This is a genomic window from Micromonospora sp. NPDC005172 (assembly GCF_040608555.1).
Lineage (GTDB): Bacteria > Actinomycetota > Actinomycetes > Mycobacteriales > Micromonosporaceae > Micromonospora.
Genome location: NZ_JBEXIL010000038.1, coordinates 1 through 57,050 on the forward strand (window position 1 = coordinate 1; position 57,050 = coordinate 57,050).

Genomic DNA, 57,050 nt, shown 5'->3' on the forward strand with positions numbered 1-57,050 from the left:
GTTGGCCGGGCGCATCCAGAGCGCCACGTTGCAGAGCATGAAGGGCAGCAGGAACACCAGCGACAGCGTCCGTACGGCCTCGGCGCTGCCGTCGCGGATCACCCCCGTCGGACCGGTCGGCCCGTTCGGGTCCGGAAGGAGCACGCGTGACACCCGAGGAGATCCTGGCCGGCGACCGGGCGCACGTCTGGCATCCGTACGCCGCGCTGCCGCCGGCGAACGCGCCGTTCGTGGTCCGCAGCGCCGAGGGGGTACGGCTGACCCTGGCCGACGGTCGGGAGCTGGTGGACGGGATGTCGTCCTGGTGGGCGGCTGTCCACGGCTACCGGCACCCGGTGCTGGACGCGGCCGTGACGGACCAGCTCGGGCGGATGAGTCACGTGATGTTCGGTGGACTCACCCACGAGCCCGCGGTGCGGCTCGCGCGGACCCTGGTCGAGGTGGCCCCCGAGGGGCTGGAGCACGTGTTCCTGGCCGACTCCGGCTCGGTCAGCGTCGAGGTGGCCGTGAAGATGTGCCTGCAGTACCAGCGGGCCGTCGGCCGGCCGGAGCGGCGTCGCCTGGCCACCTGGCGGGGCGGCTACCACGGGGACACCTTCCACCCGATGAGCGTCTGCGACCCCGAGGGCGGGATGCACCACCTCTGGGGCGACGTGCTGCCCCGGCAGGTGTTCGCCCCGGTGCCGCCGGGCGGGTTCGCCGATCCGCCCGACGAGGCGTACGTGGCGGCGTTGGTGGACGCCGTCGAGCGGCACGCCCACGAACTGGCCGCGGTCATCGTGGAACCGGTGGTGCAGGGCGCGGGTGGGATGCGCTTCCACCACCCCGGTTACCTGCGGGTGCTGCGCGAGGTGACCCGCGCCCACGGGGTGCTGCTGATCTTCGACGAGATCGCGACCGGGTTCGGCCGTACCGGCACGATGTTCGCCGCCGAGCACGCCGGGGTGTCGCCGGACGTGATGTGCGTGGGCAAGGCCCTCACCGGGGGGTACCTGACCCTCGCCGCGACGTTGTGCACACCGGAGATCGCGCGGGGGATCTCCGTCGACGGTGTGCTGGCCCACGGTCCGACGTTCATGGGCAACCCGCTGGCCTGCGCGGTCGCCAACGCCTCCATCGAGCTGCTGAGGGCCGGTGACTGGGCGGCGCAGGTGTCCAGGATCGGTGCGGGCCTGCGTACCGGCCTGGAACCGCTGCGTGCCGCGCCGGGCGTGGCCAACGTGCGGGTGCTCGGGGCGATCGGCGTGGTCCAGCTCGACCACGAGGTCGACCTCGGCGCCGCCACCGCGGCGGCCGCCGACCGCGGCGTCTGGCTGCGGCCCTTCCGGGACCTGATCTACACGATGCCGCCGTACGTCACCGACGACGCCGACCTGGCCCGGATCGCGGCCGGGATCGCGGCGGCCGTGGCGGCCGGCTGAGCGGGCATCGACGAGTACCCCGGGAGGCGGTCCCGCCACCCGGACGGAGAAGAGGGGAAGTACGCCGATGGAGAGCTTCGGCACCCGGCTGCACCGCGCCGTCACCGAGCGCGGACCGCTCTGTGTGGGCATCGACCCGCATCCCGGTCTGCTGGCCCGCTGGGGCCTCGCGGACGACCTCGACGGTCTGGACCGGTTCACCCGGACAGTGGTGGATGCCCTCGGTGACCGGGTTGCGGTTGTCAAGCCTCAGTCGGCCTTTTTCGAGCGATTCGGATCCCGCGGTGTGGCGATTCTTGAGTCAACTATCCGACAGTTACGAGAAGCCGGATCGCTCGTTCTGCTCGACGTCAAGCGCGGCGACATCGGCTCAACGGTCAGCGCGTACGCCTCCGCGTACCTTGATCCATCCAGCCCGCTGTATGTCGACGCTGTTACGGCCAGTCCCTACCTGGGAGTAGGTTCGCTGGCGCCGATGTTCGAGTTGGCCACCCGACACGGCGGCGGGGTCTTCGTGTTGGCCCTCACCTCGAACCCCGAGGGCGCGGCCGTGCAGCGGGCCCGTACGGCCGACGGGCGCACTGTCGCGCAGACCGTGATCGACGAGATTTCCCAGCTCAACAGCGGTGCGAACCCCCTCGGTAGCTTCGGTCTGGTGGTCGGGGCCACCATCGGTGACACCGGCCACGACCTCTCCGGCGTGGGGGGTCCGCTGCTCGCTCCGGGGCTCGGCGCGCAGGGTGCGGGCGCTGCCGATCTGCGTACCGTCTTCGGCTCCAGCCTCGCCGCGGTGCTCCCGTCGTACTCCCGTGAGGTCCTGTCGGCAGGACCGGACGCCGACGCACTGCGGGCCGCCGCGGATCGCGTGTTGGGTGAGTGTCGGGCCGTTCTGGCTGCCCGGTGACTGACTGACGGCTCGGTCACTTTGCGATGATCTTCGCGCGCCCACGTTGCCGAAAGCTCCGTTGACCGCTAGTTTTCCCCGCGCTGGGAACCATGGACCCCTTGGTTCACAGCGACACCACGTTTCACAGATGCGGCGGTGCGCCCCGCCCGCCGCGATAGGGACCTGAGGAGAACTGGTGCCGCTCCCGTCACTGACCCCCGAACAGCGCGCTGCCGCGCTCGAGAAGGCTGCGGAGATCCGCAAGGCCCGTGCCGAGCTGAAGGAGCAGCTCAAGCAGGGCAAGACCACCCTTGGTGCCGTCCTCGAGCGCGCCGAGAGCGACGACGTCGTCGGCAAGCTCAAGGTTTCGGCCGTCCTGCAGGCGATGCCGGGCATCGGCAAGATCCGGGCTACCCAGATCATGGAGAAGCTCAAGATCGCTGACAGCCGTCGTCTGCGCGGCCTCGGCGAGCAGCAGCGCAAGGCACTGCTTGGAGAGTTCGCCGCCAACTGAACCTGGCAGCGTGTAGAAACAAGCAGTGAGCACGGATGACGAGGCGCGCCCGGCGGCTCGGCTCACTGTCCTGGCTGGACCTTCGGGTTCCGGCAGGGAGAGTGTCGTCGAGTTCGTTCGGGCGCGTTTCCCGTCCGTGTGGGTCCCGGTGCCGGCAACGACAAGGCCGCGCCGGGAACCGGAGGTCGACGGCGAGCAGCGGGTGTTTCTGGCCCCGGCCGAGTTCGAGCGGCGGGTGGCCGCCGGCGAGCTGCTGGAGTGGTCCCGGATCGGCGAGTACCGCCGGGGCACCCTGCACCCACCGTTGCGCGCCCGGCTCGACGCCGGGCAGCAGGTCCTGCTCCCACTCGACGTGACCGGGGCCCGGCTGGTGCGGGTGCGACTGCCCGACGCCCGGTTGGTGCTGCTGATCCCACCCGGACGCCGACCCGACGCCGCCGTGGCCACGGCCTTCGCGCACACCCTCACGCATGACTGCACCGATCGGGTGGCTGACGAGCTGGTAGGCTTACTCGGTTCAACTCATCCGGATCCGGCCTGGTCGCGTGTGCGCGGCTGAGGGCCGGCCGCCGTCGGGACTCAGCACCGCGTCCGCGCGGCTCGAAAGACGCAGAGGTTAATTCGTGGGATCCATCGCCAACCCCGAAGGCATCACCAACCCGCCGATCGACGAGCTCCTCGAGAAGACGACGTCGAAGTACGCGCTGGTCATCTTCGCCGCCAAGCGTGCGCGCCAGGTCAACGCCTACTACAGCCAGCTCGGCGAGGGCCTCCTGGAGTACGTCGGTCCGCTCGTCGAGACCACCCCGCAGGAAAAGCCGCTCTCCATCGCCATGCGCGAGATCAACGGCGGCCTGCTCACCGCCGAGCCGACCGACCAGCCGTAGGTCCGTACCCGTCGATGTCCGCCTCGATCGTCCTCGGGGTCGGCGGCGGCATCGCCGCTTACAAGGCCTGCGAGCTGCTGCGACTCTTCACCGAGTCGGGCCACCGGGTCCGCGTCGTGCCGACCGCGTCGGCGCTGAGGTTCGTCGGCGCGCCGACCTGGGCGGCACTCTCCGGCCAGCCGGTCGCCGACGACGTCTGGTCCGACGTGCATGAGGTGCCGCACGTCCGCCTCGGCAAGCAGGCCGACCTGGTGGTGGTCGCGCCGACGACGACCGACCTGCTCGCCAAGGCCGCCCACGGGCTCGCCGACGACCTGCTGACCAACACGTTGCTGACCGCGCGCTGCCCGGTGGTGCTGGCCCCGGCCATGCACACCGAGATGTGGGAGCACCCGGCCACCGTCGCCAACGTCGCCACGCTGCGCTCCCGGGGCGTCCGGGTGATCGAGCCGGCCGTCGGGCGGCTCACGGGCGTCGACACCGGCAAGGGTCGGCTCCCGGACCCGGCGGAGATCTTCGCGGTCGCCCGGCAGGTCCTCGCTCGGGGTGCCTCCGCGCCGGCCGACCTGACCGGTCGCCGGCTGGTGGTCACCGCCGGTGGCACCCGTGAGCCGCTGGACCCGGTCCGCTTCCTCGGCAACCGGTCCTCCGGCAAGCAGGGCTACGCCTTCGCGCGTTCGGCGGTCGCCCGGGGCGCCCAAGTCACGCTGATCGCGGCCAACGTGTCCCTCGCCGACCCCGCCGGGGTCGACCTGGTCCGGGTCGGCACCACCGCCGAGCTGCGCGAGGCGACCCTGAAGGCCGCCGACGAGGCCGACGCGGTCGTGATGGCGGCGGCTCCGGCCGATTTCCGACCGGCGACGTACGCGACTGGCAAAATCAAGAAGTCGGACGACGGTGTCGCTCCCACCATCGAGCTCGTCACGAACCCGGACATCGCGGCGGAGCTCGGCCAGCGCAAGCGACCGGAACAGGTGCTGGTGGTGTTCGCCGCCGAGACCGGCGACGCGGAGGCCAACGGCCGGGCGAAGCTGGCCCGGAAGCGGGCCGACCTCATCGTGGTCAACGAGGTCGGTCCGGACCGGGTCTTCGGCGCCGACACCAACACGGTGACGGTCATCGGCGCGGACGGCTCGGTGAGTCGTCTGCCGGAGCAGGCCAAGGAGGCTGTGGCCGACACCGTGTGGGACCTCGTCGTGGCGCGGCTGGCCAATCGCTCCTGACGGGTGGAACAGGCGCGACCGATCCCGACACCGGCCGCAGCGGTGACTAGACTGCCGCGGAACGACATCACACGCTTAGGAGTGCCGTGACACGCCGCCTTTTCACGTCCGAATCGGTCACGGAAGGCCACCCGGACAAGATCGCCGACCAGATCAGCGACGGCATCCTCGATGCGCTGCTCGCCGAGGACCCGCACAGCCGGGTCGCGGTCGAGACCATGATCACCACCGGCCAGGTGCACATCGCCGGCGAGGTCACCACCAAGGCGTACGCCGACATCCCCACCATCGTCCGCCGGACCATCCTCGACATCGGCTACGACTCGTCGAAGAAGGGTTTCGACGGCGCCTCCTGCGGGGTCAGCGTCTCGATCGGCGCGCAGTCCGAGGACATCGCGCAGGGCGTCGACAACGCCTTCGAGCTGCGCACCGGCGCGTCGGAGAGCGCGTTGGACGCGCAGGGTGCCGGCGACCAGGGCATGATGTTCGGCTTCGCCTGCTCCGAGACGCCGGAGCTGATGCCGCTGCCGATCGCCCTGGCCCACCGGCTGGCCCGCCGGCTCGCCGCGGTCCGCAAGGACGGCACGATTCCCTACCTGCGCCCGGACGGCAAGACCCAGGTCACCATCGAGTACGAAGGGCTGCGCCCGGTCCGTCTGAACACGGTGGTGGTCTCCAGCCAGCACGCGGCGGACATCTCGCTGGAGTCGCTGCTCACCCCCGACGTACGCGACTCCGTGATCGCCCCGGAGCTGGAGAGCCTCGGTCTGGACACCGACGGCTACCGGCTGCTGGTCAACCCGACCGGCCGGTTCGAGATCGGTGGCCCGATGGGCGACGCCGGTCTGACCGGCCGCAAGATCATCGTTGACACCTACGGCGGGTACGCCCGGCACGGTGGCGGCGCGTTCTCCGGCAAGGACCCGTCCAAGGTGGACCGCTCGGCCGCGTACGCGATGCGGTGGGTGGCCAAGAACGTGGTCGCCGCCGGCCTGGCCGAGCGCTGCGAGGCGCAGGTCGCCTACGCCATCGGCAAGGCACACCCGGTGAGCCTGTTCATCGAGACGTTCGGCACCGAGACCGTGCCGGTCGCCTCGATCGAGAGCGCCGTCTCCGAGGTGTTCGACCTGCGGCCGGCCGCGATCATCCGGGACCTCAACCTGCTCCGCCCGATCTACCAGCAGACCGCCGCGTACGGCCACTTCGGCCGGGAGCTGCCGGACCTGACCTGGGAGAGCACCGACCGGGCAGCCGACCTCAAGTCGGCTGCGGGAGCCTGACCGCCACCAGGCCCAGCGACCGGCGACCCGCGGACGGGTCGCCGGTCGCTCGCGTCTGCGTGGACGTGCCGCTGGCCCACCTGGATCGCCCGTTCGACTACCTGGTGCCGGCCGAGCTGGACGACGTGGCGGTGCCCGGCACCCGGGTCAAGGTCCGCTTCGCGGGGCAGGTGGTCGACGGCTGGCTGCTGTCCCGTGCGGACGACTCCGGGCACACCGGTCGGCTCGCCTACCTGGAGAAGGTCGTCTCGCCCGAGCCCGTGCTGACGCCCGAGGTCGCCGGCCTGGCCCGCGCGGTCGCCGACCGGTACGCGGGCAACCTCGCCGACGTCCTCCGGCTCGCCGTGCCACCCCGGCACGCCCGCGTCGAGAAGGAGCCCCACGACGAGCAGCCCACGCCGGCGGACGTCGCCGCGCCGGGGGAGCCCGTCGACCCGCGCGGCTGGCGGGACTATCCGGCCGGGCCGGCGCTGCTGCGGGCGCTCACCGAGGGTCGGCCGGCCCGCGCGGTCTGGTCCGCGCTGCCCGGTGAGGATTGGGCCGCCCGCTATGCCGACGCGGTCGCCGCCACCGTGGCCGGTGGGCGCGGCGCCGTGGTCGTGGTGCCCGACGCGCGTGACCTCGACCGTCTCGACGCGGCGCTGACCGCCGTGCTGGGACCGGGGCGGCACGTCAGTCTCTCCGCCGCCCTCGGGCCGGCCCGGCGCTACCGGGCATTCCTCGCCGCCCGGCGGGGACAGGTGCCCGTGGTCGTCGGTACCCGGGCGGCGATGTTCGCCCCGGTGCGTCGGCTCGGTCTCGTCGCCGTCTGGGACGACGGGGACGACCTGCACTCCGAACCCCGCGCTCCCTATCCGCACGCCCGTGACGTCCTGCTCACCCGGGCGCGGCTCGGCGAGACCGCCGCGCTGGTCGGCGGGTACGCGCGTACGGCCGAGGCGCAGTTGCTGCTGGAGACCGGCTGGGCGCGTGAGGTGGTCGCCGATCGGGCGACGGTGCGGGCCCGGATCCCGACCATCGCGCCGACCGGCGACGACCCACAGCTCGCCCGTGACCCCGGTGCGGCCACCGCCCGGCTGCCCAGCCTGGCCTGGACGGCCGCCCGCGACGCGCTCCGGGCGGACCTGCCGGTGCTCGTGCAGGTGCCCCGCCGCGGCTACCTGCCCTCGGTCTCCTGCGCCGACTGCCGTACCCCGGCACGCTGCGCGCACTGCGCCGGCCCGCTCGCGCTGCCGTCGGCGGGCGGTACCCCCGCGTGCCGCTGGTGCGCCCGGGTCGCCGCCGCGTACGCCTGCCCGCAGTGCGGCGGGCGGCGGTTGCGGGCGGCGGTGACCGGCGCCCGGCGTACCGCCGAGGAGCTGGGCCGGGCCTTCCCCGACGTGCCGGTGCGGACCTCGGGACGGGAGGAGGTCCTGACCGACGTGCCTGGCACGGCGGCCCTGGTCGTCGCCACCCCCGGGGCCGAGCCGGTCGCGGCGGGCGGCTACGGCGCGGTGCTGCTGCTCGACTCGTGGGCCCTGCTGACCCGGGCCGACCTGCGCGCCGGCGAGGAGGCGCTGCGCCGCTGGCTGGCCGCGGCGGCCCTGGCCCGCCCGGCGCCGGCCGGCCGCGTGGTGGTCGTCGCCGACGGCGCGCTCGCCCCGGTGCAGGCGCTGCTGCGCTGGGACGCCGCCTGGTTCGCCGGCCGGGAGCTGGCCGAGCGCCGCGAGCTGGGCTTCCCGCCGGCCGTACGCATGGCGAGCGTCACCGGCCCGGCCGAGGCGGTGGCCGACCTGCTCGACGCGGCGCGGCTGCCCGCCGACGCCGAGGTGCTCGGGCCGGTGCCGGCCGACGAGGGGCGCGAGCGGATGCTCCTGCGGGTGCCCCGGGCGCGGGCCGCCGCGCTCGCCGAGGCCCTGCACTCGGCCGCCGGGCTGCGCGCCGCCCGCAAGGCCGCCGACCCGGTTCGTCTCCAGGTCGATCCGCTGAGCCTGTTCTGACCGTTTCGCGGGGGCTGCCGACGGGCACGAACCCTGGTGCGGGGGGCCGGTCCCCGCACACCGCGTCCGGCAAAGCGCTGGCGACGAGGTGGTAGCATCGCCCGTCATGCTCGGGCGTACGACGGCCGGTCGGACGCGATGTCGATGATGTCAGGAAGCCGGTTATCAGGGGTGGACCAGTCGTGACCGTTCGACAATCGATCGTCTTCAACGGCGACCTCGGCAGCGGCAAGAGCACGGTGTCGGTGGAGATCGCCAAGCGGCTCGGTATGCGCCGGGTCAGCGTGGGTGATCTCTATCGGGAGATGGCGCAGCAGCGGCAGATGACCGCCCTGCAACTCAACCTGCACGCCGAGCTGGACCAGGCCGTCGACGGGTACGTCGACCAACTCCAGCGCGACATCGCCGCCTCCGGCGAACACCTGATCATGGATTCGCGGCTGGCCTGGCACTTCTTCACCGACGCGCTCAAGGTGCACATGATCACCGAGCCGGGTGAGGCGGCCCGCCGGGTGCTGGCCCGCCCGTCCGGCCCGGCGGAGAGCTACGCCTCGCACGAGGAGGCCAAGGCCAAGCTCCGCGAGCGCAGCGCGAGCGAGCGGAACCGGTTCATCCTCCGCTACGGGGTGGACAAGGCGCGGTTGCGCAACTACGACCTGATCTGTGACACCACCCGGGCCTCCGCCGCCGAGGTGGTCGAGCACATCGTCGCCGCGTACGAGGGCACGCTCGGCGCCGACGTGCTGCGCGACGGTCGGCCGCTGCTGCTGCTGGACCCGGCTCGGGTCTACCCGACCGAGGACATCGCCACCCTGCGTGGTCTCTGGGACAGCGAGTTCGTCGGCGACGTGGCCGAGGCCGGCGACGAGTCGTTGGAGCCGCTCAAGATCGGCTTCACGGGGGAGTACTTCTTCGTCGTCGACGGTCACCGGCGGCTCAGCGCCGCCCTGCAGAACGGCTTCTCCCTGGTGCCGGCCCAGCTGGTCGCCGAGGTCGACGAGCCGGTGGTCGGCGGGATGAGTGCCGTGGACTACTTCGCCGCCCAGGTGCGGCCGGGCCTGGTCTACGACTGGGAAGCGGCCCACAAGATCCACATGCCGCTGCCGGAGCCGGCGCTGCTCCGCGGCGACGCCGTGCTCGCCGCGGACACGGGCGTCGGCGCCTGAACGCCTGCCGGGGTGGACTTGATGAGGAGCGGTATACCTCAGAGGAATAATTGTTCCCCTGAGGTATACCGCTCCTCGCCACATCAGCAGGGCGGCCAGCCGTGCGTGCCGGGCCGACGCACGGGTTGCGCGCCGGCCCGACTGTCAGCCTGATTGCCCCTGCACTCGGAAGGCGTCAGCCCAGGACGACTCCGGAGGCGCCGACGCCGGCCATGCCGGAGAAGATGTCCTCGTAGTAGAACCGCCAGGCGCACACCCGTCCGGCGTTGACGTATCCGGTGCACGCCGTCGTGGTGTTGGTGTCGTCGATGGCGGTGTTGGTGCCGGTCGCCCAGACCTGGAGGGTGTTCGCCGCGTTCACGATCTCCACCGGGCCGCCGCTGTCACCCTGGCCGACGCCGTTGGTGTGGGTGGTGTTCTCGGCCTGGACCTGACCGCAGACCGTGCCGAAGTCCCGCACGTTGATGCACAGGTTGCGGGCCTTGACCTGGATCGAACACCGGGTGCCGGAGTACGCGCCCGAGCTGCACACCCAGTTGCCGACCTGGCTGGCCTGCGCGCCGATCACCTGGTTGCTGAACTCGCTGACCACCGCGCCGGCCGCGTCCGTGCTGTTGTTGAAGACCCGGCCGCCGCCGCTGCCCGAGATGAGCAGGGTGTCGCTGCTGACGTTGCGGCTGATGACGGTGCCGATGGTCTGCCCGGTCGGGTCGGCCGCCACGACGTTCAGGTTGGCGCAGTGCGCGGCGGAGAGCACCCGCGACACCCCGCCCGCAAAGACGCCGAAGCCGGTCGAGCAGCCGCCACCGGTGGAGGTGTTGCGCCACGCGGCGCCACCCCACCAGGGCGGACTGTCGTCCCACCGGGTGGCGGGAGCGGCGGCGACGCCGGTCTGCACGGTCACCGGGACACCGGCGAGAGCCGTCGCCCCGAGCAGCCCGCTCTGCGTACCCACGAGCAGGCCCGCGCCGTCGGCGCGCGGCCCGACCGTGGTGATCTTGTCGCCGGCCGTGGCGCGCAGCTTGTCCGCCGCGGCCATCAGCTCCCGCTGCGAGTACGCGGCGGGCAGCACCGTCGTCGCGACGGTGGCCCGAGCATTGGCCATCAGTCGGGCCGGCGGCTCGCCCTTCCAGTAGACCTGGAGATGACGGGTGGCGGGATCGGCGACGATGCCGGCGAATCCGGAGTTCGCGCTGCGCTGCGCGGCGTTGGTGATCTGGGCGGCGGCGGTGTTCATCCGCTGCTGCAACTGGAGCAGCTCCGACCAGGAGGCGAAGCCGCCGGGCACCGCGGTGCTGTCGACGAACGATCCGGTGGTGGTGGCCTTGCCCTTCGGCGCGGCGGTGGCCGACGTGGCGGTCACGCCCGTGACGAGCAGCGTGAGGCCGCAGGCGGCCACGGCGATGCGACGCAGCATCGACGCGGACCGTCGGGTGTTCGGGTGTGGACGGATCATCTGTACCCCTTCCCCAGGGTTCGTGGCGCGGGCCGAGCCCGCACCAGGGACGGTGGCACGCGACGTCCGATCCGTACGGCGATCCTGGACGGGACTGGACACGGTCGGACACCGGTGGACGCCGGTGGACTCGTTCGGCCGGGAAAGGTCTGATGTGGAACTGTCAGACATCGGCGATCTCCTATCTGAGCGCCGGTGGCCGCAACTAGCCTGCCCGTGTCGGCATCCGGGGCGGCCGGGTGGCCGGGAGGGGGTGGGGGCCGCATGTCCGACCAATGGGTTGCTCCCGGCGTTCGTCCCAGGCCGCAGGAGTCGCCCGAGGCGTGCGAGGTGGCGCGCCGCGCCGTCGCGGCGCAGACCCTGCCGGACCTGGCCGCACTGCTGCGCCAACTGCGTCGCCGCGAAGCACGGCAGCAGGGCGAGACCCGGCTGACGTACCGGCAGTTGGCGGCCAAGACGGGCTGGTCACGCGGCATCATCGGGGAGTACTTCGCCGGCAACGTCCTGCCCCCGCCGGAGCGGTTCGACGCGCTCATCCGACTGCTCGGTGCGAGTCCCACCGAGCAGGGTGTGCTGGCCACCGCACGGGACCGGATCGAGGAGCACCGTCGACGCCCGACCCGGGACCAGGCGGCCAGCGCGCCGACGGGCGTCGGGGTCGTACGCGCCAGGGGCGGTGACGCACGGGTCGTCTCCACGCCGAACCGTCTCCCCGTACCTCGCCAACTGCCGCCGGCGCTGCCCGGATTCGTCGGACGTACCGCCCAACTCGCCCAGCTCGACGCCGCCTGCGCCGCCGCGGGCGCCCCCGGTGACGGCGGCCTGGCGCCCGCCACGGTGGTGACGCTCTCCGGCACGGCCGGGGTCGGCAAGACCACGCTGGCGGTGCACTGGGCGCACCGGGTCGCCGATCGGTTCCCGGACGGGCAGCTCTACGTCGACCTGCGCGGATTCGACTCCACCGGGACGGTCGTGACGGCTGCCGAGGCGGTCCGGGGTTTTCTCGAAGCCCTCGAGGTGCCGCCCGAACGGATTCCCACCCACCTGAGCGCGCAGGTGGGTCTCTACCGCAGCCTGCTCGCCAGCCGCCGGATGCTGGTGCTGCTCGACAACGCCCGCGACGCCGAGCAGGTCCGGCCGCTCCTGGCCGGCAGTCCGACCTGTCTGGTCCTGGTCACCAGCCGCAACCGGCTGGCCGGCCTGGTCGCCGCCGAGGGCGCCCGGCCGGTCGGCGTGGAGCTGCTCAGCGCCGCCGAGGCGTGGCAGTTGCTGGCCCGCCGGCTCGGCGCGGACCGCCTGACCTCCGAGCCGCAGGCCGTGGACGAGATCATCGAGCGGTGCGCACGGTTGCCGCTGGCGCTGGCGGTGCTCGCCGCGCGGGGGGCGGCGAATCCCGGGTTCGCCCTGTCCAGCCTGGCCGCGGAGCTGCGGGGAGCGCTCCGTCCGCTGGACTCGTTCGACGCCGGTGACGCCAGCACCGACGTACAGGCCGTCTTCTCCTGGTCGTACCAGAGCCTCACGCCCGCGGCCGCGCGGCTGTTCCGGTTGTTCGGCTGCCACCCGGGCCCGGACATCGGTGTGGCGGCGGCGGCCAGCCTCGCCGGGCTGCCCCGGGAGCAGGCGCCCCGGCTGCTGGCGGAACTGGCCCACGCACACCTCGTCACCGAGCACGCGCCCGGGCGCTTCGGCGCGCACGACCTGCTCCGGGCGTACGCCGCACAGCAGGCCGAACGATTCGAACCGGCGCCGGCCCGGCGGGCCGCGATCCGGCGCGGACTGGACCACTACCTGCACACCGCCCACGCGGCCGCGCTGCTGTTGCAGCCGGGCCGGGACCCGGTCACCCTGGCCCCGGCCCCACCCGGTGTGGTGCCCGAGAAGATCACCGACCACGGTCGGGCGCTCGCCTGGTTCACCGTCGAGTACCCGGTGCTCCTGGCGGCGGTCGCGCACGCCAACCGCGTCGGGTTCGACGGCCACGCCTGGCAGCTGGCGTGGACGCTGGTGGACTTCCTGCAACGGCGAGGGCGGTGGCCGGACCTCGCCGCCGCCCAGCGGACCGCCCTGGCCGGTGCCCGGCGGGCGGGTGACCGACTCGGGCAGGCGAACGCCCACCGCGACCTCGCCCGGGTGCTGTCCCGGCTGGGCCGGGTGGACGAGGCGGCGAGCAACTACCGGCACGCCCTGGCGATCTTCGGGGCGCTGGGTGACCACACCGGGCAGGCGCGCACCCACCGGGCGTTCGGCGCGATGTTCGACGGTCTCGGCCGGCACGCCGAGGCGTTGGAGCACGGCCAGCGGGCGCTGGCGCTGTACCGCGACGCCGGCCACCTGGCCGGTGAGGCGAGCGCCCGCAACGCGGTCGGTTGGGCGCACGCCCAGCTCGGCCAGTACGCCCCGGCGCTCGCGCACTGCGGGCAGGCGTTGGAGTTGCTGCGCCGCACCGGCGACCGGCACGGCGAGGCGAACACCTGGGACAGCCTCGGCTTCGTCCACGCGCGGCTGGGTGACCACCGGGAGGCGATCCGCTGTTACGGCCGGGCGCTGCGGCTCTACCGGCGGATCAGCGACCGCTACGACGAGGCGGACACCCTGTCCCGGCTCGGCGAGAGCCGGCAGGCGGCGGGGGACGCCGTCGGCGCGGCGCGGACCTGGCAGCGTTCCCTGCGCATCCTCGACGACCTCGGCCATCCCGACGGCGAGCGGGTCCGGGCCCTGCTGGCCCGGACCGCGGTTCCGGAGCCGGCTCGGTGACGCTGGGCACACCGCCGGTGGCCGATCGAGGTACGCCGGCCGGCGCGCTGCCGGGCACTCCGTAGACTGGTACGGCACCGCTCGCCCGTCCGACGAAGGAGCCATCCCGCGTGACCGTCCAGCCCATCCGTCTGTTTGGGGATCCGGTGCTGCGCACGCCGGCCGATCCGGTGGTCAACTTCGACGCCGAGCTACGTCGGCTCGTCGCCGACCTCACCGACACGATGCGTGAGCAGAACGGCGCCGGTCTGGCCGCGCCGCAGCTCGGCGTGAGTCTGCGGGTGTTCACCTTCGACGTCGACGACGTGCTCGGGCACCTGATCAACCCCGTGCTGGAGTTTCCCGACGAGGAGGAACAGGACGGCCCGGAGGGCTGCCTGTCGATCCCCGGGCTCTACTTCGACACCAAGCGTCGGCAGAACGTCGTCGCCAAGGGCTTCAGCTCGTTCGGCGACCCGATGCAGATCGTCGGCAGCGGTCTGATGGCGCGCTGCGTGCAGCACGAGACCGACCACCTCGACGGGGTGCTCTTCCTGGACCGACTGGACGCGCAGGGGCGCAAGGAGGCCATGAAGGCGATCCGCCAGGCCGAGTGGTACGACGGTTCGGCCCCGCCCACGGTCAAGCTGAGCCCGCACATCAGCGACCCCTTCGGTCTGGGGCGCTGACCCGGATGCGCGTGATCTTCGCCGGCACCCCGGCGGTGGCCGTACCGGCCCTGGCCGCCGTCGCGGCCTCCCAGCACGACCTGGTCGCCGTCGTCACCCGACCCGACGCGCCCGCCGGACGGGGGAGGGGCCTGTCCCGGTCCCCGGTCGGCACGTGGGCCGACGAACACGGCGTGGAGGTGCTGACGCCGGCCCGGCCCCGCGACCCGGAGTTCCTCGACCGGCTGCGCGAGCTCTCGCCGGACTGCGTGCCGGTGGTGGCCTACGGCGCGCTGGTGCCGCCGTCCGCGCTGGAGATCCCTCGCCACGGCTGGATCAACCTGCACTTCTCGCTGCTGCCGGCCTGGCGGGGCGCGGCGCCCGTGCAGCACGCCGTCCTGCACGGCGACGAGCTGACCGGAGCCAGCGTCTTCCAACTGGAGCAGGGCCTGGACACCGGGCCCGTCTACGGCACCCTGACCGACGAGATCCGCCCCGGCGACACGTCCGGCGACCTGCTGGAACGGCTCGCCGACTCCGGCGCGGGGCTGCTGGTGGCGGTGCTCGACGCCATCGCCGACGGCACCGCCCGCGCCGAGCCGCAGCCCGCCGACGGGGTGACTCTGGCGCCGAAGCTGACGGTGGAGGACGCCCGGGTCCGCTGGAGTGACCCGGCCTTCGCGGTGGACCGGCGGATCCGTGCCTGCACCCCGGCCCCCGGCGCGTGGACGACCTTCCGCGACGAGCGGGTGAAGCTCGGTCCGGTCGTCCCGGTGCCCGACGGCCCCGAGCTGAAGCCGGGGGAGTTGCTGGTGGAGAAGACGCGGGTGCTGGCCGGCACGGCGACCGTGCCGGTGCGACTCGGCGAGGTCCGCGCCGCGGGCAAGCGGGCCATGGGCGCGACCGACTGGGCGCGCGGCGTCCGGGTGGGCACTGGAGAGGAATTCGCGTGACGGCACCGGAGGGGACCCGCCCGACGCGCTCCGGCTCGTGGGCCGATCGGGGCGGGGATCGGCGACCGGTCCGCCCACCGATGGACCGACCCCGCCGCGCCGCGTACGAGGCGGTGGCGGCGGTGCACCGCGACGACGCGTTCGCCAACCTGGTGCTGCCCATCATCCTGCGCGACGAGGGGTTGTACGGCCGCGACGCCGCCTTCGCCACCGAGCTGACCTACGGCACGCTGCGCCACCTGGGCACGCTGGACGCGATCCTCAGCGACGCATCCGGCCGGGACGTGGCCCGGATCGACCCGCCGGCGCGCGACGCGCTGCGGATCGGCGCGTACCAGTTGCTGCACACGCGGGTGCCCCCGCACGCAGCCGTGTCGTCGACCGTGGACCTGGTCCGCTCGGTCGCTCCGGGTGCCGCCGGGTTCGCCAACGCGGTGCTGCGTGAGGTGTCGACCCGCGACATCGACGCGTGGGTGACCAAGCTCGCCCCGCCCATGGAGACCGACCCGGTCGGGCACCTCGCGCTGGCGTACAGCCACCCGCAGTGGATCGTGCGGGCGTTCTCCGAGGCGCTCGGCGGTGACCTCGGTGAGACGGCCCGACTCCTGATCGAGGACAACGAGCGCCCCCCGGTGCACCTGTGTGCCCGGCCCGGTCTGATCGACCCGGTCGAGTTGGCCGACGAGGTCGGCGGAGCGCCCGGTGCCTTCTCGCCGTACGCCGTCTATCTGCCCGGCGGGTCGCCGGGCGACATCCCGGCGGTGGTCGACGGCCGTGCCCACGTGCAGGACGAGGGCTCCCAGCTGGTGGCCACCGCGCTCGCCGACGCGCCGCTGGACGGCCCGGACGGACGCTGGCTGGACCTCTGCGCCGGCCCCGGCGGCAAGGCCGGGCTGCTCGGCGCGCTGGCCGCGCAGCGGGGCGCCCGCCTGACCGCCGTGGAGGTGGCCGAGCACCGGGCCCGGCTGGTCTCCCTGGCGACCCGGGACCTGCCGGTGACCGTGCTGACGATGGACGGCCGCGAGGTCGGCGGCGACCCGAAGCTGCCGGAGGGCCACTTCGACCGGGTGCTGGTGGACGCGCCGTGCACCGGGCTGGGCTCGCTGCGTCGCCGGCCCGAGTCGCGCTGGCGTCGCCAGCCGTCGGACCTGCCGCCGTTGACCCGGTTGCAGCGTGAGCTGCTGGGCGCGGCGCTGCGGGCGGTCCGGCCGGGCGGACTGGTCGCGTACGTCACCTGTTCGCCGCACACCGTGGAGACGCACGTGACGGTCACCGAGGCGGCCCGTCGCAGCGGCGCCACGGTGGACTTCGTCGACGCCCGGCCGCTGCTGCCCGCCGGTATGCCCGGACTGGGTGACGGCCCGACGGTGCAGCTGTGGCCGCACCGGCACGGCACCGACGCGATGTTCCTCGCCGTCCTGCGCAAGGGCTGACACGACGACGCCCCCGGCCCGAGACGGGGCCGGGGGCGGTACGACGAACGGGTCAGGTGACCGGGAGGCCCTTGTTGCCGGCGTTGCGCATGGAGCGGGTCAGGTTCCGGTCGCTGATCCACAGGAAGCACTGCACGCCGCGGTTGCCGTTCTTCCACTCCTGCTCGTACGGCTGGTAGTAGATCGTTCCGGCGCGAAAGTCGAGCTTCGAGTCGTCCGGCACCTTGGCGTACTTGGCGGTGACCGACTGGCACGCTTGGTGGGTGCGCTTGGTGGTGCGGTTGAATTCCGCGTAGCTGATGTCGGGGGCCTGCCAGATCCCGACGAACTCGGCGTGGTGCTTCGCGGTGCAGGACACCGCGACCATCTCCTCGATCTTGTCCTTGACCAGCTTCGGGTTGAAGCAGCGGTACGCCAGCGGCGCCGCGCCGCTCAGCGCGCCCCGCAGGCTGCCGGTGCGTAGGTCGACGGCGGTGTCGTCGATGCTGGCGATCTCGGTGACGTCACAGCGGTACCAGCGGGCGCCGCCGGCCCAGGCGGGCGCGGACGGCAGCACGACGGTCAGTCCGAGGCGTCCGGAGCGCCAGTCGCCGCCGACCGCCTTGGTGACCTCCTTGTCGCAGCCGGACTGGGCGGCCCGCATGCCCTCCGAGCCCGGCGGCGGGGTCGTGCCGCGCTCCGCCCCGGGGCCGGTGAGTGTGCCGACGTGGACGGTCTCCACCCGGTGCGCCTCACTGCACTCCATCGGGTTGTAGCCGCTGAGGAAGCCGACCTGCTGGGAGGAGTGGTGGCAGACACCCGCGGCGGGGACGAACTGCTGCGCCGCCACCGGCGCCGGCCAGTCGTCGACGAGGTTCCGGTCGACTCCGGCGGGCGCGCCACAGCCGCTGAGCGCCAGCGCCACCGCCGCGCTCCCGGCAACCGCCGTCAACCACCGTCGCATCGTTCGACCTCCCGCCGCTGGTGACCTCCGGCCGGCCCCAGCCGGCCGGTAGCGCCACGGCGCAGCAGCATACGGCACCATGGCTCAGATGGCGGGGAGTCCCTCGGGGCCGGCGCCGCGCAGCGAACGGGTGAGTTTGCGATCGTCGCTCCACAGGAAACAGCGCACCCCGCGGTCGCCCTCCTCCCACTCCCGCTGCGACGGTGGGTAGTAGATGGACCCGGCCCGGTACGGCAGCTCGCTGTTGTTGGGCACTGCCACGTACGTGGCGATCAACGCCATACAGCGCCGGTGGGCCTGCTCGCCCGCGCGGGAGAAGGCCGCCCAGGTCAGGTCCTTCTCCTCGTAGACGCCGACGAACTCGGCGCGGTGCGGCTCGGTGCAGAGGACCGGGGCCATGTAGTTGAGGTTGTCGCCGATGAGCTTGGGATCGAAGCAGCGGTGTGTCAGCGGGCTGTCGCCGATCAACGCGCCGCGCAGGCTGCCGACCCGGTTCACCGGCCGGGTGTTGTCGATGCTGTCGGTCTCGCTGAGGTCGCAACGGAACCACCGTGCGCCTCCGGTCCAGGCCGGTGCCGTGGGCAGCGAGAGGGTCAGGGTGAGCCGCGCCGCGTGCCAGTCGCCGCCGAGCACCTCCCGGGCCCGCTGGTCGCACTCGGAGCGGGCCGCGCGCAACGCGGTCGTGCCGGGGCCCGGCCGAGCCCCGGCATGCGCCGCCGGGCCGGTGAACGTGCCGACGTGGATCGCCTCGGCGAGGTGGCTGTGGGCGCAGTCCACGGTCTCGTACGTGCTGGCCTGCACGACCGAGGTGATCCGGGGCAGGCAGGTGTCGGTGGCCGGGGTGAAGGGTCGTGGAACCCGCAGCTCCGGCCAGTCGTCGGTGAGATCACCGTCCGCGCCCCGCGCCGGCGCGCAGCCGGACAGCAGCATCGTCGTGACGCCGACCAGCGCCAGCGCTGCAAGCCACCGTCGCATCGTCCGCCCTCCCGGGAGCTGGCGACCGGTCGCCGCGCCCCGCGGCGCGACCCCGGCGGGCGTGGAGCCTACGGCACCGTCCCGCTTGGAGTGTCGTCGCGTTTGGGTCGATCGGCCAGCCACTGATGTCTGTTCGTCCGGAATCGATGGCCCGGACCGGCTTATTCTGCACTACTGGTCACTGCTGGATCACAGCGTGTCGGAGTTGGTGCCGTGCTGCGGGCGGCGGGTGGCCGCGTTCGTACACTGGCCCCGTGACCGTACCGCCGCCGATCGTCGCGCCGAGCATCCTGGCCGCCGATTTCGCTCACCTCGCCGAAGAGGTCCGTGCCGTCGAGGACGCCGCGGACTGGTTGCACGTGGACGTGATGGACAACCATTTCGTGCCCAACCTGACCATCGGACTGCCCGTGGTGCAGAGCCTGCGGGCCGCCACCACGATGCCGTTCGACGTGCACCTGATGATCTCCGATCCGCGCCGCTGGGCGCCCGGGTACGCCGACGCCGGGGCGTACAACGTCACCTTCCACGCGGAGGCGGCCGACGACCCGGTGGCCCTGGCCAAGGACCTGCGCTCGGCCGGCGCGAAGGCCGGACTGGCCATCGACCGGGACACCCCGATCGAGCCGTACCTGGACCTGCTGCCCAGCTTCGACACCCTGCTGATCATGACGATCAAGGCGGGCTTCGGCGGTCAGCGGTTCATCCCGCAACTGCTGGACAAGGTCCGCGCCGCCCGCCGGCACGTGAACGCCGGGCACCTGGAGCTGCGCATCGAGGTGGACGGGGGGATCGCCGCCGACACCATCGAGCAGGCGGCCGCCGCCGGTGCCGACGCGTTCGTGGCGGGGACCGCCGTCTACGGCGCCGCCGACCCGGCGGAGGCGGTCCGGCACCTGCGGGCACTGGCGGAACGCGCGGCGCCCGAGGCCTGAGGTGGAGCCCGAGGTCGATCGCAAGGACGTGATCCTCGTCGTGGACGACGACGAGGACATCGCCCGGTTCGTCGAGTTCAACCTGCGGTTGCACGGCTTCGAGGTGATCCACGCCAGCGACGGTCAGGAGGCCCTGGAGATCATCGAGCGGCAACGGCCGGACCTCGCGGTGGTCGACCTCATGATGCCCCGTGTCGACGGTCTGGAACTGACTCGGCGGCTGCGTGCCGACCCGATGACCTCCGCCCTGCCGGTGATCATGTTGACCGCCAAGGGAATGACCGTGGACAAGGTCCACGGGCTCAGCGCGGGCGCGGACGACTACCTGGTCAAGCCGTTCGACACCGCCGAGTTGGTGGCCCGGGTCTCCTCGACGCTGCGGCGCAACAAGGAGTTCCGGGAGGTCTCCCCGCTCACCGGACTGCCTGGCAACAGCCGCATCCGTCGGGAGATCAGCGACCGGGTCCGCCAGGGGGTCGACTACGCGGTCGGCTACATCGACATCGACCGGTTCAAGAGCGTCAACGACCGGTACGGCTTCGTCCGGGGCGACGACTTCATCTCCGCGCTGGCCCGCAGCCTGCACCGTGCGGTGGTGGCGGTGGGTCTGCCGCCGGCCTTCCTCGGCCACGTCGGCGGCGACGACTTCGTGATCGTCTGCGCACCCGACCAGGTCCGCCCGCTCACCTCCCGGGCGGTGGTCGACTTCGAGAAGTCCGCCGACACGCTCTACGACCCGACCGACCGCGAGCGCGGGTTCGTCGAGTTGAAGGACCGACGCGGCAACATCCGACGGGCGGCCCTGGTCACGCTCTCGATCGGCGTCTCCCTGTCCGACGCCGGCAAGCGCTTCACCGACCCGCTCGAGGCGATCGCGGTGGCCTCGGAGATGAAGACGGTCGCCAAGAGCCAGCCGGGGTCGTACGTCGCCGTGGACCGGCGGCGCGGTGTCCCCTGAGGCGTGATCCCGCTGTGAAGTAGCTCGCCTCGATAACGACACACCGGGTTCGGCGTGTAAGACTGCGAAGTACCCACCACGCGCTGGCGGGACTCGGTGAAATTCCGAACCGGCGGTGATCCACGGTCAGACCGTGGTCAGCCCGCGACCCGGACGGCTTCGGCCGCACGGTGGACCTGGTGAAAATCCGGGGCCGACGGTTGGGAGCGGTTCGTCCGCGCCCAGACAGTCCGGATGGGAGACAGCGCGCGGGACGGACGGGTCCGAGCCGGCCGCTGGCTTCAGCGTGCCTGCCGCCCTTCCCGGGGCGGCTGTGCCGTACCCGGAATCCGCCGCCGCCTGCCCGCGGTCCATGCCGCCTCCCTGACCCGCCCGCGCGCACCGGCGAGTGAGAGGGCAGGGCAGGGCGATGGCCAGCGTCTCCGTCGACGAGGCGATGCGGCGTGCGATCGAGCTGGCGGCACGCGGGCTGGGTACCACCAGCCCGAACCCGGTTGTCGGGTGCGTGCTGCTCGACGAGGACGGCCAGGTCGTGGGCGAGGGCTTCCACGCCTACGCCGGCGGGCCGCACGCCGAGATCGTCGCCCTGGCGCAGGCCGGGCGGCGCGCGAAGGGCGGCACCGCGGTCGTCACTCTGGAACCCTGCGACCACACCGGCCGCACCGGCCCCTGTAGCACCGCGCTGGTCCAGGCCGGGGTGGCCCGCGTGGTCATCGCCGTGCCGGATCCGAACCCGGTGGCCTCCGGCGGCGCCGCCACGTTGCGCTCCGCCGGGCTCCAGGTGGACCTGGGGGTACGCGGTGACGAAGCCGAGGCCGGAAACGTGGCCTGGTTGACCTCGATGCGCCGGGGCTGGCCGTACGTCATCTGGAAGTACGCCGCCACCCTGGACGGCCGGTCCGCCGCCGCGGACGGCACCAGCATGTGGATCACCTCGGAGGCGGCCCGGATCGACGTGCACGCCCTGCGCGGCACCGTCGACGCGGTAATCGCCGGGGTGGGCACCGTGCTCGCCGACGACCCCCGCCTGACCGCCCGGAATCTGCGCGACGGCAGCCTCGCCATCCGGCAGCCGCTGCGGGTGGTGGTGGACAGCTCGGGACGTACCCCGGTCGACGCCCGGGTCCGCGACGGCGCCGCGCGGACGTGGATCGCGACCGCCGCCGACGTCGGCGCGGGTCCGGACGGCCGGGTCGACCTGCCGGCGCTGCTCGCGGCGCTGCACCAGCGCGGCGTCCGTGCGGTGCTGCTGGAGGGTGGGCCCCGGCTGGCCGGCGCGTTCCTCGCCGCCGGGCTGGTGGACAAGATCGTCGGGTACGTCGCGCCGCGGCTGCTCGGCGCCGGCCCCACCGCCCTGGTCGACGCGGGAGTGACGACCATCGCTGAGGCCATCGATCTGGAGTTCGTCGACGTTACGCAGGTCGGTCCGGATCTCCGGATCACCGCTTTGCCCCGCAAGAGGGAGGCCTGACATGTTCACTGGCATTGTCGAGGAATTGGGCGAGATCGTGCGCGTCACGGCCACGGCGGGCGATTCGGCGCTTCTCGCCGTGCGCGGGCCGTTGGTCACGTCCGACGCCCGCCACGGTGATTCCATCGCCGTCAACGGTGTCTGCCTGACCGTCGTGGACGCGACGGACGGCGTCTTCACCGCCGACGTCATGGGCGAGACCCTGCGCCGCTCCGCGCTGGGCGCGCTGCGCCCCGGCGACCCGGTCAACCTGGAGCGGGCCGCGGCGCTGGGCAGCCGTCTCGGCGGGCACCTCGTGCAGGGCCACGTTGACGGCGTCGGCGAACTGATCTCCCGGGAGCCGGCCGAGCAGTGGGAGACCGTGCGGTTCCGGCTCCCCGCAGGGCTGTCCCGCTACGTCGTGGAGAAGGGGTCGATCACCATCGACGGCGTCTCGTTGACCGTCGCCGAGGTGGGCACGGACGAGTTCGCCGTCGGGTTGATCCCGACCACCCTGAAGCTGACCACCCTCGGTGCGAAGCACGTCGGCGACCCGGTCAACCTCGAGGTCGACGTGGTGGCCAAGTACGTCGAGCGGCTGCTGGGCAGCCGGCTCGCCGACACCGGTGAGGTGGCCTGATGAGCGCCCTCGGTTGGCTGCTCGACGCCCAGGTGCAGGTGGCCGGCTCGCCGGTGCTGGTCCGGGAGATCGTCGGCAACGCGTTCGGCCTGATCTCCGCGCTGCTCGGGCTGCGTCGGCTGGTCTGGGCGTGGCCGGTCGGCATGATCGGCAACGCGCTGCTGTTCACCGTCTTCCTCGGCGGGGTGTTCGCCACCCCGCAGGCTCACGACCTGTACGGGCAGGCCGGCCGGCAGGTCTTCTTCTTCCTCGTCAGCGTCTACGGCTGGTGGCGGTGGCGACGCAACAGCCGCGCCGACGCCCAGCACGCCGCGGTGCTGCCGCGCTGGGCCACCGGTCGGGAGCGGCTCGCGATGCTGCTGGTCGCCGTCGTCGGCACCGCGGCGGCGTACCCGCTGCTCAAGGCGCTGGGCTCCTGGGGTCCGCTGCCGGACGCCTGGATCCTCACCGGCAGCCTGCTCGCCACCTACGGCATGGCCCGCGGCTGGGTCGAGTTCTGGCTGGTGTGGATCGCGGTGGACGCCGTCGGCGTGCCGCTGCTGCTGCGCGGCGGGTTCTACCCGTCGGCGGCCATGTACCTGGTCTACGGCGCGTTCTGCGCCTGGGGCTTCGCCGCCTGGTGGCGCACGTCGCGCGCCACCCGGCCGGCCACCGCACTCCCGCCCACCTACACGGAGGCCGTCGCATGAGCAGCTTCGCCGACATCGAGCAGGCGGTCGCCCAGATCGCGGCCGGACGGCCCGTCGTCGTGGTCGACGACGCGGACCGGGAGAACGAGGGCGACCTGATCTTCGCGGCCGAGTTGGCCACGCCGGAACTGATGGCGTTCATGGTGCGCTACACCTCGGGGTACGTCTGCGTGCCGTTGACCGAGAGCGAGGCCGACCGGCTCGACCTGCCGCCGATGCACCACACCAACCAGGACCGGCGCGGCACCGCGTACACGGTGACCGTGGACGCCCGGGAGGGGATCAGCACCGGCATCTCGGCGGCCGACCGGGCACACACGATCCGGCTGCTCGCCGCCGCCGCCACCGACCCGACCGACCTGGCGCGTCCCGGTCACGTCGTGCCGCTGCGCGCCCGCGAGGGTGGGGTGCTGCGCCGGCCAGGGCACACCGAGGCGGCGATCGACCTGACCCGGCTCGCCGGCCTGCGCCCGGCAGGCGTGCTCTGCGAGCTGATCAACGACGACGGCACCATGATGCGGTTGCCGGATCTGGAGAAGTTCTCCGCCGAGCACGGCCTCGTGCTGATCACCATCGCCGACCTGATCGCCTACCGGCGGCGTACCGAGAAGCAGGTCGAGCTGGTGGCCGAGGCGCGGATGCCGACCCGGCACGGGGTGTTCCGGGCGCTCGGCTACCGCGCCGAGCACGACCCGGCCGAGCATGTCGCCATGGTCATCGGTGACCTCGGCGACGGCCAGGACGTGCTGGTCCGGGTGCACTCCGAGTGCCTGACCGGGGACGTGTTCGGCTCGCTGCGCTGCGACTGCGGACCACAGTTGGACGCCGCGCTGGCCCGGGTCGCCCGCGAGGGCCGGGGCGTGGTCCTGTACGTGCGCGGCCACGAGGGGCGCGGCATCGGGCTGCTGCACAAGCTCCAGGCGTACCAGTTGCAGGACCAGGGCCGCGACACCGTGGACGCCAACCTGGACCTGGGTCTGCCGGCCGACGCGCGCGACTACGGCACCGGTGCGCAGATCCTCTACGACCTGGGCGTGCGCTCGATGCGGCTGCTGACCAACAACCCGGCCAAGCGGGCCGGGCTGGAGGGCTACGGGCTGACCATCACCGGCCGTGAGGGTCTGCCGGCCGGCGCGCACCCGGAGAACCTGCGCTACCTGCGCACCAAGCGGGACCGGATGGGTCACCTGCTGGACGAGTTGGACGAGATGTCCGAGGCGCCGCTGGGGCGTCCGGTCGCCAACGACGAGATCGGAGCATGACGATGGCGGGTTTCGGTGAGCCGGGAGTCGACGCGGTGGACGCCGCGGGGCTGACCGTCGGCGTGGTGGCCGCGCGCTGGCACGGCGACCTGACCGACCACATGCTGGAGCGCGCGGTCGCGGCCGCCGAGGCGTGCGGCGCGCGATCCGTGGTCGCCCGCGTCGCCGGCTCGGTCGAGCTGCCCGTCGTCGCCCAGGCCCTCGCGCGCCGCTGCGACGTGGTGGTCGCGCTCGGCGTGGTCGTGCGCGGCGCGACCGCCCACTTCGACTACGTGTGCCGTTCGGTCACCGACGGGCTGACCCGGGTGGCGTTGGACGAGGGCAAGCCGGTCGCGCACGGTGTGCTCACCGTGGAGACCATCGAGCAGGCCCGGGACCGGGCGGGGCTGCCCGGCTCGGCGGAGGACAAGGGCTGGGCGGCGACCGTCGCGGCGCTCGACGCCGCGCTGGCCGTGCGTACGGTCGCCGCCGGCAACGCCCAGCGGGTCGGCTTCGGCGGCTGACCGCCCCTCGGTCGGCCGTCCGCTCTCCGGCGGTGGCCCGGCCTCGGGCGGTGGCAGGGTCTTCGGCGGTGGCCGGGCCTCGGGCGGTGGCCGGGCCTTTGGTGTCCGGCTCGTCAGAGGCGGCCGGCCTCGATGATCCGGCGCAGGAACTGGCGGGTCCGGGGCTGCGTCGGCTCGCCGAGCACCTGCTCCGGCGGGCCGCTCTCGACGACGCGCCCGGCGTCGAGGAAACACACCTCGTCGGCGACCTCGCGGGCGAAGCCCATCTCGTGGGTGGCCAGCACCATGGTCATGCCGTCGGCCTTCAGATCCCGGATCATCGTCAGCACCTCGCCGACGAGTTCCGGGTCCAACGCCGAGGTGACCTCGTCGAGCAGCATCAGCCGGGGCGAGTTGGCCAGCGCCCGGACGATCGCCACCCGCTGCTGCTGCCCACCGGAGAGACCGTCCGGATAGGCGTGCGCCTTCGCGCCCAGACCCACCCGGTCGAGCAGGTCGCGGGCCTGGGCCTCGGCCTCGGCACGGGAACGTCGGTGCACGCGCCGGGGCGCGAGGGTGATGTTGTCCAGCACGCTCAGGTGCGGAAACAGGTTGTACGCCTGGAACACCATGCCGATCCGTCGACGTACCCGGTCGGCGTCGACACGCGGGTCGGAGATGTCCTCCCCGTCCAGCTCGATGGTGCCGTCGTCCACCTCGTCGAGGAGGTTCACGCACCGCAGGAGAGTCGACTTGCCCGACCCGGACGCCCCGATCAGGGCCACCACCCGGCGCTCGGCGACCGTCAGGTCGAGCCCGTCCAGCACGACGTGGCCCCCGTACTCCTTGCGCAAGCCACGACAGCGCAGCAGCGTCACGGTCAGCCTCCCGACTGCCGACGGGCCGAGCGCAGCGTCACCCAGTCGGTGACCGCGATCAGCGGGATCGCGAGCAACACGAACAGCACGCCCGCCACGACGTACGGGGTGTAGTTGAACGACTGGGCGGTCGCGATCTGGGCGGCGCGTACCGCGTCGATCGGACCGGCGAGCGAGACCAGCCCGACGTCCTTCTGCAGGGCCACCACGTCGTTGAGCAGCGGTGGCGCCACCCGGCGGACGGCCTGCGGCAGCACCACGTGCCGCATCGTCTGCCGGTAGGTCAGACCCAGCGAACGAGCCGCGGCGAGTTGGCTGGGGTGCACCGACTCGATGCCGGCCCGGAACACCTCGGCCAGGTAGCCGCCGTAGGTGAGCACCAGCGCGATTCCGCCCAGCACCAGCATCGACGGCATGCCCCGCAGCCGCAACCCGGGCACGCCGAGGGTGAGTAGGTAGAGCACGATGATCAACGGCAGGCCGCGGAACGTGTACGTGTAGCCGGCGGCCAGCGCCCGTACCGGAAAGAAGATCGGGCCGCGCAGCGTCCGCAGCACGGCGATCACCAGCCCGAGCAGCAGCGCGCCGGCCGCGCAGCAGACCAGCAGCCGTACGTTGAGCCAGAGCCCGTCCAGTACGGCCGGCAACGCGTCGGCGGCGATCCTCGGGTCCAGGAACGATCGCCGTACCCGGTCCCAGCCCGGCGCGCCGGTCACCGCGACCACCAGCAACGTGCCGAGCGCCGCCGTGGAGGAGGCCGCGATCAGCACGCTGTAGACGGTCTGTCGACGCCGGTACGCCGACCGCCGGACCTGCGCCGCGGAGGGGGTGTGGTCCCGCGGCGTCACTTCAGCTCGGCCGCCCCTGCCACCTGCGCGAGCCACTTCTGTTCCAACTCCCTCAGCGTGCCGGCCTCGCTGAGCTGACCGACCGCGCCGCTCACACAGCGGGTCAGCGGTGAGTTCTTGTCCAGCAGCAGCCCGAACACCTCCGGCACGCCCACCTGCGGCACCTGCCCGACGATCACCGCGTCGGTGATCTCCGCGCCGGTGATGTAGAAGGCCGTCGGCAGGTCCACCACGAGACCGTCGATCTGCCCGTTCTGCAGGGCCTTCTTGGCGTCGTCGTTGCTGTTGTAGACCTGCGGCTTAGCCGTCGGCTTGATCACCTCGGTGATCGCCTGGTAGCTGGTCGTGCCCACCTGGGCGCCGAGCTTGGCGCCGCGCAGGTCGGCCAGGGCGGTCTTGCCGGCAATCTTCGACGACTTGAGCGCGATGACGGTCTGCCGCACCAGGTAGTACGGCGCGGAGAAGTCCACCGCCTGCTTGCGCTCCTCGGTGATGGAGAACTGGTTGATGTCGAAGTCGAAGCTCTTGGGGCCGGGCGCGATCGCCGTGTCGAACTTGACCCGCGTCCACGTGACGTCGCCCCGGGCGTAGCCCAGCTTCTCGGCCACCGCGTACGCGACGGCGGCCTCGAAGCCCTCCCCGTTGTCCGGCTTGTCCTGCCGGAACCACGGCTCGTAGGCCGGCTGGTCGGTGGCGATGGTGAGCTTGCCCGGCGTACGGGTGGGCAGGCTGTCCTTGGCGCAGGACGGAGCGGCGGTGACGGTGGGGGTCGGTTCGTCCTGCGGCGCGCATCCGGCGATGGCGGCGACGACGGTGCCGGCGAGGGTGAGCGCGATGAGACGCGAGCGGCTGGCCATGGCGGACAGCGTAAAGCTCAACGAGCATCGATCGAAGATCTTCCCACCGCGATGGTAGGGAATTGTCCGCCTGCTGGGTTGGGTCGGACCCGGACTCGGGGCCCCGGCCCGGCGGCTGGAAGAATCGTTCCCCGTGAAGACGTTCGAGGAGTTGTTCGCCGAGCTGCAGGCCAAGGCCGCCGCCGGCACCCCGGGCTCGGGCACCGTCGCCGCGCTGGACAAGGGCGTGCACTTCATCGGCAAGAAGGTCGTCGAAGAGGCGGCCGAGTCGTGGATGGCCGCCGAGCACGAGGGGCCCCAGCGCACCGCCGAGGAGATCTCCCAACTGCTCTACCAGGTCCAGGTGCTGATGCTCGCCAGCGGTCTCGAACTGAAGGACGTCTACCGACATCTGTGAGTGCGCCCCGTCGTTGATCAGAATCGATCGAAGGAGCACTCCGTCATGTTGCGTGTCGCCATCCCCAACAAGGGCACCCTCGCCGAGCCGGCCGCCCAGATGCTGCGCGAGGCGGGCTACCGCCAGCGCACCGACCCCAAGGACCTCGTCTGCCGCGACGAGGGCAACGACGTCGAATTCTTCTACCTGCGTCCCAAGGACATCGCCACCTACGTCGGCTCCGGTGACCTCGACCTCGGCATCACCGGCCGCGATCTGCTGATCGACTCGGCCGCACCCGCCGAGGAGGTCGTCGACCTCGCCTTCGGCCGGGCCACCTTCCGCTTCGCCGCCCGCCCCGACGACATCGCCTCCGTGCAGGAGCTCGGCGGGCACCGGATCGCCACCGCCTACCCGGGGCTCGTCGAGCGGCACCTCGACGAGGCGGGCGTCAAGGCCGAGGTCATCCGCCTCGACGGCGCCGTGGAGAACGCCGTACGCCTCGGTGTCGCCGACGTGATCGCGGACGTGGTGGAGACCGGCGCGACGTTGCGTCAGGCGGGCCTCGTGGTGTTCGGCGAGCCGCTGCTGCTCTCGTCGGCGGTGCTGGTCCGCCGTGCCGGCGCGCCCGCCCACGCCCAGGCCGAGCAGCTGATGCGCCGCCTGCACGGCGTGCTGGTGGCCCGCCGCTACGTGATGCTCGCCTACGACGTGCCGGCCGGTCTGCTGGACCGGGCCAGTGGGCTGACCCCCGGCATCGAGTCACCCACCGTCTCGCCGTTGCACCGCGAGGGCTGGGTGGCCGTGCAGGCCATGGTGCTCAGCGACGACGTGCACCGGATCATGGACGAGCTGTACGACCTCGGGGCCCGCGCCATCCTGGTGACCAACATCCACGCCTGCCGCCTCTGACTGCTCGCCGGCTTGGTCGGACCAGTGCCCCAGCAGTCGACAGGCCGAATGATGGCGCCCGTACCCACGCGCACGAGGGGAATAGACGGTCATGGACGAATGTCGTGAGTTCTCGCTGACCTGGCTGCCGAAGGGCGTGTATGTGAGCCTGGAGCAGGGCTCGGTGCCGCTTGAGGTGTTCCAGGCCCAGGCGGTACCCGGCGCACACCTGCTCCACGTGGCACCGGAGGCGGTCGGGTCCGCAGTGGTCCGTGACGTGCTGCTGGCGCAACCGCTGGCCGTGGTGGCGCAAATGGTAGACGGGTCGGCAATGTCAGTGGTGACGAAACTCGACATGGCCGGCGCAGTCGCTCGGGCGGACAAGCTCGGCCTGCCCGTACTTGTCCCCGGTGATCGGCTCGCTGGGAGTCCGCCTGAGCGGGTGGTAGTGGCGATCGATGCCCAGGGACGTCCGGCGCTGGCGTCGGCTGACGCGGAGTACGTACTGGTATTGCCGGACCCTCATCTGCTCACCGAGCATCCGGCCACCGATGGTGACCTTGGCGGCGGCCTGCCGCAGGTACTGACCGGCCCACCAATGCTCAGCCAGGTCCGGTTGATCGAGGCCGACCGGGCCGAGTTGGGCATCCCACGGCCCATCTTGGACAACCTCATCGACCGGGTCGGCGGCATCGCTGGTATCGACGAACTCACCACCGTGGTCGGAGAGGCTTCGCCTGTCGTGGGTGAGGTGAACGGCCTGCTGCGCGCCCTGATGGCCCTGGAACCCGGTGAGGCTGGGCTGGTCACGATCGGCGCGCGCGGCGACGAAACTGCCGCGACGGTGCTGGCACTACAGTTCCCCGGAGGCGTCGGACTCCTACACGACACCCCATCGGGCCTACGGGCCGCGACTCTGCCTCGACGGCCGGGCGCCCTGAGCATCGCTCCCGCCCGAATGTCGAACAAGGCCACCGCCCTGGCGACCACGCCGCTTGAGGCCGTCGTCTCGGACAGTGCTGCGCTCGCGGTCACCTACCTCGAGCGTCCGGGCTTGAGACTTTTGACCTCTGATCAGGGTGCGCAAATTGCCGCCGCTGATGCCTTCCACGCCGCCGACGACGAATACCCGGTCTTCGTTCACGGCGACCTGGACGGCCCTGGCCTCGGCGAGCGACTTCTCACCGTTGTCAAGCTATGGGAAGTGATCGCCGCAGACCCTCGATCACACGGCAAGACGATCGTCCTCGTGCAGTGTGGCGCGGCCGAAACACCTACGATTCTTGACGACTTCGCCGCCAGACTGTTCGCGACGCTTGCACCGACGTACCCCCGGGTCCTCGCTATGGGCGGCACCGCCTACGTGCAACATCTCACGTCCGCAGCGACAGACGATGAGCGCACCGAGGTGCTGGTAGGTCGCACGGTACTCGACGCCGACGGTCGTCTACGCCTCTTCTCCTGGGGCTGGGTTCGTGAGTACATCGACGCCCCGCAGGCGCCGGCGGTGCAGGGACACCGGACCGCAAAGGTAATCCAACACCGCCCGCGGTTGTCGGAGGCTCGACGTGGTCTGGGAGTGGCGCTGACCGACGACCACGGTCGAGTGCTCGTCGGCGAACAAGCCCCCACAGCCGGCGCGCTGGACTCTCTCGCCCCGTCCGTCGATGACGTCCCCACCATCACCGGCGTGCCGTTTCCGCTGCACGGCACGTCCCGGCGCTCGACTGGCAGCATACCGCTCAACCGGGCTTACAACGACGTGAACGAGGCTCGCGTCAGAGTCGACGACGCCGTCGATTCTTTGCACGGATTGGCCGTCGAGGGAGAATTCGAGCCGCTCGTCGAGGCCACCACCTTGTTTCTGCGGACCCGCCACCTGCAAACGCAAAATTCCACCACAATGGAAGACGAAGTCTTCGAGCACCACGTTGCGTTGAATAGGGTATTCGAGCAAACATGGGACGGGGTGGTAAATCAAGCCAAAGTGGTCGTTCAAGACCTGCGCCAGAGAGCAGCCGAGCTCGGGCGCCAGCGAAACACCGATCTGGAGCAGCTACGGACAGGGGTGTGGGGGGATCATGGGGCGCGCGACAGCTTGACGCAATTGGTGGTGCGGTGGATCCCTCGGTCGCATCACGATTTCGCTCGACAGCTGCTTGAGTACATCGATCTGAGCGGCCGGCCAGCGCGGAACAGGCAGCAGCAAGCTGCTTTCGTCAGGCTAGGTCGTGAGTTGCAAAATCGTGACAGTCCTCGCGTGTTGCTGAGTACCTTGTTGAGGGCCGTCAGTGATGCAATGCAGAGGCAGATCACGACGCTTGAGCGGAACGCCACGCAGATGGACGGGTTGGCCGACGTTGTGGCGGGGGGCAAGACGTTCGAGGATACCTGGCGCCGCGTATCACGCGACGTCGCCCGCGATGTCATCGCCGAGGTGAGGCGGCGTCTGCGATATGGGCCGTCCAACAATTACCGCACCGCCGACAAGTATGGCCGTCGAGTGTCCAATTTAGTGAATGATGAAATTCGAAATGAATCTTATCTTCGGCAAAGCGTGAGCGATTTGAGTTTGCTTCAAAGGAGGGGTTGGAACGCCTATATGGCCACTTGGTTCCGCGGTGGGAACTGTGAAGAGTATGCGTCGGTAGCATTCTGCCTGCTGTGGAATAAACCGCAGATGCGGGGCGTTCCCATAACCGTGGTTTGGCACCCTGTCGAACATGTGTACGTCCTGGTTGGTCACCCCGGGCACCCGAATTCGTTGGTTGTGGACGCCTGGCCGTGGTCGCCCAGTTCGACCACCGTCGGTCACTACTTCCTCAAGATGAAGGGGGCGATTCCGAAACTCAACGCATTTCCCGACCAGGGCAGCGAGGATCTCTTCGAGGTTGGCCGCCGCCTGACGCAGCGGCTTCCAAAGCCGCCGGAGTTTCGGGAGGTGCCAGCTGGATCGCAAGGGCGAAGCGCGCGGGGTCTGAACGGCTACTGGGATGTGACCTATTCGCATGATCAAGAGCTGGGTAGCGCGAACAGTGACAGTGAGACCGAAATTGATCAAGCGCGAGTGTCGGCTGTCCGCGCCACACGCTTCGGGTGGATTGGCGTTGACGTGGAGACGCGGGAGGTGCCGTCCGACTACACGAACGAGTTGCTGCACGCGCAGTACCCTTGGCTGGCCAACATCAATCCGGGTCGTGACGCTGGCGGCGCTTACGCGACCAACTGTGTCATCGCGGCACTGTCGGTGGATTTGTCGTTCCGGGAGAATGGGCTCGTCTACGAGGCCGCGACCACCCCGCCGTTGCTCGGCGATGATCTGCTCAATTATCAGCAGCAAGTGTTGGGGCTGACCGGTGGTCAGCAGCGGGTGTACGAAATTCCGACCATCGAGTCGGCGCTGCAGGCGCTGCGGAGGGCTCTTCCCGGATCGCGGGCATTCATCACCGTGGGCCGGCCCGAGGGTCAGGTCAGCCACGTCCTTGTTGGCATCCGCGATGAGCGTGGAGTCGCCGTTGTCGACCCACAGACCGGTCTGTTGGGTCGGCTGCCCCTCGACAGGTCCTTGTTGACGCTCATTCCGCTGTCGGACGAGATCCAACGTCCGACACAGCCGGTGAGTGTGGAGGCGGTCGGGCTGCCGAGTTGGTCGGTGCGGTTGTCCGGTGGGGTCGCCGAGCAGCATCCTAACGTGTACGTGATCGGCAGGTCCGCCGCGCCGGCATTGCAGAAGTTGATCTCGCAGTTGGCTGGGGCGGCCGACGTCGACCACCCGGTGGTTCTACTCGCCTCCGCGCGTCCTGGCGCGTCCGCGGACGAGGCGGACATCAAGGCTCTGAACTATCTGCTCGAGCAACTCGCACAACGTGACCGACTGCCGGTCGTGGTCGCCCGCAACGCGATCGACGCCGAGTTGCTCATCGTGGTCCAGCGTTACGGCGCCACGATTCTGAACCCGACCCTGCGACGGCCCGATAGCGTCAGTGCCGGTCTTGAGTCCTCCTGGTGGGAGGCCACCCCGTCCGGGCGCCTCTGGCCGGACATCACTCCCGATGCCCTGCGCGTTGCCGCCGCACTCGCCCGCCGCACCAACGTCGTCACGCGAATCGACGACACCCTCGGCGAGCTGATCTGGGCGCCCGACCTCACCACCGCCCGTCGTGTGTTCGCCAAAGCGCGCGAGCGCTGGTCAGCGCAGCACATGCGGGACAGCCTGGCCCACGTCGAGCAGATGATCGAACGGGTACCCGACCAGCCCGACCTGAGCCGCTACGCACCGATCCTCGAGTTCGGCGCGACAGGCCACGCCGACATCGTCTTCGACTACGCCCTGGCCGACGCGGCGGACAAACCCGCGACACTGCTCACCGCTGTGGGCACACTCGACACCGCCGGACAGCTCAATGCCGACCTTGACGGCGGCCTCACCACCGGACGCCTGGCTGCCATGGTCGCCGCGGTCGGCACCACCGACATCAGCGCATCAGTGCTCACCGTCATCGACGACATAAAGGCAGGACAGTTCGCCGACGCCAACACCTTCATCGAACTCAACCGCGGCCGACTAACCCACGAACAGAAACAACACTGGGTCCAGGCGATCGCCGACCTGCTTGAGTTCCCCACGATGCAGAACAACGGAGAGCAGAAGTTTGGCGACAAACTCCTGGAACTCGCTGAGGGCGTCCTGACCTGCTGATCATGCTCTGAGCCCAGCTGACCACCCTGGGCGCCACGGTCGTCGTCATCGAACTCGACCAGGGGCGCGCCGACGGCGCTCGCGCCAGCCTCGACCCGTGCAGGCTGGGGTGCCGGCGACGTGATCTGCGACGACGGATCCTCGGCCAGAACACTGGGTGATCCCCGTCGGTGCCTCGGCGGGTGGTGCGTCCCGCGCGCGTAGGCGAGTGGCAGACTGATGGGGTGAGTGACACCGAACTGGTCCGCCTCAAGCCTCGCCGCATCCGGGTGGTGTGCTGGTCGGCGGCGATCGTGCTGGTGGTGGTGTTCGCCCTGGTGGCCACCTCGCTGACCGGGTCGACCGGCGACGGGTACGGCAGCTTCCAGCGCGGTGACCAGATCGCCATGATCGGCCTCGGCATCTTCGGCGCGCTGGGTTTCCTGTTGTTCACCCGCCCCCGCGTGGAAGCGGACGGGCGGGGCATCCGGGTGCGTAACGTCATCAGCTCCTACGAGCTGCCCTGGGAGGTCGTCCGGGGCGTTCGCTTCGATCGTGGCGCGCCGTGGGCCAGTCTCGAGCTGTACGACGACGACCTGCTGCCGCTGGTCGCGCTCCAGGCGGCCGACAAGGAGTTGGCCGTCGACGGGGTCCGCGCCCTGCGCCGGCTGCACGAGGCCCACCTGGCCCGCCTCGCCGAACGCGCCGTCGGCACCTGAGCCGCCCCTCGCGGGCGCGCCGCGCCGCGCCGATTTCTCGCTCGGAGGCAGCAACTTCCCGGAAGTTGCTGCCTCCGGCCGTCGAGAAGCAGCAACTTCCGGGAAACTGTGCAGATCTTGGGGCGCCAGCGCAGGATCACGAGCCCAGCGCCGGCCCGGCGCCGGCCCAGCGCGGCCCGAGCATCGTCGGCTGGGCGATGCCGGGTGGGTGTCCGGTTTGGGAGTGGGCGGGGCGACGGTGTAGTGTTGTCGAGTCGACCAGGCTGTCTCCGCGTGCGAGCAGACAGCCTCGAAAGCGGAGCGCCTGCTCCCACCCGAGTCGCTACGGTGGCCGGGTCCGGTCACCGGTTCCGGGCATGTCCCGGTCCCGGATGCGCGATCCTGTGATCGTGCCGACCGGTCGAGCGGGCCCTGGCATATGCCGGGGCCTTCTGTTTTCCGGGTCGGTTCCCATCCGGGAGCCGCAGGGGTCGGCACCTGAGCAGAAACGACTCGAGGAGGCCCCATCAGCGTCGAACCACGCGTGAACGAGCAGATCCGGGCACGTGAGGTCCGACTGGTCGGTCCCGAGGGTGAGCAAGTGGGCATCGTCCCGCTGGAGCGCGCCCTTCAGCTGGCCGCGGACGTCGATCTGGACCTGGTCGAGGTTGCGCCGATGGCGCGCCCGCCGGTGTGCAAGCTCATGGACTTCGGCAAGTTCAAGTACGAGAGCGCACTCAAGGCGCGCGAAGCGCGGCGTAACCAGCAGCAGACCGTCATCAAGGAAATGAAGCTTCGGCCGAAGATCGACCCGCACGACTACGAGACCAAGAAGGGTCACGTGGTGCGGTTCCTCAAGGCGGGCGACAAGGTCAAGGTGACGATCATGTTCCGCGGTCGCGAGCAGAGTCGCCCGGAGCTGGGTTACCGGCTCCTGCGTCGGCTCGAATCCGAGATCACGGACCTGGGATACGTCGAGGCCGCTCCGAAGCAGGACGGCCGAAACATGATCATGGTTCTCGCTCCGCTTCGGGCCGTCAAGGCCTCCGCGGTCGCCGCCACGGCGTCCCGCGGTGCACCTCGGGACCGGGCAGTGGACGAGTCGGCCGTTTCGGCAGCCGATGAGACCGCAACGGCCGATGAGACCGCAACGGCCGGCGAGACCGCAACGGCCGGTGACACCGGCACCGCCGCCGAAACCAGCGGCAAGTAACAGGGAGAAGACGTTCCACATGCCGAAGATGAAGAGCCACACGGGTATGGGCAAGCGGGTCAAGGTGACCGGCCGTGGCAAGATCGTGGCCGAGCAGGCTGGCAAGCGCCACCTGCTGGAGGGTAAGTCCTCCACCCGTACGCGCCGGTTGACCGGCACGGTCGAGGTGGCCAAGGCTGACGTCAAGCGCATCAAGAAGCTGCTCGGCCGCTGACGCGCGCCACCTTACCTAACTAGGAGTTGAGATGGCACGCGTCAAGCGGGCTGTAAACGCCCAGAAGAAGCGTCGTACCCTGCTGGAGACCGCGAGTGGTTACCGCGGTCAGCGCTCCCGGCTGTACCGCAAGGCCAAGGAGCAGGTGCTGCACTCGATGCAGTACGCCTACCGGGACCGTCGCGACCGCAAGGGCGACTTCCGGCAGCTGTGGATCCAGCGGATCAACGCGGGCGCCCGGGCCAACGGGATGACCTACAACCGTCTGATCCAGGGCATGCGTCTGGCCGGCATCGAGGTCGACCGCAAGATCCTGGCCGACATGGCCGTCAACGACGCCGCCTCGTTCGCGGCGATCGTCGAGCTGGCCCGGGCCGCGGTCACGGCCGAGGGCACCGGTGGCGCGGCGGCTCAGGCCGCCTGATCCCCACGCACCAGAGCGAGGCGTCTCCCGCGTCGGCACCGCCGTCCGGGGGGCGCCTCGATCGTGCCGAAGGAGCGCACATCATGGCCTTCACCCCGCGTACCCCCAGGGTTGTCGCCGCCCGCCGTCTGCAACGCCGCCGGGACCGCGATGCCACCGGCCGTTTCCTGGCCGAGGGCCCGCAGGCGGTCCGCGAGGCCCTGGCGCGGCCGGGTGTGGTCACCGAACTCTTCGGTACGCCCGCAGCGCTGGACCGGCATCCGGAGTTGGCCGCCACGGCGGCCCGGGCCGACGTGCCGGTCTCCGAGGTGACCGATGACGCGGTCGCCGCGTTGGCCGAGACCGTCGCCCCGCAGGGGCTGGTCGCTGTCTGCCGGCACCTCGACGTGTCGTTGGAGCAGGCCCTCTCGGGTGCTCCCCGGCTGGTGGCGGTGCTCGCCGAGATCCGCGACCCGGGTAACGCCGGCACCGTGCTGCGCACCGCCGACGCCGCCGGCGCGGGTGCGGTGGTCTTCGCCGGGGACGCCGTCGACCCGTACAACGGCAAGTGTGTCCGCGCCTCGGCCGGCAGCCTGTTCCACGTCGACGTGGTCCGCGCGCCCGACCCGCTCGCGGTGGTCGACGCGCTCCGGGCCGCCGGCCTGTCGATCTTCGCCACCACCGGGTACGGCGACAGCGACCTGGACGACCTGACCGATTACGGTCGGCTCGTCGGGCCCACCGCCTGGCTGTTCGGCTCCGAGGCGCACGGGCTGCCCGAGGCGTTGACCGCCGCCGCCGACGCCCGGGTGCGGGTGCCGCTGTACGGGCGCGCGGAGAGCCTCAACCTGGCTGCCGCAGCGGCCGTCTGCCTGTACGCTTCAGCGAGAGCACAGCGCTGAGGGTGTCCACACCCGGCGCGACTGACAGCAGGGGAGATTGTCCGTCCATGAACGCGTCACGGCGTTCGTTTAGCCAGCCCGCCGGTGTCGGCGGGCGGCGGGCCTGACCTGCTTCCTGCGCAACTCCTACCGGCGGGCTGCGGCACAGCCGCGCGTCCGTAGACTCGCTTCGCCGCCCCGCTGAGGGCTGGCGCCGCCGTGAGGGAGTGCCCGTACGCCATGAGCTACCGCAACGATCCGTACGACCCGAAGCAGGTCGCCCTGCTCGACCCCGCCGCCCTGGCCGAGGCCGTCGCGGACGCCACGAAGGCGTTCGAGTCCGCTGCCGATCCGGACGCGTTGACCGCGCTGCGATCCGTGCACCTCGGTGACCGGTCCCCGGTCTCCCTCGCACGCCGGGAGATCGGCGCGTTGCCGCCGGCCGCGAAGTCCGACGCCGGCAAGCGGGTCAACGAGGCCCGCCGGGCGATCGAGTCCGCGTACGCCGAGCGCGCCGAGGTGGTGGAGCGCGAGCAGGCCGAGCGGGTGCTCGTCGAGGAGCGGGTGGACGTCACCCTGCCGTACGACAGGCGTCCCCGGGGTGCCCGGCATCCGCTGAGCACCCTGATGGAGTCGATAAGCGACCTGTTCGTCGGGATGGGCTACGAGGTGGCCGAGGGGCCCGAGGTCGACCTGGAGTGGGTCAACTTCGACGCGTTGAACATTCCCGCCGACCACCCGGCACGCGGGCTGATGGACACGTTCCACATCGCACCGGAGGGCTCCGGCCTGGTGCTACGAACGCACACCTCGACGGTGCAGACCCGCACGATGCTCAGCCGCAAGCCGCCGATCTACGTGATCGTCCCCGGCCGGGTCTACCGCACCGACGAGATCGACGCCACGCACAGCCCGGTGTTCCACCAGGCCGAGGGGCTCGTCGTCGACAAGGGCATCACGATGGCGCACCTGCGGGGCACCCTCGACCACTTCGCGCGGGCGATGTTCGGCCCGGAGGCGAAGACCCGGTGGCGTCCGCACTACTTCCCGTTCACCGAGCCGTCGGCGGAGTTCGACGTGTGGTTCCCGGAGCACCGCGACGGCCCGCAGTGGGTCGAGTGGGGTGGCTGCGGGATGGTCAACCCGCGGGTGCTGCGCGCCTGCGGCGTCGATCCGGAGGTCTACTCCGGCTTCGCCTTCGGGATGGGTATCGACCGGACCCTGATGGTCCGGCACGGGGTCAGCGACATCCGCCATCTCTTCGAGGGCGACGTGCGGTTCAGCCGCGCGCTCGGGACCGGGGCGTAGGCGATGCGGGTACGAGACACGGGAACGGTGGTCTGACGTCATGCGAGTTTCTGTCAGTTGGCTGCGGGAGTACGTCGATCTCCCCGCCGACCTGCCCACCGGTGACCTGGAGCAGGCACTCGTCGACCTCGGCATCGAGGTCGAGTCCGTGGTGGACCTGCGCGAGAGCGTCACCGGTCAGCTCGTCGTCGGCGAGGTACGCGAGATCGAGGAGCTGACCGGCTTCAAGAAGCCGATCCGGTTCTGCCGGGTGGACGTGGGTTCCGCCAACGGCACCGGCGAGCCCCAGGAGATCGTCTGCGGGGCGCGTAACTTCGCCGTCGGTGACCGGGTGGTGGTGATCCTGCCCGGTGGTGTGCTGCCCGGTGGCTTCGCGATCGGCGCCCGCAAGACGTACGGGCACAACTCGGCCGGCATGATCTGCTCGGCGAAGGAGCTGGGCCTGGGCGACGACCACTCGGGCATCATCGTGCTGCCGCCGGACGGGGCCGCCAAGCCGGGTGACGACGCGCGGCCCGTCGTGGGCCTCGACGACGTCGTGTTCGAGCTGGAGATCACCCCCGACCGGGGGTACGCGCTGAGCCTGCGCGGCCTGGCCCGGGAGTTGTCGCACGCGTTCGACGTGCCGCTGCGTGACCCCGCCCTGGTGCCTGCTCCGAGTGGCACCGAGGCGCCGGCGTACCCGGTCCAGGTCCGCGACACGGTCGGCTGCGACCGGTTCACCGCCCGCCTGGTCCGCGGCGTCGACCCGGCCGCGCCCACGCCGTCGTGGATGGCCCAGCGGCTCGTCACCGCCGGCATCCGTAGCATCTCGCTGCCGGTCGACATCACCAACTACGTGATGCTGGAACTGGGCCAGCCGATGCACGCCTTCGACGCCGATCGGATCGTCGGGCCGTTGGTGGTCCGGCGTGCCGAGGCGGGGGAGAAGCTGACCACCCTGGACGGGGTCAACCGCGTCCTCACCGCCGACGACATGGTCATCTGCGACGCTGGGTTGGACAACCCCCTCGCGGGCGAGGGCGCCGGCGTCCCCATCTCGCTCGCGGCGGTGATGGGCGGCGAGACCAGCGAGGTCGTCACCGGCGTCACCACCACCGTGCTCTTCGAGGCGGCCCACTGGGACCCGGCGATGGTCGGGCGCACCGCCCGCCGGCACAAGCTGTTCAGCGAGGCCGCGAAGCGCTGGGAGCGGGGTGTGGACCCGGCCGTGGCGTTGGTCGCGCTGGAGCGTGCCGTTCGGTTGCTCACCGAGCACGGTGGCGGAACCCCGAGCGCGGAGATCCTGGACATCGACCACGTCCGGCCGCGTACCCCCATCACCCTGCCGGCGGACCTGCCGACCCGGCGGGTCGGCGTCGAGTACCCGCCGGCACGGGTCGTCGCCCTGCTGGAGCAGGTGGGCTGCACGGTCGCGCAGGGCGCGGACCGGTTGTCCGAGGACCCGGGCGCGGTCGGCACGGCCAGCGGCGCCGGCACGGTGCTCAGCGTCACCCCGCCGAGCTGGCGGCCCGACCTGACCGACCCGGCCGACCTGGTCGAGGAGGTCGTCCGCCTCGACGGGTACGACAAGGTGCCGTCGGTGCTGCCGAGCGCGCCGCCCGGGAGTGGCCTGACCCCGCGCCAGCGTCGCCGACGGGCCGTGGCGGTATCGCTGGCCGAGCGCGGATACGTGGAGGTGCTCGCGCACCCGTTCGTGTCGCCGGAGCTGGCCGACCAGCTCGGCCTGCCCGCCGACGACACGCGCCGGACCGCGGTGCGCCTCGCCAACCCACTGTCCGAGGAGGAGCCGCTGCTGCGCACCACGCTGCTCGGCCCGCTGCTGGGCATCCTCAAGCGCAACCTCGGGCGGGGTCACCGTGACCTGGCCCTCTACGAGATCGGCGCGGTCTTCCACCCGCGCCCCGACGCCGGCAGCCCGCCGCCGATGGGCGTGGACCGGCGACCCACCGACGAGGAGTTCGCCGCCGCCGACGCGGTGGTGCCGGCGCAGCCGGTGCACGTCGCGGCGGTGCTGGCCGGCGATCTCGACCCTGCCGGCTGGTGGGGCGCGGGCCGGCCGGCCGGCTGGGCGGACGCCACCGAGGCGGCCCGCGACGTGCTGGCCGCCGCCGGTGTCCCCGACGAGCGGGTCGAGGTCCGCGCCGCCGAGTACGCGCCGTGGCACCCGGGCCGCTGCGCCGAGCTGCGGGTCGACGACACAGTGGTCGGCTACGCCGGTGAGCTGCACCCGGCGGCGGTGGCGGCGTTGGAGTTGCCCCGCCGCACCTGCGCCATGGAGCTGAACCTCGACGTGTTGCCGCCGGTGCCGGTGATGCCCGCGCCGACGGTGTCCGGGTTCCCGCCGGCGCTGATCGACGTGGCGTTGGTGGTGGACGACGCGGTCCCGGCCGAGCAGGTGCGCCGGGCGCTGGAGACGGGTGCTGGGGAGCTACTGGAGGACGTGCGGCTGTTCGACGTGTACTCCGGCGCGCAGCTCGGCGAGGGGCGTCGGTCGCTGGCGTACAAGCTGACGTTCCGTGCGCCGGACCGGACGCTCACGGTCGAGGAGGCGCTGGCCGCGCGGGACGCGGCGGTCGCGGTCGCGGCGGAGCGCTTCGGCGCGACCCTGCGCGGCGCCTGACCATGCCGGTGCTGGGATGGCTCGCGGTGGCCGCCGTGTTCGCGGTGGCCACCGCCGGCCTGCTCTGGGCCCGCCGGCACTTACTGCTGGTCGCGGTCGTGGGCCGGAGCATGGAGCCGACCCTGCGCTCCGGCGACCGGGTGCTGGCCCGGCGGGTGCCGCTGGCCCGGGTCCGTCCCGGCGACGTGGTCGTGGTGGTGGCGCCGGCGCAGATGACCGCCGGGCGACCCGTGGACGCCGACGCGGCGGGCACGCCCGGGCTGCTGATCAAGCGGGCGTACGCGGTGCCGGGCGACCCGGTGCCGGTGGACCGCGTGCCACTGCTGCGCCAGGGCGGTGAGCGGAACGTGCCGGCCGGCCGGCTGGTGCTGCTCGGCGACAACCCGTCGCAGAGCTACGACTCCCGCGAGTGTGGCTACTTCGCCGAGCCGGACGTGCTCGGCGTGCTGGTCCGGCCGCGACCGCGTCCGAGCTGACCAGCACATCGGCACCACCACGCAGAACGGCGTGCCGCCCGGCCGAAAGCCGGACGGCACGCCGTCACCGCCTCAGCAGAGGGCGGACATCGTGCTCACGCCCGCGCTGCAGTAGTAACCGCAGGTGCCGCAGGTCGTCTTGCAGGCGCCGTTCGTGCTGCACCGCTTGAAGTAGCAGGTGCCACAGAGCGCGCAGTACGGGTCCGGCGGACAGCCGGCGGCTGCCGTCACCTTCGGGACGAACACACCCAGCATCCGCTCGCCCAGGGTCTCCAGTCGACGGAACATTCGTTCACCTCCTCCCGAGATCGATCTGTGTGTCGGGACGCTACGGCGGGCCGGTACACCGCCGGTACAGCCGCGCATGACGTCGACGGTGCTCGATGTATTCGCGATGTATCCACCGCTCCTAGCGTGGGCCTCCCGGCAAGGAGGTGGTGCACGGATGCGAGCCCTGGAAGTGACCGCACGGCTGCTGTTGGCCCTCGTGTTCCTCGCCGCGGTCGTCGGCAAGCTGCGGACCCGGGAGGGATTCGCCGAGTTCGTCGGCTCGGTCGGCCAGTTCGGCGTACCGAGGCGCTGGACCGGGCCGGTCGCCCGCCTCGCGGTCGCCACCGAGGCCGCCGTGGTGCTGCTGGTCGCCGTCGGGCGGACCGCGCCGATCGGGCTGCTGCTCGCCGCCGGGCTGCTCGGTGTGCTGACCGCCGCGATCGTCAGGGCGCTGCGCCGGGGCGCCCGTCCGGCCTGCCGCTGCTTCGGTGCCGCCGACGCGCCGGTCGGCGCCCGGCACGTGGCGCGCAACGTCCTCCTCGCCGTGGTCGCGCTCCTCGGTCTGCTCGGCTGGGCCACCGCCACCGGGCCACCACCGTCCGCGCCGACCCTGCTGCTCGCCGCGGGCGTCGCGGTTCCGCTCGCCGCCGTGGTGGTCCGCCTCGACGACCTGGTCGCCCTCTTCGCTCCCACGCCCTCGCGGCCGTCCCGGCCCGCTGGACGGCACTGACCCCCGTTCGCATCGCATCCCCGTACCCGAAGGAGTCCTCATGGCGCTGTTGACCGTCGCCGTCGTCCTCGTCGCCGCCCTCGGCCTGCTCAACCTGGTCCTGATGCTCGGTGTCATCCGGCGGCTGCGCGAGCACTCCGACCTGCTCAGCGACCAGCAGGGCCAACCGCCGGCGGTGATGCTGGAGGTGGGGGCGATCCCCGGTGACTTCGTCTCGACCACCGTGGACGGTCGGGTGTTCTCCCGTGCCGACCTGCCCCCGATGACCCTGGTGGCGTTCCTGTCACCGAGTTGCGAGCACTGCGAGGAGCAGCTTCCGGTGCTCGTCGACCGGGCGCGGTCGATGCCCGGCGGCGCCGAGCACGTGTGGATCGTCGTCGTCGGCAAGGGCCCGGAGACCCAGCCGTACGCCGAGCAGTTCGCCGGCCTGGCGACCGTCTTCGTCGAACCCGGCACCGGCGCGCTCCCGCTCGCGTTCGGCGTCAAGGGCTTCCCGGCGTTCGGCCTGCTCGACGAGCGCGGAATCGTCGCGTCGACGGCGTTCGGCATCGCCCGGTTGGACCTGCCGGTGGCGCGGTGAGCGGGCCCCGGCTGGTGCCGCGACGGGCCGCCCGGCACGCCCGGGCGGCCCTCGGCCTGACCTGGCGGGCCGCCCCGGCGGGAACCGCCGCGGACCTGGTGTTCGCGGTCCTGGCCGGGTTGACCCCGGTGGCCGTCGCCGCGCTGACCAAGCTGCTGTTGGACCGACTCACCGGCAGCGAGGCGGGCGGCGTGCCGCTGACCGTCCTGGGTGCCGGCCTGGCGGTGGCCGCCGCGCTCGGCACGGTCCTGCCGCACCTGCGCACCTACGTGGCGGCCGAGCGGACCCGAGCGGTGTCCCGGCTGGTGCGTCGCCGGCTGTACGCCGCGGTGCAGCGCCTGGTCGGCCTGGTCCGGCTGGAGGATCCGGAGTTCCAGGACCGGTTGCAGGCGGCCCAGCAGACCGGCCACATCGGTCCCACACAGCTGACCGGCAACGCGTTCGGCGCGGTGCAGAGCGTGCTGGCGGTGGCGGGTTTCCTCGGCGTCCTGCTGGTGCTCAACCCCCTGATCGGGGTGCTGGTGCTCCTGGCCGCGCTGCCCACCCTGTGGATGCAGCTACGGCTCAACCGGGCCCGCGCGGCAATGATCCTGCGGCTGGAGCACTTCCAGCGGCGGGATCTGTTCTTCGCCCAGTTGCTGGTGGGCGTACCGGCCGCGAAGGAGGTGCGGCTGTTCGGCCTGGGCCGGTTCTTCGGCGACCGGATGCTCGACGAGCTGCACGGCATGCACCGGGTGGAGCAGCGACTCGACCGTCGGGAGGTACGCGCCCAGGCGGTGCTCGGCCTGCTCGGCGCCACGGTGGCCGGCGTCGGCGTGATCTACACGATCTCGATGGCCCGTGCGGGTGCGCTGACCCCCGGCGACGTCGTGATCTACCTGGCCGCCGTGCCCGGGGTACAGGGCGCGCTGGGTGGCCTGGTCGGTCAGCTCGGCGCGATCCACCAGGCGCTGCTGCTCTTCGACCACTACGACGACGTGGCCCACGTCCAGCCGGACCTGCCGGTGCCGGCCAGCCCGCGGCCGGTGCCACCACTGACCGAGGGCATCGAGCTGCGCGACGTGTGGTTCCGCTACTCGCCGGAGCACCCGTGGGTGCTGCGCGGCGTGAACCTGCACCTGCCGGCCGGCGGCACGACCGCGCTGGTCGGCCTCAACGGCGCCGGTAAGAGCACGCTGGTAAAACTCCTCTGCCGCTTCTACGACCCGGAGCGCGGCAGCATCCGGTGGGACGGGGTCGACCTGCGCGACCTCGACCCGGCGGCGCTGCGTGAGCGGTTGGGCGCGGTGTTCCAGGACTTCATGCCGTACGACCTGAGCGCCGCGGAGAACATCGCGTTGGGCGACCTGAGCGCGCGCGACGACCCGGAGCGGCTGCGTACCGCTGCCCGGCACGCCGGCATCGACGACGCGCTGGCCGCGCTGCCCCGTGGCTACGACACCCTGCTGACCCGGATCTTCTTCGACGGCCCGGACCGGGACGACCCGCAGGCGGGGGTGGTGCTCTCCGGCGGTCAGTGGCAGCGGGTCGCGCTGGCCCGGGGTTTCCTGCGCGCCGACCGGGACCTGCTGATGCTCGACGAGCCCAGCTCGGGCCTGGACGCGGAGGCCGAACACGACCTCAACCAGCGGCTGCGCGAGTTGCGACGGGGTCGGACCAGCCTGCTCATCTCGCACCGGCTCAACGCGGTGCGGGACGCCGACACCATCGTGGTGCTCGCCGACGGGCAGGTCGTCGAGTGCGGGGACCATGACCGGCTGATGGCCGCCGACGGCGATTACGCCCGACTGTTCACCCTCCAGGCCCGGGGCTACCGCCAGGACGCGCCGGCCCCGGCCTGACCGTTGCGGTCCCCACCCGCCTCGTCGGCGGCGAGTTCGGCGGCGTAGAGCCGGACGAGGTCACCGATGTGGAAGCGTCCCGGGCCGGCCGGTTCGGCGAGCTGGGCGGCGACCAGACAGTCCAGCGCCCGCGCCGCGTCCTCGGGCGGCGCTCCGCTGAGCGCGGCGGTCAGCTCCGCGGTGACCGGCCCCGGGTGGGCCCGGCCGAGCCGCCGGAAGATCGGGGCCGCCGCGCCGAGCCGCCGGTAGCTCGCGCCGAGCCGTGGGCCCAGCCCGGTCTCGGCGAGCCGGTACCGCTCGTCGCGCAGCACCCGTGCCAACCGGCTCAACGACCAGTGCGGCCCCTCGGTGAGCCGACCGGACGCGGTACGCAGCGCGAGCGGCAGCCGCTCGCAGAGGCTGACCACCGCCGAGGCCGCCTCCGGCTCGTCGTCCACCGGGCGGTCGCCGGCGGTGGCGCGCAACAGCGCCAACGCGTCGGCGGCCGGCAGCGGCTCCAGCCGCAGCGTCGGCGCGTCGCTTGTGATCGGCGTGCGGCTGGTCACGAGCAGGGCGCATCCCCCGCGCACCGGGAGCAGGCCGTCGACCTGGGCGGCGTCGGTGGCGTTGTCGAGCACGAGCAGCACCCGGCGGTCGAACAGCAGGGACCGGACGCGGGCCCGGGCCTCCGCGATGCCCGACGGCGCCGGCTCGTCGGTGCCCGGGTGCAGGGCCCGCAGGACGCGTGCGGCGACCTGTAACGGCGGCGGCGGGGTGCCCGCGACCGACCCACCGAGGTCGAGGTGGAGCTGTCCGTCGGGGAAGGCGTCCAGCGCCTCGGCGGCGGCGCGCAGGGCCAGGGCAGACTTGCCGGTGCCGGCCATGCCGAAGACCGCGACGGTGACCGGCTGCCGCCGGCCATCGACCAGGGCGTCGCGTAGACGGGCCAGCTCGGCGCGACGGCCGACGAACGGGGCCGTGGGACAGGGCAGCTCGTGCGGTACGCGTGGCCCGTGCGGCTCGACCGCACGGTCACGGCTGTCCGCACGGTCACGGGTGTGCGAGGCGGCGCGGCGCCGGGCCGGGACCGCTGGCCGAGGCGCGTGCCGGCGGACCTCGCGGTACAGCTCGGTCAGTTCCGGCCCGGGCGCGACGCCCAGCTCCCCGTCCAGAGCCCGGCACGCCGCCTGGTAGGTCCGCACCGCGCCGGTCTGATCGCCGGCGCGGTGCAGGGCGGTCATCAGCAGCGCCCACGCCGGCTCACGCAGCGGGTGCTCGGTGACGTGGTCGTGCAGCAGGGCCAGCAACGCCGGCGTCCCCGGGTCACCCAGGTCCAGCCGGCAGGCCGCGTACGTCTCCCGGGCGGCGGCCCGCCGCTCGCGCAGCCGGTCGAAGGCGTCCGCGGTGGCCGGCCCGTACGCCGGGGACGGGTCGGTCGACGACCACAGCCCCAGCGCACGGCCCAGCAGGGTCGCGGCCAGCTCGGACTCGCCGCCGATCCGGGCGGCGTGTCCCTCGGTAGTGAGCCGTTCGAACTCGGCGGCGTCCAGCTCACCCGGCTCGACGCGCAGCAGGTAACCGCCGTGCTCGGCGTGCAGCCGGGCGGGACGACCGGGGGAGTCGAGCAGGTGGCGTAGCTGGCTGGCGTGGCTGCGCAGGTTCGCCACCGCCGAGGCCGGCGGACACCTGCCCCACAACTCTTCGCGAAGTCGTTCGACGGGCACGGGCGCGCCGGCGTGCAGCAGCAGGGTGACCAGCAGAGCGGCAGGTCGACCGGCCGGCACCCGTTGGGGCTGGCCGTCGCGTTGGACGCGGACCGGACCGAGGATCTCGAACGACAGCCTCACCGCGCCTCCGTCAGGTGCCCCCACGCGGACCGGACAGCCGGCCCACCACCGTCGGATAACGATGCTAGTCGATTGAGTGGCCACTCAGTCGATTCGTTTTCGACAACCCGTCGAACGCATCGTCACGGGGCACGGCAGAGACTGCGTACGCTGAGTGCCGAAGCGTGCTGGCGCAACGGGCGCGATCTCAGCCTTCATTGTCATGCAGACGCCTGTATTAACTTGCAGGAAACAATCACGCTTGCTAGTCTCCTCTGCATAGTCATGCGGAGGTAGGTATGGGGATTCGAGTCGCGGTCGCCGGGGCGAGTGGGTACGCCGGTGGTGAGCTGCTGCGCCTGGTCGCCGGGCACCCGGAGTTCGACCTGGTCGCCGCCACCGCGCACCGCCAGGCCGGCCACCGCGTCGACGTGGTGCATCCGCAGCTCACCGGGCTCGACCTGGTGCTCGGCGAGACCGACCCGTCCACGCTCGCCGACGCCGACCTGGTCTTCCTGGCGCTGCCGCACGGTGAGTCGGCGACCCTCGCGGCCCAGCTCCCGTCCGAGGTGCGTGTCGTCGACCTGGGTGCCGACCACCGGCTCGCCGACCCCTACGCCTGGGCGCAGTACTACGGCGGCACGCACGCCGGTCAGTGGACGTACGGCCTGCCCGAGCTGCCCGGCCAGCGGGAGTTGATCGCCGGCTCCACCCGGGTCGCCAACACCGGCTGCTACGCCGCCGCGATCACCCTCGCGCTCGCGCCGCTGATCGCCGACGGCGCGGCCAGCCCCGCCGACGTGGTGGTGGTCGCCGCCTCCGGCACCTCCGGTGCGGGCCGGGCGGCCAAGCCGCACCTGCTGGCCAGCGAGGTGATGGGCGACCTGTCGCCGTACCGGGTCGGCGCCCACCAGCACGTACCCGAGATCAAGCAGGCCTCCGGAGCGACCGGCCTGTCGTTCACCCCGGTCCTCGCGCCGATGCCGCGCGGCATCCTCGCCACGGTCACGGCCGTGCCCGCCCGTGGCGTCGACCCGCAGCAGGTGCTGGCGCAGGCCTACGCCGACGCGCCGTTCGTGCACGTGCTGCCGGAGGGGCGCTGGCCCCACACGGCCGCCACCCTGGGCTCCAACTCCTGTCACCTCCAGGCGACCGTCGACGTCGACTCGGGTCGACTGATCGTGCTCAGCGCGCTGGACAACCTCGGCAAGGGCGCCGCCGGCCAGGCCGTACAGAACGCCAACCTGATGCTCGGCCTGCCGGAGACGACGGGCCTGTCGATCTGGGGAGTCAGCCCTTGAGCGCGAGGAGTGCAGCGCAGCGGAGCCCCGCAGTCGCGAACGAAAGGCCAGTCGCATGAGTGTCACCACCCCTCGGGGTTTCCGGGCGGCCGGAGTGGCCGCCGGTCTGAAGACAAGCGGTGGCGCGGACGTCGCGCTGGTGGTCAACGACGGCCCGGACGCCGGCGTCGCCGGTGTCTTCACCACCAACCGGGTCAAGGCCGCGCCGGTGCTCTGGAGCCAGCAGGTCGTGCAGGGCGGTGTGGTGCGCGCCGTGGTGCTCAACTCCGGTGGCGCCAACGCCTGCACCGGCCAGGCCGGCTTCCAGGACACGCACGCCACGGCCGAGCACACCGCGTCGGCGCTGAGCGCGGTCAGCCCACGGCTGCTCCTCGGGGCTGGCGAGGTGGCGGTCTGCTCCACCGGGCTGATCGGTGAGCGGTTGCCGATGGACAAGCTGCTCCCAGGCGTCCGTACCGCCATCCGGCAGCTCTCACGCGACGGCGGCCCGGCCGCCGCCGAGGCCATCATGACGACCGACACCCGGCCGAAGACCACGGTGGCTCGGGGCAGCGGTTGGACGGTCGGTGGGATGGCCAAGGGCTCCGGCATGCTCGCGCCCGGGATGGCGACCATGCTCTGCGTGCTCACCACCGACGCGGTGGCGGGGCCGGCGGCGCTGGACGAGGCGCTGCGCGCGGCCACCCGCGTGACCTTCGACCGGGTCGACTCCGACGGCTGCATGTCCACCAACGACACGGTGCTGCTGCTGTCCAGCGGCGCGAGTGGCATCGAGCCGACCCCTGCCGAGCTGGCCGCCGCGGTCACGACGGCCTGTCACGACCTGGCGCAGCAGCTCATCGCCGACGCGGAGGGCGCCACCAAGCAGGTCGCCATCGACGTGGTGGGGGCCGCGACCGAGGACGACGCGGTCGAGGTGGGCCGCTCGGTCGCCCGCAGCAACCTGGTCAAGACCGCCTTGTTCGGCAACGACCCGAACTGGGGTCGGATTCTCGCCTCGGTCGGCACCACCACGGCCGCCTTCGAGCCGGACGAGGTGGACGTCGCCGTCAACGGGGTGTGGGTGTGCCGGGGCGGCGCCGGAGCCGAGGACCGTTCGAAGGCCGACCTCAGCGGACGGGACGTCACCATCCGGATCGACCTGCACGCGGGCGTTTCGGCCGCGACGATCTGGACCAACGACCTGTCGCACGCGTACGTGCACGAGAATTCGGCCTACTCCTCGTGAGCGCGAGGAACGCAGCGAAGCGGAGTCCCGCAGTCGCGAACGGAAGGCTGGCGCGGTGAGCCTGAGTGGTGATCTGACCCGTGCCCAGGTCAAGGCGGAGACGCTGATCGAGGCGCTGCCCTGGCTGGCGCGTTTTTCCGGCTCTACGGTGGTGGTCAAGTACGGCGGTAACGCCATGACCGAGCCGGAGCTGCAACGGGCGTTCGCCGCCGACATGGTCTTCCTGCGGTACGCAGGTCTGAAGCCTGTCGTGGTGCACGGCGGCGGTCCGCAGATCTCGGCCATGCTGGGCCGGCTCGGTATCGCGAGCGAGTTCCGGGGCGGCCTGCGGGTGACGACTGCAGAGGCGATGGACGTGGTCCGCATGGTGCTCGTCGGGCAGGTGGGCCGGGAGCTGGTCGGGTTGATCAACTCGCACGGCCCGTTCGCCGTCGGCCTCTCCGGTGAGGACGCGCGACTGTTCACGGCGGTGCGCCGCCCGGCGTACGTCGACGGACAGCCGGTCGACGTCGGTCAGGTCGGTGACGTCGAGTCGGTGGACACCTCGGCGGTGACCGACCTCATCGACGCCGGTCGGATTCCGGTGATCTCGACGGTCGCGCCGGACGTGGACGGTGTCCTGCACAACCTCAACGCGGACACGGCCGCCGCCGCGCTCGCCGTCGCGTTGCAGGCCCGCAAGCTGGTCGTCCTCACCGACGTCGCCGGCCTGTACGCCGACTGGCCGGACACCAGCAGCCTGGTCTCCGAGATCACCGCGGACGACCTGGCCAAGCTGTTGCCCGGGTTGGAGTCGGGGATGGTGCCGAAGATGGAGGCGTGCCTGCGGGCCGTGCGGGGTGGGGTGCCCGCCGCGCACGTCGTCGACGGCCGGGTGGCGCACTCCACGTTGCTCGAGGTGTTCACGTCGGAAGGGTTCGGAACGATGGTGGTGCCGCAGGACGGGACGGTCGGGGCATGAGCAGCCTGGTACAGCGGTGGACGCAGTCCATGATGGACAACTACGGCACGCCGCCGCTGGCGCTGGTCTCCGGCGCGGGCGCCGTGGTGGTCGACGAGGCCGGCCGGGAGTACGTGGACCTGGTCGGCGGGATCGCGGTGAACGCCCTCGGTCACGCCCACCCGGCGGTGGTGGCCGCAGTGTCGAAGCAGGTGGCAACGCTCGGGCACGTCTCCAACCTCTTCGTCGCCGAACCGCCGGTGGCTCTCGCGGAGCTGCTGCTGGCGCTCGCCGGCAGCCGACCCGGCCGGGTCTTCTTCGCCAACTCCGGCGCGGAGGCGAACGAGGCCGCGTTCAAGCTGTCCCGGCGCACCGGGCGCAGCCACGTGGTGGCCACCAACGGCGGCTTCCACGGTCGCACCATGGGCGCCCTCGCGCTGACCGGGCAGCCCGCCAAGGCTGATCCGTTCCGCCCGCTGCCGGGCGAGGTGACCCACGTCGACTACGGCGACGTGAGCGCCCTCGAGGCGGCGGTCACCGACGCCACCGCCATGGTGATCCTGGAGCCCATCCAGGGTGAGAACGGCGTCGTCGTGCCGCCGCCCGGCTACCTCACGGCGGCTCGGCGGATCACCGCCCGGCACGGGGCGCTGCTGGTGCTCGACGAGGTGCAGACCGGCATCGGCCGTACCGGGCACTGGTTCGCCCACCAGGCCGAGAGCGTGGAGCCCGACGTGGTGACCCTGGCCAAGGGGTTGGGTGGCGGGCTGCCGCTGGGTGCGACGCTCGCCTTCGGTCGGGCCGCCGACCTGCTCACCCCCGGCTCGCACGGTACGACCTTCGGCGGCAACCCGGTGAGCTGCGCCGCCGCGCTCGCCGTGGTGGCCACCATCGCCAACGAGGGGCTGCTCGACCACGTCAAGCGCGTCGGCGAGCGGCTGCGTCGGGGCATCGAGGCGCTGGGCCACCCGCTCGTCACCGACGTACGCGGGGCCGGGCTGCTGCTCGGCGTTGCGCTCGCCGCCCCGGTGGCGCCGGTCCTCGCCGAGGCGCTGCGGGAGGCTGGCTTCCTGACCAACCCGGTGCAGCCGGGCGTACTCCGGCTCGCTCCTCCGTTGATCCTCACCACCGCGCAGGCCGACGCCTTCCTCGCCGCGCTCCCGGCGGCCCTCGACGCGACGGTCCCGGCCGCCGCGGGCACGAGCGCCCCGGCGGCTGCCGGCACGAGCGCTCCCGCGACCATCGAGCCCTCCACCCAGCCCACCACGACGGGGACGATCGCATGATCCGGCACTTCCTGCGCGACGACGACCTCTCGCCCGCCGAACAGTCCAGCGTGCTCGACCTGGCGGCCCGGATGAAGGCCGACCGGTTCGGCCACCAGCCGCTGGTCGGTCCTCGCTCGGTGGCGGTGCTCTTCGACAAGCAGAGCCTGCGCACCCGGATCTCGTTCGACGCCGGCATCGCCGAGCTGGGCGGCCATCCGCTCGTCGTGGACACCCAGGTCACCCACTTCGGCCGGGGCGAGTCGCTCGCCGACGCGGGACGGGTGCTGTCCCGCTACGTCGCGGCCATCGTCCTGCGTACCCACGGCGACGACCGGATCGCCGAGGTCGCCGGCGGCGCGACCGTCCCGGTGGTCAACGCGCTCACCGACGGGTTCCACCCCTGCCAACTGCTGGCCGACCTGCTGACCATCCGGGAGCGGTGCGGCGGCACGACCGGCCGGACCCTGACGTACGTGGGCGACGGCGCCAACAACATGGCCCAGTCGTACCTGCTGGCGGGGGCTACGGCCGGGATGCACGTGCGGATCGCCGGTCCGACCGGGTTCGCGCCGGACCCCGTCGTGGTCGCACGGGCCACCGAGATCGCCGCCGGCACCGGCGGGTCGGTACGGGTGCTGACCGACCCGGCGCAGGCGGTCCGCGACGCCGACGTGCTGGCCACCGACACCTGGACCTCGATGGGCCAGGAGGCCGACGGGCTGGACCGGGTCACCCCGTTCCTGCCGTACCAGGTCAACAAGGAGCTGCTGGGTCACGCCGCGCCGGACGCGATCGTGCTGCACTGCCTGCCCGCCCACCGGGGCGAGGAGATCACCGACGAGGTTCTCGACGGTCCGCAGAGCGCGGTGTTCGACCAGGCGGAGAACCGGCTGCACGCCCAGAAGGCGCTGCTGACGTTCCTGCTGACAACGACCGGGGAGCGACGATGACCGCACCGCTGACCCGCACGGCCCGGCATGCCCGGATCGTCGAGCTGATCCGGGAGCGGCCCGTCCGCTCGCAGACCGAGCTGGCCGACCTGCTCGCCGCCGACGGCGTCGGCGTCACCCAGGCGACCCTCTCGCGTGACCTGGAGGAGCTGGGCGCGGTCAAGGTGCGCGGCGGCGACGGCCCGGCCGTCTACCTGATCCCCGAGGACGGCAAGCGGCCGCTGCGCGACGCCGAGGCGGCGCCGGCCCGGCTGGTACGGCTGTTGCGGGAACTGCTCAACGGCGTCGACGCCAGCGGCAACATCGCCGTGCTGCGCACCCCGCCGGGCGCGGCCCAGTACCTGGCCAGCGCGTTGGACCGGGCGGGCCTGCCCGAGATCGTCGGCACCATCGCCGGCGACGACACCATCCTCGTCGTGGCCCGCGAGGCCGTCGGCGGAGCCGCGCTCGGTGACAAGCTCGCCGGCTGGGCCCGCCGGGAAGACAGCGTCGAAGGGAGCACCGCACCATGACCGCACGGGTCACGACATCCCACCTGGCAACGCCGACCGTCCGCCCGTGGGCGCGGGCCTGCGGCGCGACCAGCGACGCCCGGATGGGTGGCTGACGAGCATGGGGACCACAATGGGCGACGTGGACGACAAGAGCCTCACCGAGAACAGCGCCGGCACCAACCGGACGAGCCTGTGGGGTGGCCGGTTCGCCGGCGGCCCCGCCGAGGCGCTCGCCCGCCTGTCGGTGAGCGTGCAGTTCGACTGGCGCCTGGCCCCGTACGACATCGCGGGTTCCCGGGCGCACGCCCGGGTCCTGGCCGGCGCGGGCCTGCTCGACCCGGAGGAGCTGGGCCGCATCCTGGCGGCCCTGGACGACCTGGAGGCGGCCTGCGCGTCGGGGGCGTTCCGGCCCACCGTCGACGACGAGGACGTGCACACGGCGTTGGAGCGAGGGTTGCTGGAGCGCCTGGGCAGCCTCGGTGGCAAGTTGCGCGCCGGCCGATCCCGCAACGACCAGGTCGCCACCGACCTGCGGCTCTACCTGCGCGATCACGCGCGCGGTGTGGCCAGCCGCGTCGTGGAGCTGGCCGAGGCGCTCGTCGAGCAGGCCGAACGGCACATCGACACCGCCGCGCCGGGCATGACCCACCTTCAGCACGCCCAGCCGGTCACCTTCGGGCACTGGTTGCTGGCGCACGTGCAGCCGCTGCTGCGCGACCTGGAGCGGCTGCGCGACTGGGATCACCGGACGGCGATCAGTCCGCTCGGCGCGGGCGCGCTCGCCGGTTCGGGGCTTCCGCTGGACCCGGTGGCCGTCGCCAAGGAGCTGGGTTTCCGGACGTCGTTCGCCAACTCGATGGACGCCGTCGCCGACCGGGACTTCGTGGCCGAGTTCCTCTTCACCACCGCGCTGATCGGGGTGCACCTGTCCCGCCTCGGCGAGGAGGTGGTGCTGTGGACGTCGCACGAGTTCGGCTGGGTGGAGCTGGACGACGCGTTCGCCACCGGTTCGTCGATCATGCCGCAGAAGAAGAACGCGGACATCGCCGAGCTGGCCCGGGGCAAGTCCGGCCGGCTGGTCGGCGGTCTGATGACGGTGCTGACCATGCTCAAGGGTCTGCCGATGACGTACGACCGGGACATGCAGGAGGACAAGGAGCCCGCGTTCGACGCGGTCGACACCCTGGAACTGCTGCTGCCGGCCCTGGCCGGGATGATCTCCACGATGACCGTCCGGGTGGACCGGCTCGTCGCCGCCGCCCCGGTCGGCTTCTCCCTCGCCACCGAGGTCGCCGACTGGCTGGTCCGGCGCAACGTGCCGTTCCGTGACGCGCACGAGATCACCGGCCGGCTGGTGGCGCTCTGCGCGGTGCGCGAGTGCGAGCTGGAGGACGTCTCGGACGCCGACCTGGCCGCGGTCAGCGAGCACCTCGACCCGTCCGTGCGCGACGTGCTCTCGGTGCGCTCGGCCCTCGCGGCCCGGACCACGCCCGGCTCGACCGGCCCCGGCCCGGTCGCCGACCAGCTCGCCGCCGCGGCGGACCGGCTGGCCGGCTGGCGGGAGTGGGCCACCGAGCGGGTCGTACCCCGCTGACGTCAGGCGTGGCGTCGGCGCGAGCCGCCGGCGCCACGGTGGTTCAGGCCGTCGGGCGCTCCCGCTTCGGGAGCTTGGCGACCACCATGTCGTACGACGAGTCGACCGCCTCGGTCAGCTCGTCGGTGTCGATCCCGCCGTCGAGGCGCAGCGTGTTCCACCCGGACCGGCCGATGTACGGCATCGGGCGCGCGTCGGCGGGGTGGCGGTGCAGCCACTCGTCGGCGATTTCGCGGGTCGCGCCGCACTTGACGCCGACCGTGGGCTCCCGGTCCCCGCTGCCGAGAAACGCGAAGATCCGGCTGCCCACCTTCACCACCTCGTCGTCCTCCCACGGCCGGTCCAACCACGCCCCCGGCTTGCCCAGGCAGTACGACAACATCTCCCCACGTTCCACAAGCACCTCCTCGTCAAAACCGCGAACCCCGAACCCCGAACCCCGCACTCCATTCCGCGCCGATCTTGCAGTTTCTGTTGTCGATGTGCGCGGCAAGGTCCGTTATGTCGCCACAGTAAGTGCAAGATCGGCGCGTGGATCAGGTGGTCTGCTCCGTGGAGCGGGCGGCAACCCGTTCGTAGCGTTGGCGGGCTGCCTGTGCGCTGCCCAGGCCCAGGCCGTGGGCGATGGACTGCCAGGTGAGGCCCCGGTCGCGAGCCAGCGTGAGTAGCCCCGCCTCCAGGGCGTCCAGTTCGGCGCGCACGTGCGGCAACAGGGTCAGCGCGGCGGTGAGGTCGGCCGCGTCGACCGGCTCCTCGGCGGGCTCCCGCTCGGCGCCACCGGCGGCGAGGGCGGTGACCAGCGCGACCGCCTCCCACGGGTCCAGTACGTACGGGTGGGCCCAGCGCCCTCGCCGCGCATCGGAGCCGGCGTGCCGCTCGCTGATCCGCTGCAACGCCTCGTGGGTGCGGTGGGCGCGGGCGCGACCCGGGTCGGGTGTGGTGAAGAGATCCTGGCTGGTCATGCCTCCGAGCACACCGCATCAACAAGACGTTGTCAACAGAACGTTCAAATGACGGGCGATCGCCGGGATGACCGGGCACCCCGCTGGGTACCGTTCGGTCCATGGATCTCGTGCCGGACGACCGCCCCGCCGATGCCGCTTCGGCGGAGCTGGCGGACCTGCTCGCCGGTCCGCTGCTGCCGGCCGCTCGGGGCCTGCTGGGCTGCCGCCTGAGCGCCGGCGGTGTCACCGTCCGGATCACCGAGGTCGAGGCGTACGCCGGTATGGCCGGTGACCCCGCCTCGCACGCCCACCGGGGCCGCACTCCCCGCAACGCGGTGATGTTCGGCCCCGCCGGGTACGCCTACGTCTACTTCACCTACGGGATGCACTGGTGCATGAACGTGGTCACCGGTCACGAGGAAGAGGCCGCCGCCGTACTGCTGCGCGCCGGCGCGGTCGTCGACGGCCTGACCACGGCACGGGAGCGCCGCCCCGCCGTGCGGCGCGACGTGGATCTCGCCCGTGGGCCGGCCCGGCTCTGCGCCACCCTCGGCATCGACCGCGCGGCGTACGGCGCGTACCTGCTCGGTGACGGCCCGGTCCGGTTGCGACCGCCGGTCGAGCCGGTGCCGCAGGAGGCGGTGGTGGCGGGGCCACGCGTCGGCGTGACGGGCGCGCACGATCTGCCGTGGCGGTTCTGGCTCGACGGCGATCCCACGGTCAGCACGTACCGCAGGCACGTGCCCCGCGTCCGGCGCTGAGGGCACCGTCCGGCGTGGGCGCCGGAGTCTGTCGGGGGGTGTGGCCATAATCACCGGACCTGCTCACCGACGGTATCGGAGGACGTCATGGCAACGTTGCTCGCGATCGGCACCGCCAAGGGTTTGTTTCTGGCCACCAGCGCCGACGACCGGCGCAGTTGGGAGATCACCGGTCCGCACTTTCCGATGACCGGTGTCTATTCGGTGGCGGTGGACACCCGCCGTCCGACCCCGCGGCTGCTCGCCGGCATGACCAGCTCGCACTTCGGCCCCAGTGTCGCCACCAGCGACGACCTCGGCGCGACCTGGGACGAGCCCGACCAGGCGCCGGTCGCGTTCCCGGCCGACACGGGCGTCTCCCTCGGGCGGGTCTGGCAGCTGACGCCGGCCGGCCCGGACGAGCCGGACGTCGTCTGGGCCGGCACCGAGCCCTCGGCGTTGTTCAAGTCCACCGACGGCGGCCGCAGCTTCGAGCTGGTCCGTTCCCTGTGGGACCACCCGCACCGCCCCCAGTGGGAGGCCGGGTTCGGCGGTCAGGCCGTGCACACCGTGCTGCCCCACCCGCGTGACCCGGCTCGACTGCTGGTCGCCATGTCCACCGGCGGGGTCTACCGCTCGGAGGACGCCGGGGCGAGCTGGTCGCCGGGCAACACGGGCATCCGCGCCTACTTCATGCCTGACGAGTGGCCGGAGTTCGGCCAGTGCGTGCACAAGGTCGCCCGGGACGCCGCCAACCCCGAGCGGCTGTACGCGCAGAACCACCACGGCGTCTACCGTTCCGATGACGACGGCCGCACCTGGTCCTCGATCGCCGACGGGCTGCCCAGCGACTTCGGCTTCCCGATGGTGGCCCACCCCGGTCGCGGCGGCACGGTGTGGATCTTCCCGCTGGTGGCCGACAGCGAGCGGTTTCCGGCCGATCACCGCTGCCGGGTGTTCCGTTCCGTCGACGCCGGCGACAAGTGGGAGGCGCAGTCGGTGGGGCTGCCCGAGGGGCCGTTCTATCCGGCGGTGCTGCGCGACGCGATGTGCGCCGACGACGCGACCCCGGGTGGGGTCTACTTCGG

53 protein-coding genes and 1 riboswitch (1 of these 54 running past the window's edge) are annotated in these 57,050 nt (G+C 72.1%); of the genes, 43 read left to right on the plus strand and 10 right to left on the minus strand.

The window, feature by feature from the left end; translation table 11 throughout:
- Window positions 1–146: 146 nt before the first annotated feature.
- From ABZV06_RS23295 to ABZV06_RS23335, 9 genes are all read left to right on the plus strand, one after another.
- Complete coding sequence (locus ABZV06_RS23295; RefSeq protein ID WP_355624154.1) at window positions 147–1,421, plus strand: adenosylmethionine--8-amino-7-oxononanoate transaminase; 1,275 nt, start codon at window positions 147–149, stop codon at window positions 1,419–1,421.
- A gap of 67 nt (window positions 1,422–1,488) precedes the next feature.
- A complete protein-coding gene (gene pyrF, locus ABZV06_RS23300) occupies window positions 1,489–2,325 on the plus strand; it encodes an orotidine-5'-phosphate decarboxylase (RefSeq protein WP_355624157.1) in 837 nt (278 codons plus the stop codon).
- A 178-nt stretch (window positions 2,326–2,503) separates the two neighbouring features.
- The gene (gene mihF, locus ABZV06_RS23305; protein WP_007458370.1) at window positions 2,504–2,821 is read left to right on the plus strand and encodes an integration host factor, actinobacterial type; all 318 of its coding nucleotides are present in this window, start codon (window positions 2,504–2,506) and stop codon (window positions 2,819–2,821) included.
- A 25-nt stretch (window positions 2,822–2,846) separates the two neighbouring features.
- Window positions 2,847–3,380 carry a guanylate kinase gene (locus ABZV06_RS23310; protein WP_355624160.1) on the plus strand — a complete coding sequence of 178 codons (534 nt, stop codon included), beginning with the start codon at window positions 2,847–2,849 and terminating at the stop codon, window positions 3,378–3,380.
- A 64-nt stretch (window positions 3,381–3,444) separates the two neighbouring features.
- Window positions 3,445–3,708, plus strand: a complete 264-nt coding sequence (gene rpoZ / locus ABZV06_RS23315) for a DNA-directed RNA polymerase subunit omega (protein ID WP_074318577.1) — start codon at window positions 3,445–3,447, stop codon at window positions 3,706–3,708.
- A 14-nt stretch (window positions 3,709–3,722) separates the two neighbouring features.
- Entirely contained in the window at window positions 3,723–4,931 is a 1,209-nt protein-coding gene (gene coaBC / locus ABZV06_RS23320; protein WP_355624163.1) for a bifunctional phosphopantothenoylcysteine decarboxylase/phosphopantothenate--cysteine ligase CoaBC, read from the plus strand.
- An 86-nt stretch (window positions 4,932–5,017) separates the two neighbouring features.
- Window positions 5,018–6,211: a methionine adenosyltransferase gene (metK, locus tag ABZV06_RS23325; protein ID WP_355624166.1), complete on the plus strand. Its 1,194-nt coding sequence runs from the start codon at window positions 5,018–5,020 to the stop codon at window positions 6,209–6,211.
- Window positions 6,208–8,190: a primosomal protein N' gene (locus tag ABZV06_RS23330; RefSeq protein WP_355243331.1), complete on the plus strand. Its 1,983-nt coding sequence runs from the start codon at window positions 6,208–6,210 to the stop codon at window positions 8,188–8,190. The genes metK and ABZV06_RS23330 overlap by 4 nt, the downstream gene beginning before the upstream one ends.
- 182 nt (window positions 8,191–8,372) lie before the next feature.
- Window positions 8,373–9,356 (plus strand): AAA family ATPase, encoded by a 984-nt coding sequence (locus tag ABZV06_RS23335; protein ID WP_355243181.1) that lies wholly within the window; start codon window positions 8,373–8,375, stop codon window positions 9,354–9,356.
- A 175-nt stretch (window positions 9,357–9,531) separates the two neighbouring features.
- On the opposite strand, the gene ABZV06_RS23340 is transcribed toward ABZV06_RS23335, so the two are convergent.
- Window positions 9,532–10,812 (minus strand): hypothetical protein, encoded by a 1,281-nt coding sequence (locus ABZV06_RS23340; RefSeq protein WP_355624169.1) that lies wholly within the window; start codon window positions 10,810–10,812, stop codon window positions 9,532–9,534.
- 264 nt (window positions 10,813–11,076) lie between these two features.
- Here ABZV06_RS23340 and ABZV06_RS23345 point away from each other — a divergent pair, with 264 nt between their 5' ends.
- The 4 genes from ABZV06_RS23345 (at window position 11,077) to ABZV06_RS23360 (ending at window position 16,599) form a co-directional block, all read left to right on the plus strand.
- Window positions 11,077–13,566: a tetratricopeptide repeat protein gene (locus tag ABZV06_RS23345; protein ID WP_355624172.1), complete on the plus strand. Its 2,490-nt coding sequence runs from the start codon at window positions 11,077–11,079 to the stop codon at window positions 13,564–13,566.
- Window positions 13,567–13,676: 110 nt separating this feature from the next.
- On the plus strand, window positions 13,677–14,234 hold the full coding sequence (gene def / locus ABZV06_RS23350; RefSeq protein ID WP_355243190.1) for a peptide deformylase: 558 nt from the start codon (window positions 13,677–13,679) through the stop codon (window positions 14,232–14,234).
- 5 nt (window positions 14,235–14,239) lie between these two features.
- Complete coding sequence (gene fmt, locus ABZV06_RS23355) at window positions 14,240–15,166, plus strand: methionyl-tRNA formyltransferase (protein WP_355624175.1); 927 nt, start codon at window positions 14,240–14,242, stop codon at window positions 15,164–15,166.
- Window positions 15,163–16,599 carry a transcription antitermination factor NusB gene (locus tag ABZV06_RS23360; RefSeq protein WP_355624178.1) on the plus strand — a complete coding sequence of 479 codons (1,437 nt, stop codon included), beginning with the start codon at window positions 15,163–15,165 and terminating at the stop codon, window positions 16,597–16,599. The genes fmt and ABZV06_RS23360 overlap by 4 nt, the downstream gene beginning before the upstream one ends.
- A gap of 52 nt (window positions 16,600–16,651) precedes the next feature.
- On the opposite strand, the gene ABZV06_RS23365 is transcribed toward ABZV06_RS23360, so the two are convergent.
- Together ABZV06_RS23365 and ABZV06_RS23370 are read right to left on the minus strand one after the other, a co-directional pair.
- Entirely contained in the window at window positions 16,652–17,542 is an 891-nt protein-coding gene (locus tag ABZV06_RS23365; protein ID WP_355243199.1) for a septum formation family protein, read from the minus strand.
- A gap of 84 nt (window positions 17,543–17,626) precedes the next feature.
- A complete protein-coding gene (locus tag ABZV06_RS23370) occupies window positions 17,627–18,517 on the minus strand; it encodes a septum formation family protein (protein ID WP_355624181.1) in 891 nt (296 codons plus the stop codon).
- 254 nt (window positions 18,518–18,771) lie between these two features.
- Between ABZV06_RS23370 and rpe the strand changes: the two genes are divergently transcribed.
- The 7 genes from rpe (at window position 18,772) to ribH (ending at window position 24,954) form a co-directional block, all read left to right on the plus strand.
- Complete coding sequence (rpe, locus tag ABZV06_RS23375; RefSeq protein WP_355243205.1) at window positions 18,772–19,452, plus strand: ribulose-phosphate 3-epimerase; 681 nt, start codon at window positions 18,772–18,774, stop codon at window positions 19,450–19,452.
- Between the two features lies 1 nt (window position 19,453).
- Window positions 19,454–20,410: a response regulator gene (locus ABZV06_RS23380; protein ID WP_355243208.1), complete on the plus strand. Its 957-nt coding sequence runs from the start codon at window positions 19,454–19,456 to the stop codon at window positions 20,408–20,410.
- A gap of 78 nt (window positions 20,411–20,488) precedes the next feature.
- Window positions 20,489–20,660, plus strand: a riboswitch (FMN riboswitch).
- 159 nt (window positions 20,661–20,819) lie between these two features.
- The gene (gene ribD / locus ABZV06_RS23385) at window positions 20,820–21,881 is read left to right on the plus strand and encodes a bifunctional diaminohydroxyphosphoribosylaminopyrimidine deaminase/5-amino-6-(5-phosphoribosylamino)uracil reductase RibD (RefSeq protein WP_355624184.1); all 1,062 of its coding nucleotides are present in this window, start codon (window positions 20,820–20,822) and stop codon (window positions 21,879–21,881) included.
- A 1-nt stretch (window position 21,882) separates the two neighbouring features.
- Window positions 21,883–22,500, plus strand: coding sequence for a riboflavin synthase (locus tag ABZV06_RS23390; protein ID WP_355243214.1), 618 nt, complete (start codon window positions 21,883–21,885; stop codon window positions 22,498–22,500).
- Window positions 22,500–23,189 carry a nicotinamide riboside transporter PnuC gene (gene pnuC, locus ABZV06_RS23395; RefSeq protein WP_355624187.1) on the plus strand — a complete coding sequence of 230 codons (690 nt, stop codon included), beginning with the start codon at window positions 22,500–22,502 and terminating at the stop codon, window positions 23,187–23,189. Before ABZV06_RS23390 ends, pnuC begins: the two co-directional genes overlap by 1 nt.
- On the plus strand, window positions 23,186–24,451 hold the full coding sequence (locus ABZV06_RS23400) for a bifunctional 3,4-dihydroxy-2-butanone-4-phosphate synthase/GTP cyclohydrolase II (RefSeq protein ID WP_355624190.1): 1,266 nt from the start codon (window positions 23,186–23,188) through the stop codon (window positions 24,449–24,451). The genes pnuC and ABZV06_RS23400 overlap by 4 nt, the downstream gene beginning before the upstream one ends.
- 2 nt (window positions 24,452–24,453) lie before the next feature.
- Window positions 24,454–24,954: a 6,7-dimethyl-8-ribityllumazine synthase gene (ribH, locus tag ABZV06_RS23405; RefSeq protein WP_151487814.1), complete on the plus strand. Its 501-nt coding sequence runs from the start codon at window positions 24,454–24,456 to the stop codon at window positions 24,952–24,954.
- 113 nt (window positions 24,955–25,067) lie between these two features.
- Here the strand turns inward: ribH and ABZV06_RS23410 are convergent, their stop codons facing one another.
- The 3 genes from ABZV06_RS23410 to ABZV06_RS23420 are packed head-to-tail and all read right to left on the minus strand — an operon-like array spanning window position 25,068 to window position 27,516.
- Window positions 25,068–25,811: an amino acid ABC transporter ATP-binding protein gene (locus ABZV06_RS23410; protein WP_355624193.1), complete on the minus strand. Its 744-nt coding sequence runs from the start codon at window positions 25,809–25,811 to the stop codon at window positions 25,068–25,070.
- A 2-nt stretch (window positions 25,812–25,813) separates the two neighbouring features.
- Complete coding sequence (locus tag ABZV06_RS23415) at window positions 25,814–26,659, minus strand: amino acid ABC transporter permease (RefSeq protein ID WP_355624196.1); 846 nt, start codon at window positions 26,657–26,659, stop codon at window positions 25,814–25,816.
- Entirely contained in the window at window positions 26,656–27,516 is an 861-nt protein-coding gene (locus ABZV06_RS23420; protein ID WP_355243229.1) for an ABC transporter substrate-binding protein, read from the minus strand. The genes ABZV06_RS23415 and ABZV06_RS23420 overlap by 4 nt, the downstream gene beginning before the upstream one ends.
- Before the next feature lie 133 nt (window positions 27,517–27,649).
- On the opposite strand from ABZV06_RS23420, the gene ABZV06_RS23425 reads away from it, so the two are divergent.
- From ABZV06_RS23425 to ABZV06_RS23475, 11 genes are all read left to right on the plus strand, one after another.
- Window positions 27,650–27,913 carry a phosphoribosyl-ATP diphosphatase gene (locus ABZV06_RS23425; protein WP_089016570.1) on the plus strand — a complete coding sequence of 88 codons (264 nt, stop codon included), beginning with the start codon at window positions 27,650–27,652 and terminating at the stop codon, window positions 27,911–27,913.
- 45 nt (window positions 27,914–27,958) lie between these two features.
- Window positions 27,959–28,804, plus strand: a complete 846-nt coding sequence (gene hisG, locus ABZV06_RS23430) for an ATP phosphoribosyltransferase (protein WP_355243233.1) — start codon at window positions 27,959–27,961, stop codon at window positions 28,802–28,804.
- A 91-nt stretch (window positions 28,805–28,895) separates the two neighbouring features.
- Complete coding sequence (locus ABZV06_RS23435; protein WP_355624199.1) at window positions 28,896–33,482, plus strand: hypothetical protein; 4,587 nt, start codon at window positions 28,896–28,898, stop codon at window positions 33,480–33,482.
- A 224-nt stretch (window positions 33,483–33,706) separates the two neighbouring features.
- Window positions 33,707–34,180 (plus strand): PH domain-containing protein, encoded by a 474-nt coding sequence (locus ABZV06_RS23440; RefSeq protein WP_355624202.1) that lies wholly within the window; start codon window positions 33,707–33,709, stop codon window positions 34,178–34,180.
- 523 nt (window positions 34,181–34,703) lie between these two features.
- Complete coding sequence (gene infC / locus ABZV06_RS23445) at window positions 34,704–35,372, plus strand: translation initiation factor IF-3 (RefSeq protein ID WP_355624205.1); 669 nt, start codon at window positions 34,704–34,706, stop codon at window positions 35,370–35,372.
- Window positions 35,373–35,391: 19 nt separating this feature from the next.
- On the plus strand, window positions 35,392–35,586 hold the full coding sequence (gene rpmI / locus ABZV06_RS23450; protein ID WP_110566082.1) for a 50S ribosomal protein L35: 195 nt from the start codon (window positions 35,392–35,394) through the stop codon (window positions 35,584–35,586).
- A gap of 31 nt (window positions 35,587–35,617) precedes the next feature.
- On the plus strand, window positions 35,618–36,010 hold the full coding sequence (gene rplT / locus ABZV06_RS23455) for a 50S ribosomal protein L20 (protein WP_355624208.1): 393 nt from the start codon (window positions 35,618–35,620) through the stop codon (window positions 36,008–36,010).
- 83 nt (window positions 36,011–36,093) lie between these two features.
- Window positions 36,094–36,891: an RNA methyltransferase gene (locus ABZV06_RS23460; protein ID WP_355624211.1), complete on the plus strand. Its 798-nt coding sequence runs from the start codon at window positions 36,094–36,096 to the stop codon at window positions 36,889–36,891.
- 219 nt (window positions 36,892–37,110) lie between these two features.
- A complete protein-coding gene (pheS, locus tag ABZV06_RS23465; RefSeq protein ID WP_355243249.1) occupies window positions 37,111–38,178 on the plus strand; it encodes a phenylalanine--tRNA ligase subunit alpha in 1,068 nt (355 codons plus the stop codon).
- A gap of 40 nt (window positions 38,179–38,218) precedes the next feature.
- The gene (pheT, locus tag ABZV06_RS23470; RefSeq protein WP_355624214.1) at window positions 38,219–40,801 is read left to right on the plus strand and encodes a phenylalanine--tRNA ligase subunit beta; all 2,583 of its coding nucleotides are present in this window, start codon (window positions 38,219–38,221) and stop codon (window positions 40,799–40,801) included.
- Window positions 40,802–40,803: 2 nt separating this feature from the next.
- Window positions 40,804–41,277, plus strand: a complete 474-nt coding sequence (locus tag ABZV06_RS23475; RefSeq protein ID WP_355624217.1) for a S26 family signal peptidase — start codon at window positions 40,804–40,806, stop codon at window positions 41,275–41,277.
- A 72-nt stretch (window positions 41,278–41,349) separates the two neighbouring features.
- On the opposite strand, the gene ABZV06_RS23480 is transcribed toward ABZV06_RS23475, so the two are convergent.
- Window positions 41,350–41,565, minus strand: coding sequence for a hypothetical protein (locus tag ABZV06_RS23480; protein WP_355243257.1), 216 nt, complete (start codon window positions 41,563–41,565; stop codon window positions 41,350–41,352).
- Window positions 41,566–41,722: 157 nt separating this feature from the next.
- Between ABZV06_RS23480 and ABZV06_RS23485 the strand changes: the two genes are divergently transcribed.
- From ABZV06_RS23485 to ABZV06_RS23495, 3 genes are read left to right on the plus strand one after another with little or no spacing between them, the layout of a single operon-like run.
- Window positions 41,723–42,277 (plus strand): MauE/DoxX family redox-associated membrane protein, encoded by a 555-nt coding sequence (locus ABZV06_RS23485; protein ID WP_355624220.1) that lies wholly within the window; start codon window positions 41,723–41,725, stop codon window positions 42,275–42,277.
- A gap of 40 nt (window positions 42,278–42,317) precedes the next feature.
- Window positions 42,318–42,857 (plus strand): hypothetical protein, encoded by a 540-nt coding sequence (locus ABZV06_RS23490; protein WP_355624223.1) that lies wholly within the window; start codon window positions 42,318–42,320, stop codon window positions 42,855–42,857.
- Window positions 42,854–44,698, plus strand: coding sequence for an ABC transporter ATP-binding protein (locus tag ABZV06_RS23495; protein ID WP_355243266.1), 1,845 nt, complete (start codon window positions 42,854–42,856; stop codon window positions 44,696–44,698). The genes ABZV06_RS23490 and ABZV06_RS23495 overlap by 4 nt, the downstream gene beginning before the upstream one ends.
- Here the strand turns inward: ABZV06_RS23495 and ABZV06_RS23500 are convergent.
- Window positions 44,668–46,524: a BTAD domain-containing putative transcriptional regulator gene (locus tag ABZV06_RS23500; RefSeq protein WP_355624226.1), complete on the minus strand. Its 1,857-nt coding sequence runs from the start codon at window positions 46,522–46,524 to the stop codon at window positions 44,668–44,670. The genes ABZV06_RS23495 and ABZV06_RS23500 overlap by 31 nt on opposite strands.
- Before the next feature lie 278 nt (window positions 46,525–46,802).
- On the opposite strand from ABZV06_RS23500, the gene argC reads away from it, so the two are divergent.
- The 7 genes from argC (at window position 46,803) to argH (ending at window position 54,278) form a co-directional block, all read left to right on the plus strand.
- Entirely contained in the window at window positions 46,803–47,804 is a 1,002-nt protein-coding gene (gene argC / locus ABZV06_RS23505) for an N-acetyl-gamma-glutamyl-phosphate reductase (protein ID WP_355624229.1), read from the plus strand.
- Window positions 47,805–47,859: 55 nt separating this feature from the next.
- The gene (gene argJ / locus ABZV06_RS23510) at window positions 47,860–49,032 is read left to right on the plus strand and encodes a bifunctional glutamate N-acetyltransferase/amino-acid acetyltransferase ArgJ (protein WP_355243275.1); all 1,173 of its coding nucleotides are present in this window, start codon (window positions 47,860–47,862) and stop codon (window positions 49,030–49,032) included.
- A gap of 55 nt (window positions 49,033–49,087) precedes the next feature.
- Window positions 49,088–49,993, plus strand: coding sequence for an acetylglutamate kinase (gene argB, locus ABZV06_RS23515; RefSeq protein WP_355243278.1), 906 nt, complete (start codon window positions 49,088–49,090; stop codon window positions 49,991–49,993).
- Window positions 49,990–51,258, plus strand: a complete 1,269-nt coding sequence (locus ABZV06_RS23520) for an acetylornithine transaminase (protein ID WP_355243281.1) — start codon at window positions 49,990–49,992, stop codon at window positions 51,256–51,258. Before argB ends, ABZV06_RS23520 begins: the two co-directional genes overlap by 4 nt.
- On the plus strand, window positions 51,255–52,190 hold the full coding sequence (argF, locus tag ABZV06_RS23525; protein ID WP_355243284.1) for an ornithine carbamoyltransferase: 936 nt from the start codon (window positions 51,255–51,257) through the stop codon (window positions 52,188–52,190). Before ABZV06_RS23520 ends, argF begins: the two co-directional genes overlap by 4 nt.
- Window positions 52,187–52,702: an arginine repressor gene (locus ABZV06_RS23530; protein ID WP_355624233.1), complete on the plus strand. Its 516-nt coding sequence runs from the start codon at window positions 52,187–52,189 to the stop codon at window positions 52,700–52,702. Before argF ends, ABZV06_RS23530 begins: the two co-directional genes overlap by 4 nt.
- Window positions 52,703–52,814: 112 nt before the next feature.
- Window positions 52,815–54,278: an argininosuccinate lyase gene (argH, locus tag ABZV06_RS23535; protein ID WP_355243334.1), complete on the plus strand. Its 1,464-nt coding sequence runs from the start codon at window positions 52,815–52,817 to the stop codon at window positions 54,276–54,278.
- A 43-nt stretch (window positions 54,279–54,321) separates the two neighbouring features.
- Here the strand turns inward: argH and ABZV06_RS23540 are convergent, their stop codons facing one another.
- Entirely contained in the window at window positions 54,322–54,675 is a 354-nt protein-coding gene (locus ABZV06_RS23540) for an MmcQ/YjbR family DNA-binding protein (protein WP_355243290.1), read from the minus strand.
- A gap of 139 nt (window positions 54,676–54,814) precedes the next feature.
- Window positions 54,815–55,240: a DNA-binding protein gene (locus ABZV06_RS23545; protein ID WP_355243292.1), complete on the minus strand. Its 426-nt coding sequence runs from the start codon at window positions 55,238–55,240 to the stop codon at window positions 54,815–54,817.
- 101 nt (window positions 55,241–55,341) lie between these two features.
- Between ABZV06_RS23545 and ABZV06_RS23550 the strand changes: the two genes are divergently transcribed.
- Together ABZV06_RS23550 and ABZV06_RS23555 are read left to right on the plus strand one after the other, a co-directional pair.
- The gene (locus ABZV06_RS23550) at window positions 55,342–55,983 is read left to right on the plus strand and encodes a DNA-3-methyladenine glycosylase (protein ID WP_355624236.1); all 642 of its coding nucleotides are present in this window, start codon (window positions 55,342–55,344) and stop codon (window positions 55,981–55,983) included.
- 87 nt (window positions 55,984–56,070) lie between these two features.
- Window positions 56,071–57,050, plus strand: the 5' portion of a protein-coding gene (locus ABZV06_RS23555; RefSeq protein WP_355624239.1) for an exo-alpha-sialidase. It continues 106 nt past the right edge of the window; 980 of the gene's 1,086 nt are visible here — the first part of the coding sequence; its start codon is at window positions 56,071–56,073; its stop codon lies beyond the right edge, outside the window.

Coding starts and splice junctions, on each gene's coding strand:
- pnuC (WP_355624187.1), top strand. CDS start 22,500: ATGAGCGCCCTCGGTTGGCTGCTCGACGCCCAGGTGCAGGTGGCCGGC.
- ABZV06_RS23460 (WP_355624211.1), top strand. CDS start 36,094: ATGGCCTTCACCCCGCGTACCCCCAGGGTTGTCGCCGCCCGCCGTCTG.
- fmt (WP_355624175.1), top strand. CDS start 14,240: ATGCGCGTGATCTTCGCCGGCACCCCGGCGGTGGCCGTACCGGCCCTG.
- ABZV06_RS23545 (WP_355243292.1), bottom strand. CDS start 55,240: ATGACCAGCCAGGATCTCTTCACCACACCCGACCCGGGTCGCGCCCGC.
- ABZV06_RS23550 (WP_355624236.1), top strand. CDS start 55,342: ATGGATCTCGTGCCGGACGACCGCCCCGCCGATGCCGCTTCGGCGGAG.
- ABZV06_RS23340 (WP_355624169.1), bottom strand. CDS start 10,812: ATGATCCGTCCACACCCGAACACCCGACGGTCCGCGTCGATGCTGCGT.
- ribD (WP_355624184.1), top strand. CDS start 20,820: ATGGCCAGCGTCTCCGTCGACGAGGCGATGCGGCGTGCGATCGAGCTG.
- ABZV06_RS23420 (WP_355243229.1), bottom strand. CDS start 27,516: ATGGCCAGCCGCTCGCGTCTCATCGCGCTCACCCTCGCCGGCACCGTC.
- ABZV06_RS23485 (WP_355624220.1), top strand. CDS start 41,723: ATGCGAGCCCTGGAAGTGACCGCACGGCTGCTGTTGGCCCTCGTGTTC.
- ABZV06_RS23400 (WP_355624190.1), top strand. CDS start 23,186: ATGAGCAGCTTCGCCGACATCGAGCAGGCGGTCGCCCAGATCGCGGCC.
- rpmI (WP_110566082.1), top strand. CDS start 35,392: ATGCCGAAGATGAAGAGCCACACGGGTATGGGCAAGCGGGTCAAGGTG.
- ABZV06_RS23490 (WP_355624223.1), top strand. CDS start 42,318: ATGGCGCTGTTGACCGTCGCCGTCGTCCTCGTCGCCGCCCTCGGCCTG.
- argH (WP_355243334.1), top strand. CDS start 52,815: ATGGGCGACGTGGACGACAAGAGCCTCACCGAGAACAGCGCCGGCACC.
- ABZV06_RS23435 (WP_355624199.1), top strand. CDS start 28,896: ATGGACGAATGTCGTGAGTTCTCGCTGACCTGGCTGCCGAAGGGCGTG.
- ABZV06_RS23390 (WP_355243214.1), top strand. CDS start 21,883: ATGTTCACTGGCATTGTCGAGGAATTGGGCGAGATCGTGCGCGTCACG.
- ABZV06_RS23520 (WP_355243281.1), top strand. CDS start 49,990: ATGAGCAGCCTGGTACAGCGGTGGACGCAGTCCATGATGGACAACTAC.
- ABZV06_RS23475 (WP_355624217.1), top strand. CDS start 40,804: ATGCCGGTGCTGGGATGGCTCGCGGTGGCCGCCGTGTTCGCGGTGGCC.
- argF (WP_355243284.1), top strand. CDS start 51,255: ATGATCCGGCACTTCCTGCGCGACGACGACCTCTCGCCCGCCGAACAG.
- coaBC (WP_355624163.1), top strand. CDS start 3,723: ATGTCCGCCTCGATCGTCCTCGGGGTCGGCGGCGGCATCGCCGCTTAC.
- ABZV06_RS23345 (WP_355624172.1), top strand. CDS start 11,077: ATGTCCGACCAATGGGTTGCTCCCGGCGTTCGTCCCAGGCCGCAGGAG.
- hisG (WP_355243233.1), top strand. CDS start 27,959: ATGTTGCGTGTCGCCATCCCCAACAAGGGCACCCTCGCCGAGCCGGCC.
- ABZV06_RS23365 (WP_355243199.1), bottom strand. CDS start 17,542: ATGCGACGGTGGTTGACGGCGGTTGCCGGGAGCGCGGCGGTGGCGCTG.
- rplT (WP_355624208.1), top strand. CDS start 35,618: ATGGCACGCGTCAAGCGGGCTGTAAACGCCCAGAAGAAGCGTCGTACC.
- ABZV06_RS23370 (WP_355624181.1), bottom strand. CDS start 18,517: ATGCGACGGTGGCTTGCAGCGCTGGCGCTGGTCGGCGTCACGACGATG.
- pheS (WP_355243249.1), top strand. CDS start 37,111: ATGAGCTACCGCAACGATCCGTACGACCCGAAGCAGGTCGCCCTGCTC.
- ribH (WP_151487814.1), top strand. CDS start 24,454: ATGGCGGGTTTCGGTGAGCCGGGAGTCGACGCGGTGGACGCCGCGGGG.
- argC (WP_355624229.1), top strand. CDS start 46,803: ATGGGGATTCGAGTCGCGGTCGCCGGGGCGAGTGGGTACGCCGGTGGT.
- ABZV06_RS23480 (WP_355243257.1), bottom strand. CDS start 41,565: ATGTTCCGTCGACTGGAGACCCTGGGCGAGCGGATGCTGGGTGTGTTC.
- pheT (WP_355624214.1), top strand. CDS start 38,219: ATGCGAGTTTCTGTCAGTTGGCTGCGGGAGTACGTCGATCTCCCCGCC.
- argJ (WP_355243275.1), top strand. CDS start 47,860: ATGAGTGTCACCACCCCTCGGGGTTTCCGGGCGGCCGGAGTGGCCGCC.
- ABZV06_RS23530 (WP_355624233.1), top strand. CDS start 52,187: ATGACCGCACCGCTGACCCGCACGGCCCGGCATGCCCGGATCGTCGAG.
- pyrF (WP_355624157.1), top strand. CDS start 1,489: ATGGAGAGCTTCGGCACCCGGCTGCACCGCGCCGTCACCGAGCGCGGA.